Origin of the sequence: Flavobacterium glaciei (assembly GCF_003350545.1) — a bacterium.
GTDB classification, from domain to species: Bacteria; Bacteroidota; Bacteroidia; order Flavobacteriales; family Flavobacteriaceae; genus Flavobacterium; species Flavobacterium glaciei.
Genome location: NZ_QQBA01000012.1, coordinates 57,672 through 108,794, shown reverse-complemented (window position 1 = coordinate 108,794; position 51,123 = coordinate 57,672). Strand labels below are relative to the sequence as shown.

43 protein-coding genes and 1 tRNA gene (1 of these 44 cut by a window edge) are annotated in these 51,123 nt (G+C 33.5%); 30 read left to right on the top strand and 14 right to left on the bottom strand.

The annotated features are described in order from the left end of the window. The first annotated feature begins 682 nt into the window (after positions 1-682). The 7 genes from DFR66_RS11060 (at position 683) to DFR66_RS11030 (ending at position 7,181) form a co-directional block, all read left to right on the top strand. Positions 683-940, top strand: a complete 258-nt coding sequence (locus DFR66_RS11060; protein ID WP_114754903.1) for a hypothetical protein — start codon at positions 683-685, stop codon at positions 938-940. Between the two features lie 76 nt (positions 941-1,016). Next, a complete protein-coding gene (locus tag DFR66_RS11055; RefSeq protein WP_114754902.1) occupies positions 1,017-1,724 on the top strand; it encodes a GLPGLI family protein in 708 nt (235 codons plus the stop codon). Positions 1,725-1,798: 74 nt separating this feature from the next. Then, positions 1,799-2,053 (top strand): hypothetical protein, encoded by a 255-nt coding sequence (locus DFR66_RS11050; protein ID WP_114754901.1) that lies wholly within the window; start codon positions 1,799-1,801, stop codon positions 2,051-2,053. Between the two features lie 170 nt (positions 2,054-2,223). Further along, positions 2,224-2,943: a GLPGLI family protein gene (locus DFR66_RS11045; RefSeq protein WP_114754900.1), complete on the top strand. Its 720-nt coding sequence runs from the start codon at positions 2,224-2,226 to the stop codon at positions 2,941-2,943. Between the two features lie 425 nt (positions 2,944-3,368). Beyond that, on the top strand, positions 3,369-3,629 hold the full coding sequence (locus DFR66_RS11040) for a hypothetical protein (protein ID WP_146841170.1): 261 nt from the start codon (positions 3,369-3,371) through the stop codon (positions 3,627-3,629). 93 nt (positions 3,630-3,722) lie between these two features. Further along, positions 3,723-4,457, top strand: a complete 735-nt coding sequence (locus DFR66_RS11035; RefSeq protein WP_114754898.1) for a GLPGLI family protein — start codon at positions 3,723-3,725, stop codon at positions 4,455-4,457. Between the two features lie 54 nt (positions 4,458-4,511). Continuing rightward, entirely contained in the window at positions 4,512-7,181 is a 2,670-nt protein-coding gene (locus tag DFR66_RS11030; RefSeq protein ID WP_114754897.1) for a carboxypeptidase regulatory-like domain-containing protein, read from the top strand. Here the strand turns inward: DFR66_RS11030 and DFR66_RS11025 are convergent, their stop codons facing one another. After that, positions 7,182-7,595, bottom strand: a complete 414-nt coding sequence (locus tag DFR66_RS11025) for a Rieske (2Fe-2S) protein (RefSeq protein WP_114754896.1) — start codon at positions 7,593-7,595, stop codon at positions 7,182-7,184. Positions 7,596-7,757: 162 nt separating this feature from the next. Here DFR66_RS11025 and greA point away from each other — a divergent pair, with 162 nt between their 5' ends. The 3 genes from greA (at position 7,758) to DFR66_RS11010 (ending at position 9,923) form a co-directional block, all read left to right on the top strand. After that, positions 7,758-8,234 (top strand): transcription elongation factor GreA, encoded by a 477-nt coding sequence (gene greA, locus DFR66_RS11020; RefSeq protein WP_113664987.1) that lies wholly within the window; start codon positions 7,758-7,760, stop codon positions 8,232-8,234. Positions 8,235-8,268: 34 nt separating this feature from the next. Further along, positions 8,269-8,661: an HIT family protein gene (locus DFR66_RS11015; protein WP_114754895.1), complete on the top strand. Its 393-nt coding sequence runs from the start codon at positions 8,269-8,271 to the stop codon at positions 8,659-8,661. A 95-nt stretch (positions 8,662-8,756) separates the two neighbouring features. Then, entirely contained in the window at positions 8,757-9,923 is a 1,167-nt protein-coding gene (locus DFR66_RS11010) for a transglutaminase domain-containing protein (protein ID WP_114754894.1), read from the top strand. A gap of 1 nt (position 9,924) precedes the next feature. Here DFR66_RS11010 and DFR66_RS11005 read toward each other — a convergent pair whose 3' ends face one another. After that, the gene (locus DFR66_RS11005; RefSeq protein WP_114754893.1) at positions 9,925-11,073 is read right to left on the bottom strand and encodes a sensor histidine kinase; all 1,149 of its coding nucleotides are present in this window, start codon (positions 11,071-11,073) and stop codon (positions 9,925-9,927) included. A gap of 174 nt (positions 11,074-11,247) precedes the next feature. Here DFR66_RS11005 and DFR66_RS11000 point away from each other — a divergent pair, with 174 nt between their 5' ends. The 3 genes from DFR66_RS11000 to aat all read left to right on the top strand — a co-directional run bounded on the left by DFR66_RS11000 (position 11,248) and on the right by aat (position 13,270). Next, on the top strand, positions 11,248-12,129 hold the full coding sequence (locus DFR66_RS11000; protein ID WP_114754892.1) for a flavin reductase family protein: 882 nt from the start codon (positions 11,248-11,250) through the stop codon (positions 12,127-12,129). Between the two features lie 24 nt (positions 12,130-12,153). Next, on the top strand, positions 12,154-12,534 hold the full coding sequence (locus tag DFR66_RS10995; RefSeq protein ID WP_114754891.1) for a DUF3127 domain-containing protein: 381 nt from the start codon (positions 12,154-12,156) through the stop codon (positions 12,532-12,534). A 97-nt stretch (positions 12,535-12,631) separates the two neighbouring features. Beyond that, entirely contained in the window at positions 12,632-13,270 is a 639-nt protein-coding gene (gene aat, locus DFR66_RS10990; protein ID WP_114754890.1) for a leucyl/phenylalanyl-tRNA--protein transferase, read from the top strand. Positions 13,271-13,331: 61 nt separating this feature from the next. On the opposite strand, the gene DFR66_RS10985 is transcribed toward aat, so the two are convergent. The 7 genes from DFR66_RS10985 to rplM all read right to left on the bottom strand — a co-directional run bounded on the left by DFR66_RS10985 (position 13,332) and on the right by rplM (position 19,669). Next, a complete protein-coding gene (locus DFR66_RS10985; RefSeq protein ID WP_114754889.1) occupies positions 13,332-13,898 on the bottom strand; it encodes a DNA-3-methyladenine glycosylase I in 567 nt (188 codons plus the stop codon). Then, positions 13,895-14,548, bottom strand: coding sequence for a queuosine precursor transporter (locus DFR66_RS10980; RefSeq protein ID WP_114754888.1), 654 nt, complete (start codon positions 14,546-14,548; stop codon positions 13,895-13,897). The genes DFR66_RS10985 and DFR66_RS10980 overlap by 4 nt, the downstream gene beginning before the upstream one ends. 365 nt (positions 14,549-14,913) lie before the next feature. After that, positions 14,914-16,287 (bottom strand): S8 family peptidase, encoded by a 1,374-nt coding sequence (locus DFR66_RS10975; RefSeq protein ID WP_199755514.1) that lies wholly within the window; start codon positions 16,285-16,287, stop codon positions 14,914-14,916. Between the two features lie 454 nt (positions 16,288-16,741). Then, the gene (gene tsf, locus DFR66_RS10970) at positions 16,742-17,704 is read right to left on the bottom strand and encodes a translation elongation factor Ts (RefSeq protein WP_114754887.1); all 963 of its coding nucleotides are present in this window, start codon (positions 17,702-17,704) and stop codon (positions 16,742-16,744) included. 107 nt (positions 17,705-17,811) lie between these two features. After that, positions 17,812-18,609, bottom strand: a complete 798-nt coding sequence (rpsB, locus tag DFR66_RS10965; RefSeq protein ID WP_114754886.1) for a 30S ribosomal protein S2 — start codon at positions 18,607-18,609, stop codon at positions 17,812-17,814. Between the two features lie 218 nt (positions 18,610-18,827). Further along, positions 18,828-19,214 (bottom strand): 30S ribosomal protein S9, encoded by a 387-nt coding sequence (gene rpsI, locus DFR66_RS10960; RefSeq protein ID WP_114754885.1) that lies wholly within the window; start codon positions 19,212-19,214, stop codon positions 18,828-18,830. Further along, a complete protein-coding gene (gene rplM, locus DFR66_RS10955; protein WP_114754884.1) occupies positions 19,214-19,669 on the bottom strand; it encodes a 50S ribosomal protein L13 in 456 nt (151 codons plus the stop codon). The genes rpsI and rplM overlap by 1 nt, the downstream gene beginning before the upstream one ends. A 341-nt stretch (positions 19,670-20,010) precedes the next feature. Between rplM and DFR66_RS10950 the strand changes: the two genes are divergently transcribed. After that, complete coding sequence (locus DFR66_RS10950; RefSeq protein WP_114754883.1) at positions 20,011-21,033, top strand: LacI family DNA-binding transcriptional regulator; 1,023 nt, start codon at positions 20,011-20,013, stop codon at positions 21,031-21,033. Positions 21,034-21,115: 82 nt separating this feature from the next. Here the strand turns inward: DFR66_RS10950 and polA are convergent, their stop codons facing one another. Beyond that, a complete protein-coding gene (gene polA / locus DFR66_RS10945; RefSeq protein ID WP_114754882.1) occupies positions 21,116-23,959 on the bottom strand; it encodes a DNA polymerase I in 2,844 nt (947 codons plus the stop codon). Positions 23,960-24,315: 356 nt separating this feature from the next. Here polA and DFR66_RS10940 point away from each other — a divergent pair, with 356 nt between their 5' ends. From DFR66_RS10940 to DFR66_RS10930, 3 genes are all read left to right on the top strand, one after another. After that, the gene (locus DFR66_RS10940; protein ID WP_114754881.1) at positions 24,316-25,815 is read left to right on the top strand and encodes a hypothetical protein; all 1,500 of its coding nucleotides are present in this window, start codon (positions 24,316-24,318) and stop codon (positions 25,813-25,815) included. A 138-nt stretch (positions 25,816-25,953) separates the two neighbouring features. Next, the gene (locus tag DFR66_RS10935; protein ID WP_114754880.1) at positions 25,954-27,189 is read left to right on the top strand and encodes a metallophosphoesterase; all 1,236 of its coding nucleotides are present in this window, start codon (positions 25,954-25,956) and stop codon (positions 27,187-27,189) included. Positions 27,190-27,262: 73 nt separating this feature from the next. Next, entirely contained in the window at positions 27,263-27,559 is a 297-nt protein-coding gene (locus tag DFR66_RS10930; RefSeq protein WP_114754879.1) for a thioredoxin family protein, read from the top strand. A gap of 15 nt (positions 27,560-27,574) precedes the next feature. Here DFR66_RS10930 and DFR66_RS10925 read toward each other — a convergent pair whose 3' ends face one another. Further along, positions 27,575-28,216 carry a polysaccharide deacetylase family protein gene (locus tag DFR66_RS10925; protein WP_114754878.1) on the bottom strand — a complete coding sequence of 214 codons (642 nt, stop codon included), beginning with the start codon at positions 28,214-28,216 and terminating at the stop codon, positions 27,575-27,577. A 70-nt stretch (positions 28,217-28,286) separates the two neighbouring features. Then, the gene (locus DFR66_RS10920; protein ID WP_114754877.1) at positions 28,287-31,568 is read right to left on the bottom strand and encodes a glycosyltransferase family 117 protein; all 3,282 of its coding nucleotides are present in this window, start codon (positions 31,566-31,568) and stop codon (positions 28,287-28,289) included. A 238-nt stretch (positions 31,569-31,806) separates the two neighbouring features. Between DFR66_RS10920 and DFR66_RS10915 the strand changes: the two genes are divergently transcribed. Next, positions 31,807-31,877 (top strand) — tRNA-Gln (locus tag DFR66_RS10915). Between the two features lie 111 nt (positions 31,878-31,988). Here the strand turns inward: DFR66_RS10915 and DFR66_RS10910 are convergent. After that, a complete protein-coding gene (locus DFR66_RS10910) occupies positions 31,989-32,813 on the bottom strand; it encodes a universal stress protein (protein ID WP_114754876.1) in 825 nt (274 codons plus the stop codon). 175 nt (positions 32,814-32,988) lie between these two features. Here DFR66_RS10910 and rimP point away from each other — a divergent pair, with 175 nt between their 5' ends. The 3 genes from rimP to infB all read left to right on the top strand — a co-directional run bounded on the left by rimP (position 32,989) and on the right by infB (position 37,729). Next, on the top strand, positions 32,989-33,453 hold the full coding sequence (rimP, locus tag DFR66_RS10905; RefSeq protein ID WP_114754909.1) for a ribosome assembly cofactor RimP: 465 nt from the start codon (positions 32,989-32,991) through the stop codon (positions 33,451-33,453). Between the two features lie 13 nt (positions 33,454-33,466). Further along, entirely contained in the window at positions 33,467-34,720 is a 1,254-nt protein-coding gene (gene nusA / locus DFR66_RS10900) for a transcription termination factor NusA (protein ID WP_039108733.1), read from the top strand. A 111-nt stretch (positions 34,721-34,831) separates the two neighbouring features. Continuing rightward, a complete protein-coding gene (gene infB / locus DFR66_RS10895) occupies positions 34,832-37,729 on the top strand; it encodes a translation initiation factor IF-2 (protein ID WP_114754875.1) in 2,898 nt (965 codons plus the stop codon). Between the two features lie 625 nt (positions 37,730-38,354). On the opposite strand, the gene DFR66_RS10890 is transcribed toward infB, so the two are convergent. Then, positions 38,355-38,744 carry an SPOR domain-containing protein gene (locus tag DFR66_RS10890; protein ID WP_114754874.1) on the bottom strand — a complete coding sequence of 130 codons (390 nt, stop codon included), beginning with the start codon at positions 38,742-38,744 and terminating at the stop codon, positions 38,355-38,357. Positions 38,745-38,957: 213 nt separating this feature from the next. On the opposite strand from DFR66_RS10890, the gene DFR66_RS10885 reads away from it, so the two are divergent. The 9 genes from DFR66_RS10885 to ruvB all read left to right on the top strand — a co-directional run. Then, a complete protein-coding gene (locus DFR66_RS10885) occupies positions 38,958-40,283 on the top strand; it encodes a c-type cytochrome (protein ID WP_114754873.1) in 1,326 nt (441 codons plus the stop codon). 29 nt (positions 40,284-40,312) lie between these two features. After that, positions 40,313-43,369: a TAT-variant-translocated molybdopterin oxidoreductase gene (locus DFR66_RS10880; protein ID WP_114754872.1), complete on the top strand. Its 3,057-nt coding sequence runs from the start codon at positions 40,313-40,315 to the stop codon at positions 43,367-43,369. Positions 43,370-43,407: 38 nt separating this feature from the next. Beyond that, the gene (gene nrfD / locus DFR66_RS10875; RefSeq protein ID WP_099714288.1) at positions 43,408-44,811 is read left to right on the top strand and encodes an NrfD/PsrC family molybdoenzyme membrane anchor subunit; all 1,404 of its coding nucleotides are present in this window, start codon (positions 43,408-43,410) and stop codon (positions 44,809-44,811) included. Beyond that, complete coding sequence (locus DFR66_RS10870; protein ID WP_114754871.1) at positions 44,804-45,328, top strand: DUF3341 domain-containing protein; 525 nt, start codon at positions 44,804-44,806, stop codon at positions 45,326-45,328. The genes nrfD and DFR66_RS10870 overlap by 8 nt, the downstream gene beginning before the upstream one ends. 8 nt (positions 45,329-45,336) lie before the next feature. After that, positions 45,337-45,882: a c-type cytochrome gene (locus tag DFR66_RS10865; protein ID WP_114754870.1), complete on the top strand. Its 546-nt coding sequence runs from the start codon at positions 45,337-45,339 to the stop codon at positions 45,880-45,882. Between the two features lie 27 nt (positions 45,883-45,909). Beyond that, positions 45,910-47,388 carry a cation-translocating P-type ATPase gene (locus DFR66_RS10860; protein ID WP_114754869.1) on the top strand — a complete coding sequence of 493 codons (1,479 nt, stop codon included), beginning with the start codon at positions 45,910-45,912 and terminating at the stop codon, positions 47,386-47,388. A gap of 19 nt (positions 47,389-47,407) precedes the next feature. Beyond that, positions 47,408-48,562: a cytochrome c oxidase subunit II gene (locus DFR66_RS10855; protein WP_114754868.1), complete on the top strand. Its 1,155-nt coding sequence runs from the start codon at positions 47,408-47,410 to the stop codon at positions 48,560-48,562. Positions 48,563-48,590: 28 nt separating this feature from the next. Next, positions 48,591-50,387, top strand: coding sequence for a cytochrome c oxidase subunit I (locus tag DFR66_RS10850; protein WP_114754867.1), 1,797 nt, complete (start codon positions 48,591-48,593; stop codon positions 50,385-50,387). 154 nt (positions 50,388-50,541) lie between these two features. After that, positions 50,542-51,123: the 5' portion of a Holliday junction branch migration DNA helicase RuvB gene (gene ruvB / locus DFR66_RS10845; RefSeq protein ID WP_113665015.1), read on the top strand. Its footprint extends 441 nt past the window's final position; only the first 582 of its 1,023 coding nucleotides appear in the window; its start codon is at positions 50,542-50,544; its stop codon lies beyond the right edge, outside the window.

Here is a 51,123-nt window from a genome sequence, read left to right as displayed (position 1 = left end):
ATTAAATCATATAACGAAGAATACGGACTGAACTGAATTTTTTGTTGCTGAACTAACATCTAAAAAGCCTTATGGTTACAGTTAAAAATACGAAATAAGGAGCAAAAAACTATAGTTTTCTACTCCTTTTTTATTATATAATTAATTCTTAAAAAGACTTTTTCAGTGCCCTCGGTTCGCTGTCAGGATTTTTTATTTATTAATAGGAGGGAATATCACCAAAAGTGGGTATTGTAGGAGCTTTAAAAAAGAGGTATCCTTGTGTTTGGTAGTTTTAAACTAGCATTTGGTATAATCGTCAAAACGAAATTGGAGGATTCTAGGTTTAATATAGTATTTGGAGGTACTAATAATTATTTGTGCGATCATTTTTAAGCAACTTTTTTGTAAAAAAGAATTTAAAATTGAGTATTCAATAGGTAAAACAATTACTGATGAACAATAAACCAAAAACGTACTTTCAAATTAGTATTTTTACTATCGTTGCCTTTTTCATTTTGTAAAGTTTGGTCTCTACATTCTGTTTATTGTAAAACATTTATTTGTTAATAGTTATTAAAAGTATTAACTTGTTAAAATTTAGTTAATATTTAAAGAAAATTCTTTTAAATAGTTTTTTTTTTTTTTGATATTTGACTTGGTTAACCAAAAAAACTATTAATAAATTTAAAAACTGTAAAAAATGAAGAAATTAGTATTTACCGCTCTGGCAGTGGTAGCATTTAGTGGAGCTGCAATGGCGAAGAATTTTGAAGTAAAAGAAAGCATTAAAAAAACGTCAAAGAAAAAAACATTTGCGACCACGGATTGTAATACAGCAAAGTTTGTAGCTTACGTTGATGCGAAAGCTGCTGGATTTAGTCACGAAGCTGCCGTTGGTATGTCCTATTCTGTTTATTTTATGTGTTTGGGATTAAACGATGCCACAATATTGCAATAAACAAGAAACTAAATTTAATTAAAATGTAATGACGCACCAATTTCGATGATTTTGGTGTGTTATTGATATATATAAGATGAATAAAATCATTGTTATTTTAATTTTATATGCAGCTGTAGGTTACAGCCAAGGTAAAAATGTTACGGTGGCTTACGGATTAATAATAGAAAAGGAAGCAGGATTATTTGATAATAACGCCGTGTTAAAAAACATGCTTGAAAAATCCATACTTGAGTCTAAAAAACTAACGTTTCAATTAATCATAACAGAAAATGGTTCTAAATTTTATAGCGAAGCAAATTTAGAGAATGACAGTGCTCCCGGTTTAAAAGGATTTATCTATGGCATGGCACATTATGCAGGCACCGTTTACACCTTAAAAGAAAAACTATTATTTCAAAAGGATTTGTTAGGAAAAAACATTTACACACAAGAGGATTTGAAAGATAATTGGCTTTTGACTAATGAGACCAAATTAATAGATAATTATTTATGTTACAAAGCCACTAATATCTATACAGTAATTAACGGATCTAAAATTTTTAGCCATCCTGTAATTGCATGGTATTGTCCAAAATTACCGTTTCCGCACGGTCCCGTCGGTTATGGAAATTTGCCTGGGTTGATTTTAGAACTTCGGGTACGAAATACTGTGTACGGAGCAAAAAATATAAAACTAGATAGTGATTCAAATTTTGATATCAAAGCTTTTGAAAAAATAAAAATCTTAAATCAGAAACAATTAGAAGAAGCCTATGATAAACTGAATGGTTTTATTGAATAACCATATTTACAAGAAAACTAATCTCCGGAATTTTTTTGTTTAATCGTAATTTAAAAATCAAAAAAAAATTAAGAATGAAGAAAATGATTTTTACCGCTCTATCAGTGGTAGCATTTAGTGGAGCTGCAATAGCAAAGACTGAGGAGGTTAAAGAAGTCAAGAAAGATACATTGTTTACAAATTGCTCTACGGTAGCTCAAGATAAACTTGAAAAATATGAGAAAGACAATGGTTGTTTATCAGGCACTGGAGCAACATTGATGTATAAGCTTTTTTACGATAGATGCGTTTCAGATAATAAGGAGGCTCACATTTCTGAGAACTGGTAAAATCAGAAACTGAAAAGTTTGTTTGATTTAAGTATTTTTTAAAAGTATAGAGAGGTAATGAATTTTGTTTTAAAAGCCATTACCTTTCTAATTTTAATTAAAAAGTTTTATTGATCATTTTTTAAGTAAAATAAATTTAAAAATAATTCTAAATGTATAAATAATTCACAATGATATTAAATTACAAAATGGTGAATTTGCTCTTTCTGCTTTGCAATTTTACTTTAAACAATTCATCAAATTTGAATGTAAATACGGTCAACGCTGTCTATTATAAAATTGACAGATATGATTCTGGTAAAAAAGAGGAAAAGTCTGTTGATCCTTCTTACGAAGCATTAAAAGAAGTGGAATTAGCATTGTATTTTACAAAAGAGGTTGCTGTTTTTAAGCAAATCAATAAAATAAGTTTGGCGGATGATTTGTTTAGTAAAATGGCAAATATAATTGCCGGTGGAGAAAGGTACTACAACCTTGTTACCAAACAAAAATTGGAGCATATGGATACTATGGGAGAAGAGTTTAATCTTGTTCACCCCTTCGAAGAATATACTTGGGAGATAACTTCAGAAACAAAAAAGATAAATGGTTATACGTGTTACAAAGCTGTTTCGCATACAAGTGAATATTCAAAGTTTAGAAAAAAAAATATATCTATTGATCCAATTGTTTGGTTTACACCTGAAATGCCATTTTCATTTGGGCCGGCAGGTTTAGATGGCCTGCCGGGTTTGGTGTTAGAGGGAAGCATAAATGGGAGATTGTATTTTTACGCGACTAAAATAGAATTTAATATCAAAGCTGAAAACATAGATTTTTCAAAACCTAAAAAAGGTAAATTTATTACACCTGCTGAGTTTGAAGATATCTTACTGCGAGACATGAATTAGATAACTTAAACTGTAAATTCTTTAAAGATTACGCAGTAAATTCGTTCATTAGAATGTTTGACGAATGAAAATTTAAAATTAGTAGTTATCATTTTAGCTGTGGTAGCATTTAGTGGCGCTGCAATGGCGAAAACCTCTGAAGGTAAAAAGACAAAACTATCAGCCAAGATAAATACACAATAAAAACACGTACAAATTAGTTATTTTTGCTATCGTTGCCTTTTTCATTTTGTAAAGTATGCTCTCTAAATTCTATTTTTTTGTAAAGTGTTCAATTTGTATTAGTTGTTAAATTTATAAAGAGTATAAACTTGTTAAATTATAGTTAAAATTTAAAGTAAATTCTTTTAAATAGTTTTTTTTTTTTTTTGATATTTGACTTGGTTAACCAAAAAAAACTATTAATAAATTTAAAAATTTTAAGAATGAAGAAATTAGTATTTACCGCTCTAGCAGTGGTAGCATTTAGTGGAGCTGCAATGGCGAATACAGGAGAAGTTAAAGAAGATGTTGTATTTAGCAACGAAAACAAAGTAGAAGCTGCAGTTGTGCAAGGTCCTGGTGATAACGAGGGAACAGCTACTCCATGTCAGGAATCTGCTATTTTACTTTACGAATCTATTATTAATGGTGGAGAGGATAAACCTCTTTTATTAAGTGCCTTAATGGGACTTTGCATGTTGTAAACTTCTTAATATAGTTAAAGTTTACATCGGAAACACTTGAACTTTCTCAGTTTTAATTGAGAAAGTTCTTTTTACAATCTTAATTTAAAATTGATGAAAAAATTTTTGCTACTATTTTTGTTTTTGGTAAATGTTATTCAAGCTCAGTCAGGAAAGGTTATTTATGCTATACAAGTTAGTCCATCTGCAAATACCGTCAAAGCGGAACAAAAAGTTTTAATGGAGACTTTATTGCAAAATGCGAATCTGCAAGAATTTCAATTATTGTTTAATTCTACAAGTTCTAGTTTCAAAAGCATTGAAAGTATGAATACCTTATCAGCCTATGAGGCGCAAATAAATACCATCGCAAAATTAGCATTTAGTTCTGCAGATGAGATTTACTTTGACAAGAAGGCACAAACGGAGTACATCAAAAAAGACGATGGACTTATAGTTAAGGATGATAATTTATCTTTAAATTGGACCATAACAACAAATTCAAAATTAATTGGTTCTTATCTGTGTTATGAAGGTATTTTAAAAAGAACTTTTATTAACAGAAAGGGAGAAACCAAAACAAAAGAGATAATTGCTTGGTTTGCACCTCAACTTCCATATTCTTACGGTCCTAAAGATTTTCATGGATTACCTGGATTAATTTTAGAATTATACGAGGACAAAACTGTCTATAGTGCGAAAAATATTGAACTTATAAAAGATGACCAAAATATATACTTCCCAAAGGGCAGAACAATATCTAAAGAGGAATATGAAAAAAAACTTGAATCTTCAGAAGCAGGGGTGATTATAGGTAAAAAACGAGAAAAAGAGAAAAACTCGCAATAATAAAGGAAAGGTCAATCTTTTAATTACCATAATTCCAAATAATAATTAATTTCAATGCATAAAATACTCTTCTGTTTTCTTTTATTTACAACCCTAAGTTTCTCTCAATCCCGCTCCATTACTGGTGTGGTGGCTGAGGAGAACAACAAACCATTAGAGTCTGCAAACGTAATTGCAAAACCCTTGCAAGAAAAAGCAAGCTTAAAATTTGCTATTGCTGATAATAAAGGACGCTACCGCTTAGAGCTGGAAAAAGCAGTGAAGTATGAAATTACGGTTTCGTACATTGGGTTTGTAGAGGAAGTATTTATTCTGGAAGCTGATGCTGTGGTGACTACACACGATTTTAAATTAAAACCTACCGGAGAACAACTCAAAGAAATTGTAATCAAACACGAGTTCAAGCCCATCGAAATTAAAAAGGATACCATGACGTTTAACGTTAAAAGTTTTGCCAACGGCAACGAACGTAAAATGAAAGAAGTCCTTGAAAAACTTCCTGGTGTTGAAGTCGATAAAAACGGAGGCGTTACCGTACAAGGTAAAAAAGTTACTAAAATGCTTGTTGAAGGCAAATCTTTTTTTGGTGGAGGCTCTAAACTAGCGGTTGAAAACATTCCTGCTGATGCATTGGATAAAATTGAAGTTATTGACCACTTTAACGAAGTGGGTTTTATGAAGCAGGTTTCGGATAGTGATGAACTGGCCATGAATGTAAAACTCAAAGCCGATAAAAAGAAATTTGTTTTTGGTGATGTTGAGGCTGGTGCCGAAGTAGGTAATGCCGATAATGGTTTTTATCTTGGCCACGCCGCTTTGTTTTATTACGCTCCTAAAACAAACCTAAGTTTTATAGGTGATTTAAACAACATTGGTAAACGCACCTTTACATTTGATGATTTAATGCGTTTTGGTGGTGGCATGAGTACCTTTTTATCAGGTCGAAAATCACTTACGAATTTGTATTCCTTTGCCAATGATAATCAGGATGTGGTTCAGAATACGTCTCAATTTGGGGCGTTTAACTTCAGCCACGATACTTCATCAAAACTTTCTATTTCTGGCTTTTCTATTTTTTCGAAAGTGTTGACGGCATCGCAAACCGAAAGTAAAAATGAGTATTTGCAAAACAGTGCCATTGCTTTTGAAAACCGACTGCAAGAAGGTACCAATCGGTCTGTTTTAGGAATTGGCAATATCAAACTCGATTATTCGCCTAGCGCCAAAGAAAAATGGTACTACAACGGACAATACCAGTCGAGTAATAATTCAATTTCAAACACCATCAACTCGATTACCAATGTCAATGCGAGTATTTTTGAAACACTCAACAAAGCTGATAATACTGCCATAAAACAATATATTGAGTGGCACAAAAGTTACAATCTAAAACACACCACCACTTTAGTAATCAATCAAGCATACGATTATAACACGCCACGAACCAACTGGTTTACTGATCAGCCTTTTTTGGCAGGACTTATTCCGCTGCAAGAGGATAGCGCGTACCGCATTGAACAAGTTAAAAAAGTAAAAACCAATAGTGTTGATGCGCTTTTTAAACATTACTGGATTATCAATAATTTCAATCACTTGTACACCAATGTGGGGAATAATTACGGTAATTCCCGTTTAGAAACCACAGAGCAGCAATTACTAACCAACGGGAATGTCAATGATTTTGCTATGTCTGGTTTTGGGAACTCGATAAAATACCAATTGAATGATGCCTATGTGGGTTTAGAATATAAGTTCAGAATAGGGAAATGGACGAATAAACCTGGCTTGTACGCGCATTGGTATCATTTAACTACAGATCAAAAGTCAGGAGAGCGAGCACTTACTAAAACACTTTTGCAACCACAATGGAACAGCGATTATGAGTTTAATAAGTCAGAATCTTTAAATTTTGTTTACAAACTAGAAAATAGTTTTCCACAATCCACCCAACTAGCGGAGCAGTTTACCTTGCAAAATTATAACTTGGTTTACAAAGGAAATGCCTTATTACAAAACGAGCGCTTCCACAATGCCAACCTGCGTTACACGAAAACTAATTTGTATCGCGGGATCACTTGGAACGCAATGGCGAGTTGGAATCAAAAAGTAAGAACGATCCGTAACGAAATTCAACTAGACGGTATCAACCAGTTCAATACCCCAATTTTAAGTGATAATCCCGAAACGAATTACAATGTAAACGGTTCTTTTAGCAAAAAAATATACCGTTTTAATTTGAGGTTTAATACTAATTTTAGTTGGTTTACGTATTTTCAAACACTAAATAATACCGAAACTTTAAACAATAGAAACAATCAAAGGTTGGGCGTAGTACTTCGTACGGCACACAAAAAATGGCCGGGCTTTAGTATAGGATACAACAAAGGATTTAGTCAGTTTTCGGGCTTGACCCAGTCTCAGTTTCAAACCGATGCAATTACATCTGATTTTGACATTAGCATCGCAAAATTTTGGACGTTCAAATGCAGTTACGAAAATCTGAAAAATACGAATAGCAACAAGCAGAGTAATTTCTACGACATCGCCAATACATCGTTGCGTTATCAAAAAAAGAACAGTCCTTTTGGATTTGAGCTAATGGTGAATAACCTTTTTGATAACAAGGTAAAAAATGATTTTTCCTTCTCAGATTATCTCATCAGTCAGCGCACCACTTTTGTATTGCCAAGGGTTTTCATGCTTTCCGTGAGTTATAAACTGTAATTAATTATAAACCCGAAGCACATTTCCATTTACCTGAACACGATATTGTTTCATAGGATATTGCAATTGTCCTTGTCCGGTAAACAAACTATATTCATTACTGTCACATCCACAAACGGCATTTATTCCATCTATGGTCATTGTAGAGCAGGAGCTTATGGCTTGATTAGGACAAGCTGCATCAAAGGCATTATAGCCACTACCGGTATTAAAAACAATAATGCCACGTGCGCCTAATCCAGCGTAATAAATAGCATTGCTAGCATATTTAAGATTTGAATACGCAGGCAAATTCATATTAATATCTATCGTAAAAGTATAATTAGGGACAAATGGATTTGTATTATCAAAACCAGAATCACTACACGAAAAAAAGAAAGGAATTATAACGGAAAGGAGCAGGTATTTTTTCATTTTAAAATAGTGTCAAAGTATTAGTGAAACAAATTTAATTTATTTAACTTTGAATTATATATGATTAACATATAATTTAAGACGAAAAAAAAATAATAATATCTTTGTGGAAAGAAATCCCGTCCTGATGGGATTTTTTCTATTTATATAAATAAAGAATTTATGAGTACAGTATCGTATTACACCGCAGAAGGGTTGAAGAAATTAAGAGAAGAATTAGATTATTTAAAAAGCGTAATGCGTCCAAAAGCATCGGCGGATATAGCTGAAGCAAGAGATAAAGGCGATCTTTCAGAGAATGCCGAATATGATGCGGCTAAGGAAGCGCAAGGAATGCTTGAAATGCGAATTGCTAAACTAGAAGAAGTGCATTCTAACGCTCGATTAATTGATGAATCTCATTTAGATCTTTCTAAAGTCTTAGTTTTATCAAATGTAAAAATCAAGAACCAAACCAATGGTATGGAGATGACCTATACATTAGTTGCAGAAAGTGAAGCCGATTTAAAAACAGGAAAAATCTCTGTGACTTCACCTATTGGGAAAGGTTTGCTAGGAAAATCAGTGGGTGAATTTGCTGAAATCACAGTGCCGAATGGTATTTTGAAATTCGAAATTTTGGAAATTTCGCGTGACTAAATAGTTAAAGATTTAAACGATTAATCGATTCAAGATGTCAAGTATTTTTACCAAAATCATAAACGGAGAAATTCCATGTTACAAAATCGCTGAAGATGAAAACTTCTTGGCGTTTTTGGATGTAAATCCCAATGCAAAAGGACACACACTTTGTATTCCTAAACAAGAAATCAATAAGATTTTTGAGATGGATGATGATTTGTATTTGGGTTTAATGCAGTTCTCAAAAAAAATTGCAGTTGCGCTCGAGAAAACAGTTTCTTGCAAACGTATTGGAATGGCAGTGGTAGGACTTGAAGTTCCTCATGCGCACGTGCATTTGATTCCGTTGAATGAAATGGACGAAATGCGTTTTCAAAACAAAGTAAAGTTATCCAAAGACGAATTTGAAACTTTGGCGGCAAGCATAAAAACCAATTTACAGTAATTTTTTAAATAAAATATTTTGGTATGGTTTTCGTTTAAAAGGGAATAGGTGCAAACCTCTTCCCTTTTCTAATTTATGACGCCTCCTTATATACTATGAAAAATATTTTTCTGTTGCTTTCTTTCTTTTGCTGTTCGCTGAGTTTTGGACAAGCAAATCCTCGTTATGCTGTTGTTGATGCTAAAATGGAGGCTATTCCCACTGCTGCAACTACTTCTACGCAAACAATTGCAAACTATATCAACGCTAATTTCAAAACAGAATCAGATAAAATCCGAGCGGCTTATTATTGGACCGCATCCAATATCAGTTACGATATTCCTGGAATGTATGCCGTAAACTTCAAAGAAACGGTGCAGCAAAAAATCGCAAGGACTTTAAAAACCAGAAAAGGGGTTTGTATTCATTATGCTTCTGTTTTTAATGATCTGGCCCAGAAAATTGGAATTCAATCCTATATTATAGAAGGATACAACAAGCAAAATGGAAAAGTAAGTAACCTAGCGCATGCTTGGATTGCAGCCAAAATTGATAAAAAGTGGTTTATTTTTGACGCAACTTGGGGTTCTGGCTATGTCAATAATGGAAAATTTTATAAAAAATTAAATAAAGCTTATTTCAAAGCTGAGCCTTCTAAAATTATAGCTTCCCATATTCCATTTGATTATTTGTGGCAATTTTTGAATTATCCTATTACCAATAATGAGTTTTATGAAGGAAAAATCCAAATCAATAAAGACAAGAAATATTTTGATTTTGAGAACGAAATTATCAAGTATAATGTATTACCTGAAGCAGAACAATTATTTGCTTCGGTAGAAAGAATAGAAAAAAATGGTTTAAAAAACGACATGATTTTGGAGCGTTATGAAGGAAAAAAGCAACAGTTGGTTTATTTGCGACAAAAGACAAATATTGAAAAATTGAATGCTATTGTTATTGAAATGAATAAAGCCGTAGTGTTATTGAATGAATTTATCCGTTACAGAAATAATAAATTCAATCCTGCTTTGTCAGACTCTGAAATTAGCAGCATGATTGAAACACCAAAAGAAATACTAATCAATTGCCAGAACAATATTTATAGCGTGGGTTCTGTAGGAAGTCAAAATAAAGCGAATGCGGAATCGATAAAAAAATCAATTGGAGTAGCTTTATCACAAGCAGAGGAACATTCTTTGTTTGTTAAAAATTATTTGAGCAAGTCAAAAATAGTCAGAAAAACAATGTTCTCTAAAGCGGTACAGTTTAGAGTTCGATAAATCAAATTGTTTTTTTGAAACTGACTTGCATCGTTGTGCCTTTTCCAATTTCTGAATTCAAGACTTTTATAGTTCCTTTGTGATATTCTTCTACAATTCGCTTGGTTAAGGAAAGGCCTAATCCCCAACCTCTTTTTTTAGTAGTAAAACCAGGTTCAAAAATACTTTTGAATTGTTTTTTTTGAATTCCTCCCCCAGTATCTGAAACGTTTATTTTTACATAATCGCCGTCTTGTTCAATTTTTAAAGCTAATTTTCCTTTTCCTTTCATCGCATCGATTGCGTTTTTTACCAAATTCTCAATGGTCCAACTGTGTAATGTAGGATTCAGCGACACCATAATTCTTGAATTAGGCGCTTTGAACGAAAACTCAATTTGTTTGGAGAATCGGGATTGTAAATAGTCATAGGATTGTTGTGTTTCGGCAACAATATCTTTATTTTCTAATTTGGGTTCCGATCCTATTTTTGAGAATCGATCAGTGATGGTTTGTAAACGCTCAATGTCTTTTTCTATTTCAAAAGTAGTACTTTCGTCCACATTTTCAGACTTCAAGAGTTCGACCCAGCCTATTAGTGATGAGAGTGGTGTTCCTATCTGATGTGCCGTTTCTTTTGCCATTCCTGCCCAAAGTTTGTTTTGCGTGACCATTTTTGTACTCCTATAAAAATTATAAACAAGCGCTCCAAAAAGCACAATGATAAGCACTAAAGCCACTGGGTAATATTTTAGCTTATTTAGTAATGCGGAATTTCCATAATATAAATTTTGAAATTTCCCGGGTACATATTCAATGACTATTGGTTCATTTTCGCTTTTTAATTTGGATAAAAAATCCTTGGCTTTGCGCTCATCTTTTATAATGGCATCATCAATATTTACAGTGTTTATAATGCGGTCATTTTCAGTAAGAATAATAGGGATTGAAGTGTTGTTACTGAAAATCTGAAGCGGAAGTTCTACATCGGTATTCTCACCAGCATTGTTGAGCGTTTTTTGAGCTTTTGCCCAAAGATTCATTTTTACTCGCTCCTCATATTTGAAGATTTGAAAAAAAGTATAAGTATTCCAGAGAATTAATGAAATGATTAAAAAGGATGCAAAAATAATAACCCAACGAGTCGTATTTCTTCTTTCAGAAAACTGCATAAATATAATTTAGAGGTATAAATATAACGAAATAAAAGCTGTAGTATTTTATTTTTAGGGAAAGATTTTTTTTGAGATTAGCTATCCTTTATTTTATTCTAAATTGAATTTACTGCTTCTTAAACTTAATTCATTTGTCTACTTTTGTATCTTTCAGCAATAAATTAAAAACGTATGATTACAATAGATCCTAAAAGTATTGAAACTGCAAAATTACAAGGATATTTGCAAAGTTCCGTTGGACCAAGGCCTATTGCTTTTGCCAGTACTATGGATGCCGAAGGGAATGCAAATTTATCGCCTTTTAGTTTCTTTAATGTATTTAGTGCTAATCCTCCTATTTTGATATTTTCGCCTGCAAGACGCGTTCGTGATAATTCGATAAAACATACGTTAATCAATGCCGAAGCCACTCGAGAAGTAGTTATTAATGTGGTTAATTATGATATAGTTCAGCAAACCTCTCTGGCAAGTACAGAATACGCTGATGGAGTAGATGAGTTTGTAAAGTCGGGCTTGACGCCCATTGCCTCAGAGGTTGTTAAACCTTTTAGAGTTAAGGAATCACCCGTTCAATTTGAATGCAAAGTCACTCAGATTATTCCATTAGGGACAGAGGGCGGAGCTGGTAATTTAGTGCTTTGTGAAGTCTTGCGAATTCATATCGAAGAGTCTTTTTTAGATGAAAACGGAGCGATTGATCAACATAAAATAGACTTGGTCTCCAGATTAGGCGGCAATTGGTATTCCAGATCAAATCAAGGACTTTTTGAAGTTCCAAAACCACTATCTACATTAGGGATTGGAGTAGATTCGATTCCAGATTTTATAAAAGAAAGCGTTGTTTTTGATGGAAACGATTTAGGGATTTTAGGTAATATTGAAGCCTTGCCCACAAAGGAAGAAGTTAGTATATTTGTAAAACAAAATTTTGCGGTAAAAGGAGTTTTAAGTTCCGACGATGAGCTAAAAGTGCATCTTGAAGCTAAAAAATATTTAAATGCAAATGACGTGTTTTCTGCATGGAAAGTACTTTTAGCAGAAAGAAAAAAATAGAGCAAAACAATTAAAACATAGAAGATGGAAGTTACAGGAAAAATTAAAATGATCGATCAAACTAAAGAAGTTGGATCTGGAGGTTTCAAAAAAAGAGATGTTGTTGTTACAACTGATGAGCAGTATCCACAACATATTTTAGTTCAGTTTGTTCAGGACAAATGTGACTTATTAAACGGTTTTCAAGTAGGGGAGCCTGTAAAAATTGATATAAATCTAAGAGGTAGAGAATGGATAAATCCTCAAGGGGAAACGGTATATTTTAATACTATACAAGGATGGAGAATAGGGAAATTGCAAGCTGAAGCTCCTTCTGCAGCGCAAATGCCTCCAATGCCAGCTGCTGAAGCATTTGCACCAGCAACTAACTTAAACGAAGAAGAAGCAGATGATTTGCCATTCTAAGACATAAAAAAGTTAAAAGTTAAAAGTCAGAAGTTCGAGTTGTACTTGAATTTCTGACTTTTTTTTTGAAATTGCTATTGATTTTTGAAATTGAAAAATGTATTATTTAACTACAGCATTGTTCTTCCCTCCAGTTTCTCAGACTAATTCTACTGGTATTCTTGCTCTTGGTGGGGATTTGTCTACTGATCGTTTACAGCTTGCTTATAGGAATGGAATTTTCCCATGGTTTGAAGATGGCGAACCCATTACTTGGTGGTCACCTAATCCTAGAATGGTCTTGTTTCTGGATGAATTGATTGTGTCAAAAAGTATGCGAAATATTCTGAATCGGAATATTTTTAAGGTTACTTTTAATCAAAATTTTAGAGATGTAATTTCAAACTGTCAGAATATAAAACGTGACGGTCAAAACGGAACTTGGATTACTAATGATATGATCGAAGCCTATTGTAGCCTCCATGAATTAGGGGTAGCAAAATCAGTTGAAGTTTGGCAAGATGATGAGTTGGTTGGCGGTTTGTATGGAATTGATTTAGGTCATGTTTTTTGTGGAGAAAGTATGTTTTCTAAAGTTTCTAATGCTTCCAAAGTAGGGTTTATTGCTTTGGTTAGCCACTTAAAAAAAGAAAATTACAAACTATTGGATTGCCAAGTTTATAATCCACATCTCGAAAGTTTGGGTTGTCGTGAAATAGAAAGAGAGGATTTTATGAAAATTCTGAAAAACAAATAATATGTTACTCCCGAATTTTATATTATTTTCCAACTGTAAACTGAGGCTACAAAATGAAATACTATTTTTTCTTCCAGCAATTTGCTACATGATCATCAACCATTCCAGTGGCTTGCATGTGTGCATAGACTACGGTTGAACCCACAAATTTGAACCCGCGCTTTTTTAAATCTTTACTAATAGCATCTGAAAGCGGTGTTGTAGCTGGAACTTCTCGCAAGGATTCTCGGTTGTTTTGAATGGGTTTACCACCCGTGAAATTCCATATATATTTAGAAAAACTACCAAATTCTTCTTGGATTTTAATAAATGCTTGGGCATTAGTAACTGCTGAATATACTTTAAGTTTGTTGCGAATGATACCCGCATCTTGTAATAAATCAAGTATTTTTTCATCGGTGTACTGCGAAATTTTTTTGTAATCAAATTGGTCAAAAGCAGTTCTGAAATTTTCTCTCTTGTTCAAAATAGTAATCCAGCTCAGTCCAGCCTGAAATGTTTCAAGTAGCAAAAACTCAAATAAAGTGGCGTCGTCATATACGGGAACGCCCCATTCTTCGTCATGGTATTTTTTGTACAAATCACTCGAAGTACACCATCCACAGCGGGGTTTATCGTCTGTAATCATTCGTTATCAGTGGCTAAATAGGTTTTTATTAAGTAATGACCTAGGTAAATTAAGGGAGTCAAAAGAATGGCAATACCAAGTTTAAAAGTATAACCCGTTAATGCTGAGGTTAAAAATGTATCAAAATTTATTTTTCCGGGTAACCAAAAAGCAATTCCTAAAACAATAAAAGAGTCGAATAACTGAGAAATAACAGTAGAACCAGTTGCTCTCAGCCATATTTTGTTGTTTCCTGTACGGTTTTTAAAAAACCAAAAAACAGTCACATCAATCAATTGAGAAACCAAGAAGGCGATGATGCTACCTACAATAATCCACATGCTTTGTCCGAAAACTGCAAAAAATTGTTCATCGTTGACCGGACTGATTCCTTTTGCGGCGGGAATATTGATCGCAAAAAGTAAAACAAGGAAAGAGTAGGCGATTAACCCTGCTGTGATTAGGGATAGTTTCTTTACCCCTTTTTCTCCAAAATACTCATTGATTAAATCAGTAGTCAGGAAAACAATAGGCCAAGGCAAAATCCCAATGCTCATTACAAACGGTCCTATTTGTATCAGTTTCCCCCCAATTAGCTCTGCAGTAACAGCATTAGTGATAAATATCCCCGCTAGGATGATAAAGACAAGTTCTTTTTTGGTTTTGAACATGATTAATTATTTGTAATCAAAATTAATATTTTATTTGAAATGTATTAGTTTGTGTTGTTGTTTTCGAGGTAAATTTTTCTAAAAATGATTCTATTTTTATTGAATAAAATCGGTTGATTTATTTTTAATTATATCAGTAGAAATGAAGGAAGATTTAATTGAAGTTAGTTACAGTTTTTATTTGTTAGTCCTGAATTTAACATAAAATAAGACAAATTGTTTTTAGCAATTGTATTTTGCTTTGCTTTTTAATTTATTTCTACTTTAAATATTTTACAATTATAATTTTTAATAATAAAAAAATCTTGGCCATAAAAAAAGAGTACAACTAGTGTACTCTTTTTGTTTTATTATATTGTGATATATTAGAAACCACTTACATTTAATCGGCCACCTGTTGCACATTTTCCTGAAAGAGATGCAGTAGGTGTAGCACTATTCAAAAGTGCCCCTTTAATTTGTGCTGCAGTTGCTCCAGGATTTAATGAAGCGTATAAAGCAGCAGCTCCAGAAACATGTGGAGTTGCCATTGAAGTTCCATTATAGCTAGCATAGCTTGAAATATTCTTGCCTTTAGAACGTTTAGGAACTGTAGACCAAATTCCAGAACCAGGTGCTCCTATATCAACTGATGTAGCACCGTATTGAGAAAAACTAGACAAAGCTCCGGTACTTGTAATAGATGCAACGGCAATTACATTTGCATTAGGGTAACTTGCAGGATAGCTTGGTGTGGCATCATTGTTAGTTCCGCTATTTCCTGCAGCAGCAATAAACAATATTCCCGCAGTATTGGCTCTCTCAATAGCGTCTTGTAAACCTTGAGAGAATCCACCACCACCCCAAGAGTTATTAGTAGCTACTATGTTCATTCCATGTCTTGTTTTTAAGTCAGTAAAATAGTCAATTGCTTTAATAGCATTAGCCAATGTACCTCCAGTTCCGCCTAAAAATTTAGCGTTTAACATTTTTACGTTCCATACAACACCTGCAACACCTTTACCGTTGCCACCTACAGCACCAATAGTTCCTGCAACATGAGTTCCGTGGTCGTCTTCAACTCCATCAAAAACAGTATTATTGTTTCCCGCAAAATCCCAGCCGTACACATCATCAACTAGTCCGTTTCTATCATCATCTATACCATTACCAGCTATTTCTCCTGGATTTTTACCTGCGTTTGCGGCAAGATCTTCGTGGTTATACATATAACCTTCGTCAATGATTCCAATATAAACTGTTGCTGATCCTAATTTATTGTTTGCCCATGCAACTGCTGCATTTGAACCAAATTGGTTCGATGGAGAAGTTGTAGATCCTAACATTCCCCAAAGAGAACTATTAGTAAAGTAGGTATCATTTGATACTGCGTAATGATTGTAAATCCAGTTAGGCTCTGCATATTCTACCTCTTTTAGGTTTTTTATCAGATCAATAGCTTCCATTGTACCCAAATCTGAATTTACTAATAAAAGTTTACCTTCTTGTCCTTTTGTTTTCGTACTAAAAGATTGCATGGATTTGGTATTTATTACCTCAATTGTCGACCCACCAATTAGAGACAGAACGTTACTGGATGTTCTGGCACCTATTTCTGTAGGTTTGAATTTAATAAGGATTTGGTTTGCTACATAAGCAGGTTGTACCTTATTTTGTACTTCAGCTGTAGTATTTAAGTTTTCATCACTACAAGAGGAAATGGCAATCATGGCTAAAGCGCCCAAAAATAATTTTTTCATAATTTTATGGTTTGGTTAACATTTGTAAAACTATAAAAAAAAATCATAATAATACATTAATGATATTAAAAATTTATGGTATTCTTATATAATTGTAATAAAAACTAAGCTATAATAATTATTTGTAGGTGTGCAGAAATTTTAACAGTGATAGTAAAATGTTATTTTCCATAGTAATTTTCACAACAAGATGGAGACACTTCTGTGTAAACTGATTGTAATTGCAGTTTAATAAGTGCCTCATTTAAGGTTATTTGATTATTGTTTTAATGAAAGTATTTGATTTTAATGAGAATCATTTTTTGGATTTATGGCGCTCTGATTTAAGTTTAATAGTGTTCTACAGGTTTGATTTTGACGAGACATAAAAAAACCCCACTTCAAAATTTTTTGAAATGGGGCTTTGTATAATAATTTGATTTCAAATAGAAATTATTTGAAATCAAAAGCGTTTTTATCCTAAAGCAGCTCTTTTGAAACCTGTAATTTCAACATTGAAATCTTTAACATAATCACCAACTTTTTTACTATCATCTTTGATGAAGTTTTGATCTAGTAACGCTTTTTCTTGGTCTAAAGTAGTGTTGTCAGAGATAAAACGTTGAATTTTACCTGGAATAATTTTATCCCAAATTTGTTCTGGTTTACCTTCCGCTTTTAATTCCGCTTTAGCATCTTCTTCAGCTTGTTTTATAACTTCTTCAGTTAATTGAGAGAAAGAAATGTATTTAGGAACATTTTTTAAAGTTTTTCCTAAACGTTTTGCTTCTTCATTTTCTTTTTCGATTATAGCAATACGAGCAGCTAATTCAGAAGCAACAAAAGCAGGATCAAAATCTTTGTAAGATAATGTATCAGCTCCCATTGATGCCACTTGCATAGACACATCTTTAGTCAAAACTTCTGCATTAGGTACAGCAGCAGAAATAGCAGTTAATGCAGCAATTTTGTTAACGTGAACATAAGATCCAACAAATGCACCTTCTAAAATTTCAAAACCACCGATTTCGATTTTTTCACCAATAACACCAGTTTGCTCAATCAATTTTTCAGCAACAGTAATTCCGTTAAAATCCGAAGCTAAGAACTCTTCTTTAGAAGAAAAGTTGATTGCTTTTTCAACTAAATCTTTAGCTAAAGCAACGAAAGATTCATTTTTACCAACGAAATCTGTTTCGCAGTTTAAAGTGATGATAGCTCCTTTAGTTTTGTCAGCATTAATAAAAGAAACAGCAGCACCTTCAGAAGACTCACGGTCAGAACGGTTAGCAGCAACTTTTTGCCCTTTTTCTCTAAGGTTTTGTATAGCTTTATCGAAATCTCCTTCAGCTTCAACTAAAGCTTTTTTACAGTCCATCATTCCGGCACCTGTAGTTTGTCTTAATTTATTTACGTCCGCAGCAGTAATTGTTGCCATAATTTTTTTGTTTAAAGATTAAAAGATTGAAAAATTTAAGGATCTTATTATTAATTCTACAATCAATAATTTAAATCTTTAAATCCTTCAATCTTTAATTTATTTTATTACTCTTCAGTTGCAGTTGGCGCAGCAGCTTCTACAGCAGGAGCAACTTCTACCGCTTCAGCAGCAGGAGCAACAACTTCGGCAGTAGCTTCAGCTTCTTTGTCAGAACCTCTATCAGAAAGTCCTTCAACAATTGCAGCAGTAACTAAAGTTAAAATTTTATCAATTGATTTAGAAGCATCATCATTTGCAGGAATTACATATTCTACTTCACGAGGATCAGAATTTGTATCAACCATTGCAAAAACTGGAATGTTTAATTTTTGAGCTTCTTTTATTGCGATATGTTCCGCTTTGATATCAACTACGAACAATGCAGCTGGTAGTCTTGACATGTCAGCGATTGAACCTAAATTTTTCTCTAATTTAGCACGAAGACGATCTACTTGTAAACGCTCTTTTTTAGAAAGGGTCATGAAAGTACCATCTTTCTTCATTTTATCAATAGTAGCCATTTTTTTAACAGCTTTACGGATAGTTACGAAGTTAGTTAGCATTCCACCAGGCCATCTTTCTGTGATGTAAGGCATGTTTGCAGCTTTTGCTTTTTCAGCAACGATATCTTTTGCTTGTTTTTTGGTAGCAACGAATAATATTTTTCTACCTGATGCAGCGATTTTTTTCAAAGCGTCATTTGCTTCTTCAATTTTTGCTGCAGTTTTATATAGATTGATAATGTGTATACCATTACGCTCCATATAAATGTAAGGAGCCATGTTTGGATCCCATTTTCTAGTCATGTGTCCGAAGTGAACACCTGCTTCTAGTAAGTCTTTTACTTCTACTTTGTTTGCCATTTTGTTCTAGTTTACGTTCTGTTGATTAGCAATGTATAAATGGCGATTTCTCGGCTTTAAACATTTAGATGCTAAACTATTTCCTACCTCAATAGGAGAGCAACAACAACTGTTTTTTTTAAATTTTTATGCTGAATTTATTTCAGCATTTTTTCGTTTATGCTGATAATAAAACCAGACCGTCAACGTGAAAATCTGAATTAAATTCAGATTGAATATTAACGTTTAGAGAATTGGAATCTCTTACGAGCTTTCTTCTGACCGAATTTCTTACGTTCAACCATTCTTGGATCTCTTGTCAATAAACCTTCTGGTTTCAATATTCCTCTGTTTTCAGCATTTACTTCACACATAACGCGTGCTAATGCCATTCTTACAGCTTCTGCTTGACCAGTTGAACCACCTCCGTAAACATTCACTTTTACGTCAAAGTTGCTTACATTTTCTGTCATAGACATAGGTTGTAATACTTTGTACTGTAAAGTTGCAGTTGGGAAATAAGTTTCGAATGGTTTTTTGTTCACAACGATTACTCCTGTTCCTTCTGAAACATAAACACGTGCAACAGCCGTTTTTCTTCTACCAATTTTGTGAATTACTCCCATTACTTAAGATCGTTAAGGTTAACTGTTTTAGGTTTTTGAGCGCCTTGTTTGTGCTCAGATCCTACTACAACATTTAAATTTCTAAAAAGCTCAGCTCCTAATTTATTTTTAGGTAACATCCCTTTTACAGCTTTTTCTACTAGTAATGCAGGGTTTTTTGATTGCAATACTTTAGCAGTTAAAGTTCTTTGACCTCCAGGGTAACCAGTGTGACGGATGTATGTTTTTTCATCCATTTTGTTACCTGTAAGGTTAATTTTTTCTGAGTTGATAACGATTACGTTATCACCGCAGTCCACGTGTGGTGTGTAACTTGGCTTGTACTTACCTCTCAAAATCATAGCGACTTTTGAAGCAAGACGACCTAAGTTGTGACCATCAGCATCTACAACAATCCACTCTTTTGTAACGGTGGCTTTGCTTGCTGATTGTGTCTTGTAGCTTAATGCGTCCATAATATATTTTTAATTAAACATTCCATCCCCAATAAAGGGGTTGCAAAAGTACAATTAATTATTTTAAATACAAATACCTTAAATGAATATTTTTTTCTCGTTTTTGCTCTGATTATCAAATGTATATTTAAAATATTATTCTAAGATTAAATTTGTGTTTCTCACTTCTGCCTGAGTTGAATTTAATCTGCTGTGCTTTTGATTTAATTTTATTATACATTTATAATTTTCAGAAACAAATTTTACATTTTATTGGCTATTTTTGTCATTTAAACAGTTAATATTCTAATTATTCATATCTTGTTGCTGTTTTACTTATAAATAATATCAAACTCTTTTTTATGAAAGCCAAAGCAACTTTAAAACAAATCGCTAAAGAACTGAATGTTTCTGTTTCTACAGTTTCTAAAGCACTGAACGATAGTCCCGAGATTAGCGAGCAGACCAAGATTAAAATTAAAGAATATGCTAAGCTCAAAAATTACAAACCAAATGTTATTGGGTTGAATCTTAAAAACAGAAAAACAAAAACGATTGGCGTGATTATTCCAAATATTCTGAATTCTTTTTTTGCTAAAGTATTTAGTGGTATCGAAAAAGTAGCGGACGAAAAAGGATATAATGTCATTATGTGTATTTCCAATGAATCTGCAGAGAAAGAAGCGCATACCCTAGAAATGTTAAGTAATGGAACTATTGATGGCTTTATCGTTTCCGTTTCTGAGGAAGCTCAAAAAAACCAGGATTACGATCACTTTTCTGCAATTATCAATGATGGAACTCCAATTGTTATGTTTGACAGAATAGCTGATGGTGTTGATTGTGATAAAGTAATTGTAGATGATTTTGATTCTGCTTTAAATTCTACCCAACATCTAATTGATTTAGGCTGCAAAAATATCGCTTTGTTGTCTTCTATAGATAATTTAAGTGTTGGTAAGCTTAGAGCCGAAGGCTACTTGAAGGCCTTGGAAAACAACAATATTGTTGTCAACCATGATATTATTCTAACAACGGATTCAGAAGATGATTTAAAAGAGAGAATTGAAAAAGTTTTTCAAAATAATATTGATGGAATTTTTGCTTTGGAGGAAAATGATTCTGTCGCAGCGTTGCGTATCACACTCAAAAAAGGATTTAAAGTGCCAGAAGATATTTCAATTATAGGTTTTGCAGACGGAATTCTTGCTTCCCGTAGATTGTCTCCAAGTTTAACAACCGTAAGTCAGCACGGAATAGAAATAGGAGAAGTGGCTGCTAAATTACTAATTGACAGATTAGAATCTAAAGAAGAACACATTCCTTATGAAACAGTTGTTATAAAAACCAAATTGAAAGAAAGAGAGTCAACAAGAAAATTGTAGCAACTCATTTAATATGATATAAAAAATCTCTAATCGTTTTTGAATGATTAGAGATTTTTTTTTGAGTAAATGAAATATGATTTTAATGCGCTTCCAACCAATCTTTTCCAGCTCCTAAATCAACATCCAAAGGAACTTCTAATTTGAAAGCATTTTCCATTTCATGTTTAATCATTGGTTTGATCTTTTCGAGTTCATCATTATGCACATCAAACACAAGCTCATCATGAACTTGTAACAACATTTTACTTTTCCAGTTTTCAGATGTTAGTTTTTCATGAATGTTAATCATCGCAATTTTGATGATATCGGCAGCACTTCCTTGTATCGGTGCGTTTACCGCATTTCGTTCTGCACCGCCACGAACAATGGCATTTTGCGAATTAATATCTTTCAAATAACGACGACGTCCAAGTATTGTTTGTACATAGCCGTTCTCTCTGGCAAAATCTATTTGTTCCTGAATGTAGGACTTCAATCTTGGATAAGTTTGATAATAAGCCTCAATTAAATCAGCGCTTTCTTTGCGAGATAAATTAGTTTGATTGCTCAACCCAAAAGCCGAAACACCATATATAATTCCAAAATTTACCGTTTTGGCATGACTACGTTGCTCGCGAGTCACTTCTTCAAGTGGTACATTAAAGACTTTTGAAGCAGTAGATTTGTGAATGTCTTCATGATTTTGGAATGCCTTAATCATATTTTCTTCCCCACTTAATGCCGCAATTACACGTAATTCTATTTGAGAATAATCCGCAGAAACCAAAGTGTAATTTTCATCTCGGGCAACGAATGCTTTTCTAATCTGTCTTCCACGTTCGGTACGAATCGGGATGTTTTGTAAGTTGGGATTATTCGAACTCAAACGGCCTGTTGCTGCCACCGTTTGCATGTAATCAGTGTGAATTCGGTTTGTGATTTTGTCTACTTGGTTTGGCAAAGCCTCGACATAAGTGTTTTGCAGTTTTACTAATTGTCTCCAATCCAGAATGTCTTTTACAATTGGGTTTTCGGCGGCTAAATAACTTAATATTTCCTCTCCAGTTGCATATTGACCGGTTTTGGTTTTCTTTTGTTTTACGCCACCAATCTTTAATTTATCAAATAAAATATCGCCCAGTTGTTTTGGGGAAGCCAAGTTAAATTTTTCTCCTGCAGTTTCAAATATGTTAGCTTCTAATATTTTAATATCATCGTCTAATGTTTTAGACAGTGATTTTAAGAAACCCACATCTACACGAATTCCTTCTTTTTCCATATCAGCCAGAACTTTTACTAATGGAATTTCGATTTCTTCAAAAAGTTTTTTGGTGTCGGTTTTATCCAGTTCTAATGTGAATATTTCCTTGAGTTGCAAGGTCACATCAGCATCTTCAACGGCATATTCCTTGATTTCCTCTAGTTCAACGTCACGCATTGATTTTTGGTTTTTCCCTTTTTTACCAATTAAGGCTTCAATGGATTGAGGCGAATATTTCAAATACGTTTCCGATAAAATATCCATATTATGACGCATATCTGGATTAATCAGATAATGTGCAATCATGGTGTCGAATAATTTTCCTTTTACGGTAACATTATAATTAGAAAGAATTTTTAAATCATATTTTAAATTCTGACCAATTTTCTCTATGTTTTCATTTTCGAAAAAAGGAATGAATTTTTCTATCAAAGTCTGTGCTTCCTCTTGATTTTCAGGAAACGGAACATAAAATCCTTTTCCTTTTTCGTAAGAGAAAGATACGCCCACTAATTCAGCATGTAAAGCATCAAGTCCTGTAGTTTCAGTATCAAAACAAACAGAAGACTGTTTTTGTAAATTTTGTAACAGTAATTTTAAGCCTAAATCTCCTTGAATGATTTGGTACGAATGTTCTGTGTTTTCTAATGAATTATAATATTGATGACGTGTTTCATCTGAGGAATCATCTTGAATGGCACTTGCAAATAGGTCGAATTGATCTTCACTTTTTGGTTGTGGTTTTTTGTATAATTTGGTTTCGTCAACCGTATTGCTGTTGATTGTTGCGGTTCCGCCTTTTTTAAATATGGCATCAAATTGTTCTGCCATTCTACGGAATTCTAATTCATTGAATAGCGCATCTGTTTTTTCGACATCCGGTGTAGAAAGTTCATAATCAGTTTCGTTAAAATCTACTGGGCAATCTAAAATTATTGTTGCTAAGGTTTTGGACAATAGTCCTTTTTCCTTATTAGCTTCAATATTCTCTTTCATTTTACCTTTCAGTTTGTCTGTATTTGCTAAGAGGTTTTCCATGGTTCCAAATTCCTTCAGCAGTTTTTTAGCCGTCACTTCACCTACTCCCGGAAGTCCAGGAATATTATCGGCTGCGTCGCCCATCATCCCAAGAAAATCAATTACTTGATCCGGTCGTTCGATTTCAAATTTTGCTAAAACCTCAGGAATACCCCAAATCTCAATGCCGTTACCCATACGAGCGGGTTTGTACATGAATATATTCTCAGAAACCAGTTGAGCAAAGTCCTTATCTGGAGTTACCATAAAGACTTGGTAGTTTTGCTTTTCGGCTTGTATTGCTATAGTACCTATTAAATCATCTGCTTCATAACCGGCTACTTCTATTATAGGAATATGCATGGCTTTTAGCAATTCCTGAATATAAGGAACAGCTATTTTTATGGCTTCTGGTGTAGCATCTCGATGTGCTTTATATTCTGGAAAAATAGTATTACGCAGTTCACTACCTCCTTTATCAAAAGCAACGGCTAAATGGTCTGGCTTTTCTCTTTTGATGACATCCATCAAAGAATTCATAAATCCCATAATGGCTGAAGTATCTAATCCTTTAGAGTTGATTCTTGGATTTTTGATAAAAGCATAATAACCTCTAAAAATTAAAGCATAAGCATCAAGTAGAAAAAGTCTTTTTTGTTGTGACATAATTGTGATTTTGTAAAGTTTTCAAAAGTACAAAACTTGTGAGATAAAGGAGTAAAGGATTGATTTTTTTCTTCTGATAGGTACAATAGATCTTTTTAGATTTCTACAAATGGCTAATAGATGTTTTTTTACCTGTAAAGGATAATGATTTTGTACGCTATAATTTAATAAGGTGAAAGAAATTGATTATAAAAATTTATTAGTTTTTATAAAATTGTAAGAATTAAGATATATAATAATAAAAATAATGTATTTAAACGATTATTTATGCATTTAATCGTTATTTTGTTTATTTTTACACAAGAAATTATGTGTCAGTTGAGACTCTTAATGTTTAATCTTTAATTCGTTATTTTATGAAAAAAAATTATTTTTCTAGAAAGGTTTTACAAGCCTGTGTGTTATTTTTCATGATAATAACAGCAAATGTGTTTGCCCAAGTAGGCATAGGAACAATTACTCCCCATGCAAGTTCAGTTCTAGATGTATCATCTACAACTCAAGGCATGTTGACGCCGAGAATGACAACAGCTCAACGTACGGCTATTGCCTCTCCAGCCGATGGATTGATGGTATATGATACAGATTTGAAAGCGTTTTATCATTTCAATTCCTCTCTTACATCTTGGAGTGTAATTAATAGTGGTGGTACTACCGACAGACTTAAATTTAAGAGAATTAAATCTACAGATGTTCTGGCAACTGTTCTGGCAGCTGAGAAAGTTGCTGGTGGAGGAACTAAATATCTTTTAGATTCAGGAACTTTATATGAAATAAACGGTTTTGTTACTTTTGATTTGCCAATTGATTTAAATAGTTCTTACATATCAGGGGTAGATACTAACGAAGATAGACTAATAAGAACATCTGGCAATTTATTTGACGGAGCAACTGGAGGCAGTATTCGTAGTCTATCAATTCAGGTTTCTGGAGGTGGTAAAGTATTTAATATTAGCGGTAACGCTACTCAAAATTTAATTTTTAGAGACTCTATTGTTTTAGGTTCCTCTAATGTTGGTTCTATTAGTGGTTTGGGTTTAGTATTTATAAGTATCGTGCAATATGCTGCAAATACTACAGGTATTGTTTACGAAAACATTAGTAAATTACTAATAAGTAACGCAGGATGGTTTGGTAACAATAGTGGTACTTATGAAAGACTGCAAGGAACTTTTGATTTGGTACAAAAACAAGGCGGTTTTACTGAGGTAGTAGGAGCTAACATAGGTTTTGATGTGTCTTCGAATCCTGTAATAAACGGCGATGCAGTTCTTGAAACTGTTGTGTTTACGGGTGCTTTAACTTCTGCAGGGAGATATGTAAACGGATATACATCAGGAACTTTTCCTGGTTATAATTTTAACAATAGCTGGATTGTACTGTGCGCTGGAATCCCTACCGAAACAGATTCTGACGCAGTGGGTGAATTTTCTGTTGATTATCCGGTAGGCTCAGGCGCGTCAACAACTTTTAACACAACAAACCCAAGTAATACTGTAAAAGTACAAGCGGTTTCAACTTCAACAAATTTGTTTCGTTTTTCAACAGGTGGCGTCAATAACAGATTAATTTATCAAGGAAGAAGAAAAAGATTTTTTCAAGTAAGTGGCTCAATTTCTTTTCAGGTTTCAAATCCGAGTACGTACATAATTTATGTGGCAAGAAACGGCACTGTAGTTTCGCAGTATAAGATTTATGGTAGAGGATTAGTTGTAAATGACATTGTAGTGCTACCTTTAAATGCACTTGTGGAGTTAAGTCCTAATGATTTTGTTGAAGTATTTGTGCAAAGGTTTAGTTCAAATTTATTATCTGATAGTATTGTTACACCAAACATGACACTAGTTGTAAAATAAATTTGATAGTTGTTGTTAAAAAAACCCAATTTTTTTGGGGTTTTTTATGTAACTAAAGCATCATCAACCGTTAAATTTTGATTAATACCCGTTATGGTTGCGTTTTTCTTTTGTTATTTTGTCTAAAATTTGATTAAAATGATCTTTCGTATCGTATTCTTGTGCTTAATCCTTCTTATTATTGAGCTTTATACTTTTCAGGTATTAAAAACTTTGATAAAATCAAAGACAATATTGTTCTCAATCCTAGGTATAAGCATATTGGTTTTAATATATATTGTTTATTCTTTAATGCAATTTGACCGAAGCGTAGGCCAAACCAGACAAATGATGGTTATCATGGGTTTGTTGCTTATAGTGTATGTTCCAAAATTAATTTTGACATTGATATTAATGGGAGAGGACATATTTAGATTAGGCGCTGGTACCGTTAATTATTTTGTTAATTATGATAATAATACTGATTTTCTAAATTCAAGAAGAAAATTTGTTAGTCAAATAGGATTAGGAATAGCAGCTGTTCCTTTTCTATCTTTAATTTATGGAGTGACCGTAGGGAGGTACAATTATAAAGTAATCAAACAACGTATATTTTTTCCGGATTTACCAGATGCTTTTGATGGTTTTACGATTACTCAAATTTCGGATGTTCACAGCGGGAGTTTTGATAACCCAGAAAAAATTAATTACGCCATTGATTTGGTTAACGAGCAAAATTCTGATTTAATTTTGTTTACAGGTGATATCGTAAATACGGATGCTAAAGAAATGCATCCTTGGATAGAAACATTCAATAGGATAAAAACACACGAATTCGGGAAATATTCTGTGTTGGGGAACCACGATTATGGCGAGTATGTAACATGGCCCACAGAAGGCGCAAAAGAAGATAATTTTAAAGCTATCAAAAGTCTTTACGGAGAAATAGGTTTTAATTTATTGCTTAATGAGCATACTTATATTCAAAAAGGAGATGCAAAAATAGCATTAGTTGGTGTCGAAAACTGGGGTCATAACTTCAAGCAAGCCGGAGATTTAAATAAAGCTGCAGGAACTTTAAAGAAAGAAGAATTTAAGATTTTGATGAGTCACGATCCTTCGCATTGGGAGCATGAAGTACAACATCATGATAAAAATTTCCAATTGACACTTTCGGGTCATACTCATGGAATGCAGTTTGGAATAGAAATACCGGGTTATTTTAAGTGGAGTTTGGCACAATATGTATACAAACAATGGGCAGGATTATATGAAAACGTAGGCCGATACGTTTATGTAAATAGAGGTTTTGGGTTTCATGCCTATCCAGGCAGAGTAGGTATTATGCCGGAAATTACAGTCATTGAACTAAAAAAAGGTGTTAATGTGGCATAATTCGTTTAAAATGCTACATTTGTAAAATAAATATCTCTTTTTAGTGAATTTAAAAAAATAAATTTTTGGTTTTATGTCAAAATTTGGAGAACTTATAAATACTCAAGTGCCTGTTTTAATTGATTTTTACACAGAATGGAACGAATCTTCAGTTTCAATGCATCCTGTTATCAGAGATGTGGCTGCTGCTCTTGGCGATAAAGCAAAAGTGATAAAAATTGATGTAGATAAAAATCAAGAATTAGCAGACGCTTTGCGTATCAAAGGTTTGCCTACCTTGATGATTTACAAACAAGGTCAAATGATCTGGAGACAATCCGGCGAATTAGATGCCAATACACTTATTGGAATCGTGCAGGAACAGTTCTAAAATCGTTTTTGGATTTTACAAAACATCACAATTAAATTTATTTTCTTTAAGAAAAGCGATTGTTTTCGGTAACACATATTCAAGATTTTTGAAAGCTTTAAGACTATCGTGGAAAACGATTATACTTCCGGGTTTTATATTTGGTAACACATTATCCAAACATTGTTCTTTAGATAGAGTTGTGTCAAAATCAGCGCTAAGTACATCCCACATAATTATTTTGTAGCCCAACTTTCGTATTGCTTTTGATTGAGCGGTTTTTAACTTGCCGTAAGGCGGTCGAAAGATTTTAGAATTTGAATTGTAATCTGTAGTATTCTCTTTAATATCTTCGTAGGCTTTAATGTTTTCAAGGTAAGCATTAGTAGACGTTTCCCATCCGTTTAAATGATTAAAAGTATGGTTTCCAACAGAGTGACCTTCTCTAATTATCCTTTTGAATATTTCAGGGTTTTTTTCGATATTGGTTCCAATGCAAAAAAAAGTAGCTTTTACATTGTGGTTTCTTAATTCATCTAAAACCCATTCTGTGATTTCTGGTATAGGACCATCGTCAAAAGTAAGATAGACCGTTTTTCCTGTATTGGAAACATCCCAAATGTAATTTGAGAATATTTTTTTGATAATCCAATTCGTCTTTATCCAGTAAAATTTCATTTTTTAGTTTTAAAATAAAAAAGACAGCGATATTTTTAAACATCGCTATCTTTTCTAATTGTATGTAAAATTACTCTTTATCGCGTCCAAAACGTTCAAACATTTTGATGTACGTATTGAATGTTATTTTATGTTTGTTATAAAAGTCTATATCTCCATTTTCTTTCATTACTGTCAAAAGACTTCTGTAACGCTCAATATCTGTGATGATAGGGATGGCAATACTAGTTTGCTCAGAAGATTTTAGATTGCCATAATAGTTGAGGTTTTCTCTGTATTTCTGTACTAATTTGTTTAGCAATTGTTGTGCTTTTACTTTTTCATCGATTTTGTAATATCCACCTGCAAAAGGTTCTACTAAAGAATAATAGTCAAAATATTCCAACGGCATTTTAGTCATTGCCAGATCGATAATGTTTTTTGCTTTGTCTTTTTTGCCTTCAACAATTAATTGATTCATTAATCTGGAAAGATTAGTTCTGTACGTAATGCTATTTCTACGAGTTTCTGGGTCGTGATAAATCTTTGGACTTTCACCATTGCCCCAATCCCATTTCATCACTTTAGCATACATATTATCTGTGTCTATTTGTCCCATGTCAAGAGGACTTGCATCTTTTGATAAAGCGGTTTTTATTGGCACAAGTTTGTAAACCATTCCTTCTAGTTGTAAGTATTCTTTCATCCAGATATAATCTTCACTGTCAAATGCGCCACCACTAAAATAGATTGGTCTTTTCCAGTTGTTATTAGCAACAATGTCCAGCATCATCAATCTGTTTTTGTACAATGCATTTCCTTTGATGTTTAAATCAATGTAAGGCACAATAGAATCATTATATTTAGGATTAACTACTTTGTTTTGTATAATTGCATTTTTGTCAACAGGAATTCTGATTTTGTTTGTAGGGTAAAAATGGATTGTTTGTCCATTTTGCATGTCAACCGTTGATTTTGGATTTTTGATAAAATTTATAAAGTCTTTTATATCCCAACGACTTTCAACTTTTGGGATATGAGCAACGTAATCCAGTTTGTCTCCCACATATTGATCATGCGTAAATGAAATAGGCATTGGCTCTGACTCGTAAGCCTTGGCTTTCATTTGGTCAATATACCAATCGGTCATAAATAGACTTGTATTAACTATTCGTACATCTGTTCTCACTTTTTCGATTTCTTGCGCGTACCAAAGCGGGAACGTGTCATTGTCTCCAATTGTGAATAAAATAGCGTTTGGATCACATGATTCTAGGTATGCTTTTGCCATTGAAACAGCAGTGTATTTTCCGGAACGATCGTGATCATCCCAGTTTTGAGCTGCCATAAGAACTGGTGCTGCCAGCAAACTTGCTGCAATAATTATTGGACCAGCAATTTTTGGGGCTACATATTTTTGGATACTTTCATACAATGCATAAACTCCAAAACCAATCCAAATGGCAAATACATAAAACGATCCTACCAAGGCATAATCTCTTTCACGCGGTTCGAAAGGTCTTTCGTTTAAGTAAATTTTTAAGGCTATTCCGGTAAAAAGGAATAAGGCGAGTAATACATAGAAACTTTTTAAGTCTTTATTGGCGTGATACATTAAACCGATTAAACCGAGAATAAATGGCAGAAAGAAATACACATTTCGACCTTTATTATTCAACACATCCGACGGTAGATTCTCTTGACTTCCCAGATGTAATTCGTCTATAAATGTTATTCCGCTAAGCCAGTTCCCGTCGAGATAGTCATATCGTCCTTGATTGTCACTTTGACGACCAACGAAATTCCACATTAAATACCTCCAATACATATAGCCAAATTGGTATTCAATCATAAACCCAAGGTTGTCAGCGGTTGTTGGTTTTTCAACAATTAAATAATCACCATAACTTTTTAAGAACGTAACATAACCTTCGTTGTCAATTTGTTTTTGAGCATAAGCTTGTCGGAATTCAGTAACTATTTTTTCGGTTTCATTTTTTAGTTGAGCAATCGCTTTGTTATAATCTTCTTCACTCAACTGGCTCGGGTCTATTCCGTATTTAGCTAAATCATCCTCGTATGGATAATCCGGATTTAGTCTGAATTGAGGAGGATTAGTGAAATTCATGTAGTTCTCGATGTGATCACCGCTCCACATTCTTGGCAAAATCGTTTTGTGCCTGTCATCTGAATTTTGTTCCCCATTTTTGAAATTATTTGTAATAATGTATTTCCCTGTTTTATAATCCCTTTCGTAATTAGGAGCTTTGTCTAGATAAGGATTTTCTGGGTCTAAACCTGCGAAGGCCTCTGTATATTGAGGACCATAAAACAATGGATTTACGCCATATTGTTCTCTATTATAGTACGCGAGAACTTCTGCAGCATCCGAAGGCTTATTTTCGTTGATTACAGTATTTGCATTAGCTCGTATTGGTAACATGGTCCAAGTAGAAAAACCAATTAAGATAAAAAGCACACATAGAATTAGTGTGTTGTAAGATGCTAAACCTTGTTTACTAGTATATTTTAAACTCACATAAAACAATACAGCGAGAAGCACAGTTACAAATATAGTCCCTGAGTCAAATGGTAATCCTAAACTATTTACCATGAAAACTTCGGTTTTACCAAAGAATCCCATAGTCATAGGGAGTAGTAATTTGAAAATAAATAATAAAATAGCAATAACAACAATATTTGCTATAATGAAGCTTTTGAGGGTAACAACTTTATAGTTTTTGAAAAAGTAAAGAAAACCAATAGCTGGAATTGTTAATAATGCCATAAAATGGACTCCAAAAGAAAGTCCCACAACAAGAGATATAATTAAGAGCCATCTGTTTCCTCTTGGTTTGTTCATATCTTGTTCCCAGCGTAAACCTAGCCAAAACAATAGAGCAATAAATAAGGAAGCCATAGCATAAACTTCAGCTTCAACTGCATTGTACCAAAAACTATCAGAGAAAGTATACGCCAAAGCACCTACAAGTGAACTTCCTAATATTACAATTTCATTATTTCTGTTTAATTCGGAAAATCGAGATACTAGTTTTTTCAGTAGCATTGATGAAGACCAGAATAAAAATAAAATGGTAAACGCACTTGAAAACACAGACATCATATTGACCATTAAGGCAATTTTAGTATTATCCGCAGCAAACATAGCGAAGAAAGCACCAATCATTTGGTATAAAGGCGCTCCTGGAGGATGGCCTACTTCAAGTTTTGCAGCAGTGGCAATGTATTCACCACAATCCCAAAAACTCATGGTGGGCTCAACAGTTAAAGTGTATGTTAATAATGCTATTCCAAACGTTAGCCAACCAATAATGGTATTCCATTTATTGAAATTGAAAGCTGCTTTATCCATGTACTAAAATTTAATTTAAATTTGAGTTACAAAGAAAATGTTTTTTTGTTTAACCTTGATAGCATTAACAATATTTTCTGGAAAAGTATTGCATTTTAATAACACATTGATTGTAAGGGTTTTTTATAATTTTTTGAAGTTGTTTTAATTTTTTTGCATTTTTTTTTTCATAAAAAGGCAAAATAAATTTGTACAAACTAAAATTTATTTTAAATTTGCACTCGCTTAGCAGCAATGCTGGTCTATGGTGTAATGGTAACACAACTGTTTTTGGTGCAGTCTTTCAAGGTTCGAGTCCTTGTAGACCAACGTAAAACCTCTCATTTATTGAGAGGTTTTTTTATGCAATCAATTCAACAATTATTTTTTTGTAGTTCCTTTTGTGGGTTGGCTTGTGTTAATTTAATTTTTTTAGATTAACTAAATCTTGAAAGTTATAACTGGTTTTGAAGTGTGGTTTACTAAGTCTTCACTAATGCTTCTGCTGAAAAAATGTGCAAATCCTGTTCTTCCATGAGTACAAAGACCTATTAAATCTGCATCAATACTATTGGTAAAATTGATAATTCCATTTTCTATATTAATGTCATTGTAAATATGTGTCGAGTAGTTTTCGATATCAAAAGAGGTGATGAATTTTTTTATTTTTTTCTCAGTTAATTTAGTTGTCTTAAAGCTATTGGGTGTACATATTGTTACAAGGTGTAAATTTGAACTAAATATTTTTGCAAATTCTATCATTTTTTCGAATGGCTTTTTAGCTTCTTTTGAAAAGTCAGAAGCAAATACAAAATTTTCGAATTTGAAGTCATCAACATTTTTTTTTATTACTAATACGGGGATTTCTGATAACCGAACAACTTTTTCGGTATTGGACCCAATGAGCAATTCTTCGATTCCTGAGGTTCCGTGAGAACCCATTACAATTAAGTCTATTTCATTTTTTCTGTTAAATGATAAAATACCGTTAAAAGCTCTTTCGAATTGTACGGATGCAGCTACTGAAATTCCGTTTAAATAAGGTTGCTCTTTGATTTTTTGTAGTTTTTCATTTGCTTTTTTTATAAACAACATTACTTCGGGAATACTGCTTCCGCCAGTTACTGCGTCATTCATTTGGCTAGGTAATTCTAATAAATGTAGTAAAAAAATTTCGCAATTATTTTTTTGGGCGATTAATGCAGCTGCTTTTAAAGCATTTTCTGCATATTCAGAAAAATCAGTAGGAACTAAAATTCGTTTCATAACTATTAAGTATTAAATTATGATAAAATCTGTTATTTTAATGCTATAATAAAGATAAGAAATTATTTTACAGCAATCGATTATTTTAGTTTATAAAAAAAACACTATATTTGCACCGTTATTTATTAAAATCTAGATAATGAGGGGACTAAATGTCCCCTCTTTTTATAAAAATATGACATTTAAAGAAAAAGTAAATTCGTTAATGGCACAATGCCTTTTAGAAAAGCCATCAATTTTTTTGATAGACCTTATTATCACTGATGCTTTCAAGGTTATTGTGACTCTAGACGGAGATAATGGAGTGGCACTTCAAGACTGTATCGACGTAAGTCGTTTTATAGATAATGAGCTAGATCGCGAGGAGCAAGATTACTCTTTAGAAGTGGCTTCAGTAGGGGTAGGGTCGCCATTGAAATTAATAAGACAATACAAGAAAAATATAGGACGCACGTTAATCGTGAAGACTGGGGCAGAAATAATTGAAGCGGAATTAGTGGAAGCTAATGATGATTTTGTAATTTTGTCATGGAAAGCAAGAGAGCCTAAAAAAATAGGTAAAGGAAAGGAAACAGTTCAAAAAGAACTACAACTTCCTTACGGAGACATTAAAGAAGCAATTGTTACAGTAACATTTTAATTAAAGAATTCGCATGGAAAATTTAGCATTAATCGATTCATTCTCAGAGTTTAAAGATGACAAACTCATTGATCGTGTAACGCTTATGGCAATTTTGGAAGATGTATTTAGAAATGCATTGAAGAAAAAATACGGTTCAGATGATAATTTTGATATCATCATAAATCCTGATAAAGGAGATATGGAGATATGGCAGAGAAGAGTAATCGTTGCTGATGAAGACTTGGATTTTGACCATCTTGAGATTACTTTAACAGAAGCTAGAAAAATTGAGCCTGATTTCGAAATTGGTGAAGAAGTTTCCGAAGAAGTGAAATTAATTGATTTGGGACGTAGAGCAATTTTAGCTTTGCGTCAGAATTTGATTTCTAAAATTCATGAACATGACAATACGAATCTTTACAAGCAATTTAAAGATTTAATAGGTGATATCTATACCGCTGAAGTACACCATGTGCGCCCAAGAGTTGTGATTTTAGTAGATGATGAAGGAAATGAAATCATTTTGCCTAAAGAAAAACAAATACCTTCTGACTTTTTCCGCAAAGGAGATAATGTCAGAGGAATTATAGAAAGCGTTGAATTAAAAGGAAATAAACCTCAAATTATAATGTCTAGAACTTCTGAGAAGTTTTTAGAAAAATTATTTGAACAAGAAATTCCAGAAGTTTTTGACGGTTTAATTATGGTTAAAAAAGTGGTAAGAATACCAGGCGAAAAAGCAAAAGTAGCCGTAGACTCTTATGACGACAGAATTGATCCTGTAGGAGCTTGTGTGGGTATGAAAGGGTCTCGTATTCACGGAATTGTTCGTGAGTTAGGAAACGAAAATATCGATGTTATCAATTATACAAGTAACATACAATTGTTTATTACAAGAGCATTAAGTCCTGCCAAAGTTTCTTCTATCAAGATTAATGAAGAGACTAAAAGAGCAGAAGTTTTCTTGAAACTTGAAGAAGTTTCTAAAGCTATTGGTCGTGGTGGGCACAACATTAAATTAGCGGGTTTATTAACTGGTTATGAGCTAGATGTAATTCGTGAAGGGGATGTTGCAGGTGCTACAGCTGATGAGGATGATGTTGAATTGACGGAGTTTTCAGATGAAATTGAAGACTGGGTTATTGAAGAATTTGCAAAAATTGGTTTGGATACAGCAAAAAGTATCTTGAAACAAGATGTTGAAGATTTAGTAAGAAGAACAGACCTAGAAGAGGAAACGATTCTAGATGTAATGAGAATATTAAAAGAAGAATTTGACAGTTAGTCAAAATTCTTCAACTATAAACATGCCACTTTACAGTAAATTCTTGCTCGGTAGGTATCGAGTTGGGAGTAAAGTGAGGAATAACAAAAAAGGTAATAATAAAAAGGTTTTATGTCTGAAGAGAGAATTATTAGAATAAACAAAGTTTTAAGGGAGTTGAATATTTCTTTAGAAAGAGCTGTGGATTATCTAAAAGATAAGGGGATTGCTATTGAAGCAAATCCAAACGCAAAAATTTCTGATGATGTATACAGTGTCTTGTGCGGTCAGTTTGCAGGTGACAAAGGGAATAAAGAAGCTTCAAAAGAAGTTGGCGAAGAGAAAAGAAAAGAAAAAGAAGCTTTACGTTTAGAAAGAGAGAAAGAAATCGAAGACAAACGTAAGTTGGAAGAAGAACGCCAAAAGCAACAAGAAGTTATAAAAGCGAGAACGGTTATAACAGGACCTGTTCAAGTAGGTAAGATTGATCTGAATACTAAAAAACCTTCAATAATTGCGTCAGTTAAAGCTGTTGAAAAAGTGGAAACTCCAGTTGGAAAAGTACCTGAATCTAAAACTGTTCAAAAAGAAGTTTCTGCAGAAAAACCATCACTAAAAAAACCTTTGGAAGAAAAAGTTGTTTCAGACAAAAAAGATGTGAAACCTGTTATTGGAATTAAAGAGGTAAAAACAGAAGCTGTAAAAGAAGTTTCTGCGGAATCAAATGTAGCTTCTAAAACCGAAGCGGTTAAAGTTGATGAAGTGCCTGTTGATGAAACCATCACTACGCAATATCAGAAACTATCGGGAACTACTTTAACTGGTCAAATAATTGATTTATCTCAATTCAATAAACCGAAAAAGAAAAAAGAAGAACCAAAAATCACTCCGAATAAACCGGGTGCTCCAGGTTCAGCTGCAGCAAATGCAAATAAAAATAAGCGTAAAAGGATTGCCCCTAAGCCGGGTACTCCTAGACCGCCAGCAACCCCAGGAGTTCCTGGCGCGCCAAATCCTAATAAAATCACACCTAATACAGGTGGTGGCGGATTTAATGCTAACAGAAGTTCAAGACCTGGTTTCGTAAAAGGAAACAGACCTGCAATTGTTGCAAAAGTGGAGCCTACTGAAGAAGAAGTAAAAAATCAAATTAGAGAAACTTTAGAAAAACTACAAGGTAAAGGTGGAAAATCTAAAGCAGCTAAGTACAGAAGAGATAAAAGAGATACACACCGTCAGAAATCTGATGATGAGCAAAGAGCTATTGATGAAGGAAGTAAAACTATTAAAGTTACTGAGTTTGTTACTGTAGGTGAAATTGCTATTATGATGGATGTGCCAATTACTAAAGTTATTGGTACGTGTATGTCACTTGGAATCATGGTTACCATGAACCAACGTCTTGATGCAGAAACGTTGACTATCGTTGCGGATGAATTTGGTTATGAAGTTGAATTTATCACTGTTGATATCGAAGAAGCAATTCAGATTGTAGAGGACAGAGAAGAGGATTTAGTTTTCAGAGCGCCAATTGTAACCGTAATGGGTCACGTCGATCACGGTAAAACATCGTTACTAGATTACATTCGTAAAGAAAACGTAATTGCAGGTGAGTCTGGAGGAATTACACAGCATATTGGTGCCTACGGAGTAACTTTGGATAACGGACAAAAAATTGCATTCTTAGATACACCAGGTCACGAAGCTTTTACTGCGATGCGTGCGCGTGGTGCTCAAGTTACAGATATTGCTATCATCGTGATTGCTGCTGATGATGACATCATGCCACAAACTAAAGAAGCAATTAGCCATGCTCAAGCGGCTGGAGTTCCTATCATATTTGCTATTAATAAAATTGATAAGCCAAATGCTAATCCTGAAAAAGTAAAAGAAAGATTAGCAGGTATGAATTTACTTGTTGAAGACTGGGGAGGGAAAATTCAATCACATGATATTTCTGCGAAAGTAGGAACTGGTGTGAAAGAATTACTTGAAAAAGTATTGCTTGAAGCAGAACTTTTAGATTTAAAATCAAATCCAAATAAAGCGGCTTCTGGAACTGTTGTTGAAGCTTTCCTTGACAAAGGAAAAGGATATGTTTCTACGATATTAGTTCAAAACGGAACGCTGAAAATTGGAGATTATATGTTGGCTGGTAAGCATCATGGTAAAATTAAAGCCATGCATGATGAAAGAGGGAACATTGTAACTGTTGCGGGTCCTTCGACTCCGGTATCAGTTCTTGGTCTTGATGGAGCAGCGACAGCAGGTGATAAATTCAATATTTTCGAAGACGAAAAAGAAGCGAAACAAATTGCTTCAAAACGTTCTCAATTGATGCGTGAGCAATCTGTACGTACACAACGTCATATTACATTAGATGAAATTGGACGAAGAATAGCATTAGGTCAATTTAAAGAGTTAAACATTATCCTAAAAGGAGATGTGGATGGTTCTGTTGAAGCATTGTCTGATTCGTTCTCTAAATTATCAACTGAAGAAATACAAATTAATATCATTCATAAAGGTGTTGGAGCAATTACTGAAACTGACGTAATGTTGGCTTCTGCTTCAGACGCAATTATCATCGGATTTAATGTTCGTCCTGCTGGAAATGCAAGACAACTAGCTGACAAAGAGGAAATCGATATCCGTTACTACTCTATTATCTATGCAGCTATCGATGACTTGAAAGATGCAATGGAAGGAATGTTAGCTCCGGAAATGAAAGAAGAAATTCTGGGTACAGCTGAAATTAGAGAGATATTCAAAATCTCTAAAGTAGGTTCAATTGCTGGATGTATGGTAATGGACGGTAAAATTGCCAGAAGTGCTAAAATGAGAATTATCAGAGAAGGTGTAGTTGTCTTTACAGGAGAGTTGTTAGCGTTGAAACGTTTCAAAGATGATGTAAAAGAAGTTGCCAAAGGTTATGATTGTGGTATTCAAGTAAAAGGATTTAACGACATCGAAGAAAGAGATGTTATTGAATCGTACCATGAAGTAGCAATCAAAAAGAAATTGAAATAGAGTTTCTATATCATAAAACTAAATCCCGATTCGTCGGGATTTTTTTGTTTATCATAATTTTATTTATTTGTAACAAGTCAGTTTTTTTATGTTCCAACAGTTAGATAAATGGAATAGTAAGAATGCTGTTTATTGTGCTTTTCGTAAATGCTGTCGAGTTATTAGTGCTATAAGATTGCTTTTTTTATTCTTAAATATAGTAGAGTTATGGCCCTTTGAAGTTCATAATATATAAGATTTCATATGTCATTTTATAGTTATTATTCCATTTTGAATTTTAGAGTTTAAATATTCAAGGTTTATTACTAATTGATTTTTTAAAATTTATTTATTTCTTTTTTTGAATAACTTCAAATGTGAACTGAAGTAACATTGTAAGTTGATTTATAAGATAATCTATTTAGTAAAGGAGGTTCGGTAGTTTATGTTTGTTTGAAAGTGGTTTTTTTTTAATAATGTTTCTTTAAAACCATTTCTACACATTCGAGTTTAAATGTGTAATCATACTTAACTTTTCTTTCCATAAAAAATGCCCCAAAAAGTGTCTAACTTTTTGAGGCATATTTATTATGAATGGCTTTCTTGTTAAGAACATATTATATTGCTTTATAAAAAACAGTTATTTTTATTTATTTGGTTTTATTAAATGCACATTGCCATAACTTTTTCTGATTTCGATTAGATTACGTTCTGCTTCAATTCTTGTTTTGAAATTACCCACCCAAACTTTGTAGTTGGGAGTAAAAAATACAATCGTACCATCTAAGTAATTGAATTCTTGTCTGAATTGATATAAAGTGTTTTTTGCCTTTTCGCTTTCACCACTAAAAATTTGAATTTTATAACGGTCATTTACAGTGTTTGATTGATTGGTTTTACGTTTTTCTGTAAGCAATTGCTCAAATTTCGAATCTTGTTTTAGCGTAATATTTTGTTGTTGCGCACTTGTTTTTGAATGAAAAAAGGCTATTAAAATAAGAGTGGAAAGTGTCGTCTTCAGGCTTAAAATTCTCATAATTAGGGTGTTTTTATGCAAAATTAATATTTAGTGTGTAATACCAAATCAAAAATGTTATTTAGAATAAATATAAATTGAAATTAAGGTTATTTTAGGGTTTTGAGAATAGTTCTTATGTCGTATTTTTGTCAAATATTTTAAACAAAGGAACAGTTATCCTAACTTGTTAGAAAAGACTGTGCCAATTTTAGTAGATAATCATTATACTATATGAAAAAGGTGGGTAACCATAATTCGATCACAAGAAAATTATTTTTAGGCTTAGCCCTATCGTTAATTTTCTCTTTAACTTCATTTGGTCAAGAAGCTGCTCCTGCAGTAACTGATGCGGCTGCGGCTCCTGCTGCAACAACTGGTGGAGATGCTGTAAAAGGTAAAGAATTGTTTAATGCAAATTGTGCGGCATGTCACAAATTAGATGCTAAAGCTACAGGGCCTGCGCTAAGAGGTGTAGCTGGTAAGTATGATATGCCATGGCTGTACAAATGGATTAAAAATAGTTCTGATTTGATTAAGTCTGGAGATGCACAGGCTGTGAAGATTTTTGAAGAAAATAACAAGGCGGTAATGTCTGCTTTTCCTCAACTGTCAAATGCGGATATAGATAATATCATTGCGTATACATCTGAACCTAAAGCTGAGGCTCCAGTAGTGGCTGGTGTTCCTGTACCTGGAGCTGCTGCGTCAGATAGTGGTGTATCGAATAATATTATATTAGGTGCTTTAGCATTTGTTATGGTAATATTGGTTGTGATGTTGTTTTTGGTAAACCAAGTTTTATCAAAAGTAGCTAAAGCAAATGGTATCGTAGTTACGCCAAAAACGCCAACAACTTCTATTTGGAAGGCTTTTGCTAGAAACCAGTTTTTAATATTGGTAAGCGCTATATTTCTGCTCTTAGCAAGTGCTTATTTTGTATATGGATTTTTTATGCAGATAGGCGTTGATCAGGATTATGCACCTATTCAACCAATACATTATTCACACAGAATTCACGCTGGTGATAATGAAATCAACTGTAAATATTGTCACTCTGCTGCTAGAGTAAGTAAAAATGGTGGAATTCCTTCGTTGAATGTTTGTATGAATTGTCATAAAAACATCGCTGAAGTTGCTGAAACTACCGCTACTCCAGAATACAGTAAAGCATTTTATGATGAGCAAATCCAAAAATTATACACCGCTGTAGGTTGGGATAAAACAACTCAAAGTTACACTGGAAAAACACAGCCTGTTAAATGGGTTCGTATTCATAATTTGCCTGACTTCGTTTATTTCAATCACTCTCAGCACGTAACTGTTGCAGGGATTGAATGTCAAACATGTCACGGTCCGGTTCAAGAGTACGAAATTCAAAAACAATTTGCTCCTTTAACTATGGGTTGGTGTATTGATTGTCATAGAAAAACGGATGTTAAAATGGAAGGCAATGAGTATTATACCAAAATTCACGAAGAACTTTCTAAGAAATATGGTGTAGACAAATTGACTGCTGCACAAATGGGAGGTTTAGAGTGTGGTAAATGCCACTATTAATCAAATTATTAAGATTTTAATATTTATATATGTCATCAAACAAAAAATACTGGAAAAGTGTTGAAGAACTAGACAAAAATAGTTCTATTGTTGAGGCGCTTAGAAATAACGAATTTGTTGAAGAAATTCCTACTGATGAATTTTTAGGAAATAGTGACGCTTTGTCATCATCTTCAACATCACGTCGTGATTTTTTAAAGTACGTTGGTTTTAGCACTGCGGCAGCTACGCTCGCAGCTTGCGAAGGTCCTGTAAACAAGTCTATACCTTATGTGCTTCAGCCGGAGCAAATCATTCCTGGAGTGGCGGATTATTATGCGACTACTGTTTTTGACGGATTTGATTTTGCTAATCTATTAGTTAAAACTCGTGAAGGTCGTCCTATCAAAATAGACAGTAATAACATTGCTGGTGCAAATTTTAGCGCTAATGCAAGAGTTCATGCGTCTATACTTTCGTTGTATGATAGTATGCGTTTAAAAGAGCCTAAAGTTGAAGGTAAAAATTCAACTTGGTCAGCTGTTGATTCTAAAATCAAATCAAGTATAGCTGATGCTGCTGCAAAAGGCGGTCAAGTGGTCCTTTTAACAAATACATTGGCGAGCCCATCTACAGAAAAATTAATTGCTGAATTTATCGGTAAAAATCCAAATGCTAAGCATGTTGTTTATGATGCTGTATCTGAATCTGAAGCGTTAGATGCTTTTGAAACGGTTTATGGAGAAAGAGCTTTGGTTGATTATGATTTTTCTAAAGCTTCGCTTATAGTATCTGTTGGTGCTGATTTTCTTGGTGATTGGCAGGGTGGAAGTTATGATTCAGGATATGCTAAAGGAAGAATTCCTAAGGCTGGAAAAATGTCTCGTCATTTTCAGTTAGAAGCTAATATGACTTTGTCTGGTGCTGCAGCTGATAAGCGTATACCTATGTCTACGGCTAATCAAAAACAAGCATTAGTTCATATATATAATGTAGTAACTGGTTCTTCTGTTGCGGTAAGCTTAGAAGATAAATTTAAATCAGAAGTTACAAAAGCGGCTCAACAATTAAAAGCTGCTGGTTCAAAAGGAGTGTTGGTATCTGGGATTCAAGATAAAAATGCTCAATTGTTAGTATTAGCTATCAACCAAGTGTTGGCAAGTGAAGCTTTCAGTACTTCTGGAGTAAGACAAATTAGAAAAGGTTCTGATGCAAAAGTTACTCAGTTAATTAAAGATATGAAAGCTGGAAGTGTTCATACATTAGTAATGAGTGGTGTTAATCCGGTTTATACTTTAGCTGATAGTGTTTCATTTGTTGAAGGACTTAAAAAGGTTAAAACTTCTGTGTCGTTTTCTTTGAAGGAAGACGAAACTGCTTTAGTTAGTACTATTGCGGCTGCTGTTCCACATTATTTGGAATCATGGAATGATGTAAGTATTACAAAAGGTACTTATGGAATTACTCAGCCTACAATTCGTCCACTTTTTAATACAAAACAATTTCAAGATGTATTGTTGTCTTTAAATGGATTAACAGGAACATTCTATGATTATATTAAGGCTAATGCATCATCAATAATAACTGGTTCTACTTGGAACAAAGTGTTACATGACGGTGTTTATGTGGGAACTATTCCATCCGCTGCTGGTGGTTCTGCTGATTTTAGTGCTGCTGCAAATGCTTTGGCACAATCGAAAGTTGTTCAAGGACTTGAACTAGTTTTATATACTAAAACAGGTATGGGAGATGGACAACAAGCAAATAATCCATGGTTACAAGAGTTTCCAGATCCAATTACAAGAGTTTCTTGGGATAATTATGTTACTGTTTCTAATGCTGATGCTAAGAAATATGAACTTTCTAATGAAATTGTAGCAAATGGTGGTTTAAATGGAAGTTATGCTACTATTACTACTTCTGAAGGACTTAAATTAGAAAATGTTCCAGTAATTGTTCAGCCTGGTCAAGCAGTTGGTACTATTGGTTTAGCTTTGGGTTACGGTCGTAAAGCTGCTCTTAAAGAAGAAATGATGGTAGGTTTAAACGCTTACTCTTTATATAAAGAATTTAATAATGTACAGTCTGTAACATTAGAAAAATCTGGTGGAGAACATGAGTTTGCTTGTGTTCAAGGTCAGAAGACATTAATGGGTAGAGGTGATATTATTAAAGAAACGTCTTTAGAAATTTTCAATACAAAAGATGCTCACATTTGGAATAAACAACCAATGGTTTCATTGGATCACAAAGAGGTTGAAGCAACTAAAGTAGATTTATGGGAATCATTTGATCGATCAACTGGTCACCATTTTAATCTTTCTATAGACTTGAACGCTTGTACCGGTTGTGGTGCTTGTGTGATAGCTTGTCATGCTGAAAACAATGTTCCTGTTGTTGGAAAATCAGAGGTTAGAAGAAGTCGTGATATGCACTGGTTGCGTATCGATAGATATTATTCTTCTGAAAGTACTTTTGAAGGTGATAATGAAAGAAAAGAGAATATCGCAGGTTTGTCTAGTTCATTGTCTACATTTAACGAAATGGAAAAAGCGGGTGATAATCCACAAGTTTCTTTTCAGCCCGTAATGTGTCAGCACTGTAACCATGCGCCTTGTGAGACTGTTTGTCCAGTAGCAGCTACTTCCCACTCTCGTCAAGGTCAAAATCATATGGCTTATAACAGATGTGTTGGAACTCGTTACTGTGCTAATAACTGTCCTTATAAAGTGCGTCGTTTTAACTGGTTCTTGTACAACAAAAACAGTGAATTCGATTATCATATGAATGACGATTTAGGGCGTATGGTATTAAATCCAGACGTAAATGTTCGTTCTCGTGGAGTTATGGAGAAATGTTCTATGTGTATTCAAATGACACAAGCTACAATTTTGAAAGCTAAAAGAGAAGGAAGAGCAATCGTTGATGGTGAATTCCAAACTGCATGTTCAAATGCTTGTTCTAATGGAGCAATGAAATTTGGTGATGTAAATGATTCCGAAGCAGAAATAACTAAATTAGCTGCTGACGAAAGAATGTATCATTTATTGGAGCATGTTGGAACAAAACCAAATGTGATTTATCACGTTAAAGTTAGAAATACCTAGTACAAAAAATAATTAATTAAGAATCAATATAAAGGATTATGTCGTCTCACTACGAAGCAACCATTAGAAAACCCTTAGTTATAGGTGATAAATCTTATCACGATGTAACTGTAGATGTAGCTGCACCTGTTGAAGGTAAAGCAAATAAGCATTGGTGGATTGTGTTTTCAATCGCATTAATAGCCTTCCTTTGGGGACTAGGCTGTATCATTTACACCGTATCTACAGGTATTGGAACATGGGGATTAAATAAAACTGTTGGATGGGCTTGGGATATCACCAACTTTGTTTGGTGGGTTGGTATTGGTCACGCAGGAACTCTTATTTCGGCAGTATTATTACTTTTTCGTCAGCGTTGGAGAATGGCGATTAACCGTTCTGCAGAAGCAATGACTATTTTCTCCGTAATTCAAGCAGGTTTATTTCCAATCATACACATGGGACGTCCATGGTTAGCGTATTGGGTTTTACCAATTCCGAATCAATTTGGTTCTCTTTGGGTAAACTTTAACTCTCCATTACTTTGGGATGTATTTGCAATTTCAACTTATCTTTCGGTATCATTAGTTTTCTGGTGGACTGGTTTGTTACCTGATTTTGCGATGTTACGTGATAGAGCTATTACTCCTTTTAACAAAAGAGTATATTCTATATTAAGTTTTGGATGGAGCGGTAGAGCAAAAGACTGGCAACGTTTTGAAGAAGTATCTTTGGTACTTGCAGGTTTGGCTACTCCACTTGTACTTTCTGTGCATACTATTGTATCTATGGACTTTGCTACATCTGTTATTCCAGGATGGCATACAACAATTTTCCCTCCTTATTTCGTTGCTGGTGCTGTTTTCTCAGGATTTGCAATGGTAAATACTTTGCTTATAATTATGAGAAAAGTATCTAATTTAGAAGCTTACATTACTATTCAACATATCGAATTGATGAATATAGTGATCATGATTACAGGTTCTATTGTGGGTGTTGCTTACATTACTGAATTGTTTGTAGCATGGTATTCTGGTGTAGAATATGAACAATATGCTTTCTTGAATAGAGCTACTGGACCATACTGGTGGGCATATTGGTCTATGATGACTTGTAATGTTTTTTCACCGCAATTCATGTGGTTCAAAAAATTAAGAACTAGCATCATGTTCTCCTTTATAATTTCGATTGTTGTAAACATAGGAATGTGGTTTGAGAGATTTGTAATTATCGTAACTTCTTTACATAGAGATTATTTACCATCATCTTGGACAATGTTTTCACCTACATTCGTTGATATTGGAATTTTTATTGGAACAATAGGTTTCTTCTTTGTATTGTTCTTATTATATTCAAGAACATTCCCTGTAATAGCACAAGCAGAAGTAAAAACAATTTTGAAAGGAACTGGAGATAATTACAAAAGAGAAAGAGAAGCAAATAAAGATTCACATCATGAGTAATAAAGTAATATACGCCATTTATAATGACGATGATATATTGATGGATGCGGTAAAAAAAACCAGAGCAGCTCATCATCATATTGAAGAAGTTTTTACTCCATTCCCTGTACACGGGTTGGATAAAGCCATGGGAATTGCACCAACAAGATTAGCAATTTGTGCTTTTCTTTATGGTTGTGTCGGTATTTCGGTAGCTACTGCTATGATGAATTATATTATGATTCAAGACTGGCCACAAGATATTGGTGGAAAACCAAGTTTTAGTTACATCGAAAACATGCCGGCTTTCGTGCCAATTATGTTTGAACTTACGGTGTTTTTTGCAGCACACTTAATGGTTATTACTTTTTATATGAGAAGTAAATTATGGCCATTTAAAGAAGCAGAAAATCCGGATGTAAGAACTACAGACGACCATTTTTTAATGGAAGTAGCTGTACATGATAATGAAGAAGAGTTGATTTCTTTTTTCCAAAGTACGGGAGCTGTAGAAGTTAAAGTAATAGATAAGCATTAATTAGAGATATGAAAAGCGTATATAAAATAACACTTTTATTTGGTATAACTATTTTAGTTTCATCATGCCATAATAATGCGGCACCAAACTATCAGTATTTTCCAAATATGTACGAATCAGTAGGGTACGAAACTTATGCTGAGTCGAATGCATTTAAAAATGGTAAAGAAGGTCAACTTCCTGCTGAAGGAAGCTTAGATAGAGGTACTGTACCGTATGAATACGAAAATTCTACTGCAGGGTATGAATTGGCTAAAGCCAATTTGAAATCCCCATTAGAAACGATGGACAAGGATCTTGAAAAAGGAAAAGAACTTTTTGAAATTTATTGTGCTACTTGTCATGGTAATAGTGGTAATGGTAAAGGTAAGCTTGTAGAAAGAGAAAAGTTTTTGGGTGTTCCCAGTTACAAAGACAGAGTCATTACTGAAGGAAGTATTTTTCACATTGTAACGTATGGTATAAACTCAATGGGATCACATGCTAATCAATTGAGTGCTCAAGAACGTTGGATTGTCGCCGATTACGTTCTGAAATTAAAAAGTGAATTATAATTGTTGAACAAACTGATCGTAATAGATATGTATACATTTTCAAGTAAATTAAAAACTCTTTCTTTCATCTTAATGGCCGTAGGTATATTAGGTATTGGATATGGTTTTTTAACTGCACCAAAAGATATTCAAGAAGTTGAGAAACTGCTTGCTGCTGAGAGTCATGGTGGGCATGGCGAAGTTAAACATGAAGCAACTTCAACTTCTACATCTTCACATGATGGAGAGTCTGACCATTCAGAAGCTACAGAAGAGAAAAAAATTGTTGAATCAGCTACAGTTGTTGGTTCGTCTTCAGATTCATCCAAAGTTGATAGCACAGACGTTGTTGAAGAAACACAAGTTGTACCAGTAGTAAAAAAAGAAGGAGGTCATGAACTTACTGCCGAAGAGGAGCACAATGAACATTTAAATCATGTTTTACACCAGCTTCAAAATAAACCATGGTCTGCTTTGTATGTTGCTTGTATCTTCTTTATGCTAATTTCATTAGGAGTTTTAGTTTTCTATGCAATTCAACAGGTAGCCCAGGCTGGGTGGTCTCCAGTTTTATTTAGAGTTATGCAGGGTATAACTTCTTATTTACCAGTTGGTTCAATTATCTTTTTTGTGATTTTGATATTATGTGGATTACATTTTAATCACATTTTCATATGGTTAGACCCTGAAGTTGTTGCTAGTGATAAACTAATAGCGAACAAGGCTGGATATTTAAATTTCCCTTTTTGGATTATTAGAGCTGCAATATTTTTGACTGGATGGAGTTTATATCAATATTTTTCTAGAAAAAATTGTTTAGCACAAGATGAAGAGAATGATAATACTTTTTACAAGAAAAACTTCAACATATCAGCTATGTTTTTAGTTTTCTTTATAGTGTCAGAATCTATAATGTCTTGGGATTGGATAATGTCTATTGATCCGCACTGGTTCAGTACCTTGTTTGGTTGGTATGTATTTGCAAGTTTCTTTGTTAGTGGAATAACTGTTATTGCATTAGTTACTTTGTATTTAAAATCTAGAGGATACTTAGAGTATGTTAATACAAGCCATATTCATGATTTAGCTAAATTTATGTTTGGATTAAGTGTTTTCTGGACTTATTTGTGGTTTTCACAATTTATGTTGATTTGGTATGCTAATATTCCTGAAGAAGTAACTTATTTTATAACTAGAATTGAGTTGTATAATCTTCCTTTCTTTGGTGCAGTAGTAATGAATTTCTTATTTCCTTTATTAATATTAATTAATACTGATTTTAAGAGAATTACATGGGTACTAGTTATGGCAGGAATTGTAATATTAGCTGGTCATTATATTGATTTCTTTAATATGATTATGCCAGGAACTGTAGGAGACAGATGGTTTATTGGTATTCCTGAAATAGCATCAGTTCTTTTCTTCTTAGGATTATTTATTTATATTGTATTTACAGCATTAACTAAAGCCCCTTTGTTAGCTAAAAGAAATCCTTTCATAGAAGAAAGTAAACATTTTCATTATTAATATTTAAAGAAGATAACAGATGACAAGTTTGTTGGTAATTATAGTTTTAGTTTTATTAGCTGTTGCTTTATGGCAATTGACTAAAATATTCGACCTAACGCAAGTTGGTTCTAATTCAGATAGTTCAGAAATAGCAACTGATAATGATAATAACGTTCAAGGTTATTTGATGTTTGGTTTTCTGGCTTTTATTTATATTTTTTCAATTTACGGATTGTTTAAATGGGGTCCTTTAGTATTACATACACCTGCCTCAGCGCATGGTGGACAAATTGATAATTTAATGAATATTACATGGGTACTTATTTTTATAGTTCAGGCTGTTACTCAAGTATTGTTACATTATTTTTCTTTCAAATACAGAGGGAAAAAAGATCAAAAAGCTCTTTATTTTGCTGATAATAATAAACTAGAAGCTATTTGGAGTGTTATTCCGGCGGTTGTTTTAGCTGGTTTAATTCTTTATGGTCTTTTTGCTTGGACTAATATTATGTTCGTTGATGAAGATGAAGATACAATAGTTATTGAGTTGTATGCACAACAATTTAACTGGAAAGCTAGATATTCTGGAGATGATAATGTATTAGGTAAAGCTAATGTTAGATTCATTGAAGGGGCAAATGCCGTTGGTGTTGATTTAGCGGATCCTTATGCTCAAGATGATATTGTAGTAACTGAATTGCATATTCCTAAAGGAAAAAAGATTCTCTTCAAAATGCGTTCTCAAGATGTTTTGCACTCCGCATACATGCCACACTTTAGAGCACAAATGAACTGTGTTCCTGGTATGGTTACACAATTTGCTTTTGAACCTATATATACAACAGCTGAGTATAGAGAATTGCCATTTATGGTAGAGAAAGTTGCTAATATTAATGCTTTAAGGTCAAAGAAAAGTATTGAATTAGTTGCAAAAGGTGAAACTGCTTTAGATCCTTACACGTTTGATTACTTATTGCTATGTAATAAAATCTGTGGAGCATCACATTATAACATGCAAATGAAAATTATTGTAGATACTCCGGAAGACTATAAAGCATGGTTAAAAGATAAAGCTACAATCGTAAGTGAAGTTAAAGCTGCATTGGCTGAACCTGATGCTACAAATGCATCATCTGGTAAAGATTCTACAAAAGCAAAAGATACAGCAGTAGTTGCTGTAACCATGAAATAATTAATAAGAATATTTAAAGTAAACATATATGTCAGCAGAAGGTCACGATCACGCAATAGATCACGAACACGAACATCATCATAAAGACACTTTTATTACTAAATACATTTTTAGTATTGATCATAAAATGATTGCTAAACAATACCTAATTACTGGTATTATTATGGGGATTATTGGTGTAGGAATGTCTATGCTATTTAGAATGCAATTAGCATGGCCTGAAGAATCTTTTAAAATTTTTAATATTTTATTAGGTGATAAATTTGCTCCAAACGGCGTAATGACTAATGATATTTATTTGGCATTGGTTACGATACATGGAACCATTATGGTTTTCTTTGTATTGACTGCTGCTTTAAGTGGTACATTTAGTAATTTATTAATACCACTTCAAATTGGTGCCCGAGATATGGCATCAGGTTTCATGAATATGATTTCGTACTGGTTATTCTTTTTGTCAAGTGTAATTATGGTTTGTTCTCTTTTTGTTGAAGCAGGACCTGCTTCATCAGGATGGACAATTTATCCACCTTTGAGTGCTTTGCCTCAAGCTATTCCTGGCTCTGGTTTAGGTATGACTTTATGGTTAGTTTCAATGGCTATTTTTATTGCTTCTTCTTTGATGGGTTCACTGAATTACGTTGTAACTGTAATAAATTTAAGAACTAAAGGTATGACTATGACTAGATTGCCTCTTACTATTTGGGCTTTCTTTGTTACTGCAATTATTGGTATAGTTTCTTTTCCGGTTCTTTTATCTGCAGCTTTATTGTTAATATTTGACAGAAGCTTTGGAACATCATTCTTCCTATCAGATATTTATATAGCTGGTGAAGTTTTACATTATCAAGGTGGTTCACCAGTTTTGTTTGAACACTTATTTTGGTTCTTAGGGCATCCTGAGGTTTATATAGTTTTACTACCCGCACTAGGTATTACTTCGGAAGTCATTGCAACAAATTCACGTAAACCAATTTTTGGTTATAGAGCGATGATCATGTCAATTTTGGCAATTGCTTTCCTATCAACCATTGTATGGGGACACCATATGTTTATATCAGGTATGAATCCATTTTTAGGTTCTGTCTTTACCTTTACAACTTTGTTGATTGCTATACCTTCAGCTGTAAAAGCCTTTAATTATATCACTACACTTTGGAAAGGTAACTTACAGTTGAATCCTGCTATGTTGTTTTCAATTGGTTTAGTTTCTACATTTATAACAGGTGGTTTAACAGGAATTATTCTTGGAGACAGTACGCTTGATATTAATGTGCATGATACATATTTTGTTGTAGCTCACTTTCACTTAGTAATGGGTATTTCTGCTCTCTATGGAATGTTTGCTGGGATTTATCACTGGTTTCCAAGAATGTTCGGAAGAATGTTAAACAAGAATTTAGGATATGTTCACTTTTGGGTAACTGCAATTTGTGCTTATGGTGTTTTCTTCCCAATGCATTTCATAGGATTAGCAGGTTTGCCAAGACGATATTATACAAATACAAACTTTCCGTTATTTGATGATTTACAAAACGTAAACGTTTTAATAACAACGTTCGCATTAATTGGTGGAGTTTTTCAATTAGTTTTCTTATACAACTTTTTCGTTAGTATTTTCTATGGTAAAAAATCTGTGATGAATCCTTGGAAGTCGAATACACTAGAATGGACAGCACCCGTTGAACACATGCACGGTAACTGGCCAGGTGAAATTCCTCACGTTTACCGTTGGCCTTATGACTACAGTAATCCAGCACATGATGTGGATTTTGTACCTCAAAACGTTCCAATGAAAGAAGGTGAAGAAGTTTTACACCATTAAAAATATTTTTAAAGCCTCTACGAAAGTAGAGGCTTTTTTTGTTATTATATTTTTTGTTACCTAATGTGCATCGTTCTAATAACTATTTTTTCTAAATTTATAGCAATTATAATTTATAATATTTAATTCGAAATTGCTTCCCTATCTTTGCTATATGAATGAAAATTTAGACCCAACATCAAACGGTTACAATTCGGAAGAACTAGATCTTGAGAAAAAATTAAGACCTCTTTCGTTCGATGATTTTGCTGGACAAGATCAGATTTTGGAAAACCTGAAAGTTTTTGTACAAGCTGCTAATCAACGCAATGAGGCACTCGATCATACCCTTTTTCATGGACCCCCAGGTTTAGGTAAGACTACTCTAGCAAATATTTTGGCTAATGAACTTCAAGTTGGAATTAAGATTACATCGGGTCCTGTATTAGATAAACCGGGAGATTTAGCTGGTTTATTGACTAACTTAGAGGAAAGAGATGTTTTGTTTATTGATGAAATTCATCGCTTGAGTCCTATTGTTGAAGAATATCTGTATTCTGCTATGGAGGATTTCAAAATTGACATCATGATTGAATCAGGACCAAATGCTAGAACCGTTCAAATTAATTTGAATCCATTTACCTTAATTGGTGCCACCACGCGTTCTGGATTATTGACAGCTCCTATGCGAGCTCGTTTTGGGATATCGTCTCGTTTACAATATTATACCACTGAGCTGCTGACTACAATTGTAGAA

Bases quoted from the DNA above. Each gene is read 5' to 3' on its own strand.
- DFR66_RS11005 (WP_114754893.1), bottom strand. From the start codon at position 11,073: ATGCAGTTTTCTGAAAGAAGAAATACGACTCGTTGGGTTATTATTTTT.
- DFR66_RS11015 (WP_114754895.1), top strand. From the start codon at position 8,269: ATGTCAAGTATTTTTACCAAAATCATAAACGGAGAAATTCCATGTTAC.
- polA (WP_114754882.1), bottom strand. From the start codon at position 23,959: ATGTCACAACAAAAAAGACTTTTTCTACTTGATGCTTATGCTTTAATT.
- DFR66_RS10930 (WP_114754879.1), top strand. From the start codon at position 27,263: ATGTCAAAATTTGGAGAACTTATAAATACTCAAGTGCCTGTTTTAATT.
- DFR66_RS11060 (WP_114754903.1), top strand. From the start codon at position 683: ATGAAGAAATTAGTATTTACCGCTCTGGCAGTGGTAGCATTTAGTGGA.
- DFR66_RS10940 (WP_114754881.1), top strand. From the start codon at position 24,316: ATGAAAAAAAATTATTTTTCTAGAAAGGTTTTACAAGCCTGTGTGTTA.
- aat (WP_114754890.1), top strand. From the start codon at position 12,632: ATGTATTATTTAACTACAGCATTGTTCTTCCCTCCAGTTTCTCAGACT.
- DFR66_RS11010 (WP_114754894.1), top strand. From the start codon at position 8,757: ATGAAAAATATTTTTCTGTTGCTTTCTTTCTTTTGCTGTTCGCTGAGT.
- DFR66_RS11030 (WP_114754897.1), top strand. From the start codon at position 4,512: ATGCATAAAATACTCTTCTGTTTTCTTTTATTTACAACCCTAAGTTTC.
- infB (WP_114754875.1), top strand. From the start codon at position 34,832: ATGTCTGAAGAGAGAATTATTAGAATAAACAAAGTTTTAAGGGAGTTG.
- DFR66_RS10920 (WP_114754877.1), bottom strand. From the start codon at position 31,568: ATGGATAAAGCAGCTTTCAATTTCAATAAATGGAATACCATTATTGGT.
- DFR66_RS10865 (WP_114754870.1), top strand. From the start codon at position 45,337: ATGAAAAGCGTATATAAAATAACACTTTTATTTGGTATAACTATTTTA.
- DFR66_RS10935 (WP_114754880.1), top strand. From the start codon at position 25,954: ATGATCTTTCGTATCGTATTCTTGTGCTTAATCCTTCTTATTATTGAG.
- DFR66_RS10980 (WP_114754888.1), bottom strand. From the start codon at position 14,548: ATGTTCAAAACCAAAAAAGAACTTGTCTTTATCATCCTAGCGGGGATA.
- DFR66_RS10995 (WP_114754891.1), top strand. From the start codon at position 12,154: ATGGAAGTTACAGGAAAAATTAAAATGATCGATCAAACTAAAGAAGTT.
- DFR66_RS11025 (WP_114754896.1), bottom strand. From the start codon at position 7,595: ATGAAAAAATACCTGCTCCTTTCCGTTATAATTCCTTTCTTTTTTTCG.
- greA (WP_113664987.1), top strand. From the start codon at position 7,758: ATGAGTACAGTATCGTATTACACCGCAGAAGGGTTGAAGAAATTAAGA.
- DFR66_RS10890 (WP_114754874.1), bottom strand. From the start codon at position 38,744: ATGAGAATTTTAAGCCTGAAGACGACACTTTCCACTCTTATTTTAATA.
- DFR66_RS10925 (WP_114754878.1), bottom strand. From the start codon at position 28,216: ATGAAATTTTACTGGATAAAGACGAATTGGATTATCAAAAAAATATTC.
- DFR66_RS11050 (WP_114754901.1), top strand. From the start codon at position 1,799: ATGAAGAAAATGATTTTTACCGCTCTATCAGTGGTAGCATTTAGTGGA.
- DFR66_RS10880 (WP_114754872.1), top strand. From the start codon at position 40,313: ATGTCATCAAACAAAAAATACTGGAAAAGTGTTGAAGAACTAGACAAA.
- DFR66_RS11000 (WP_114754892.1), top strand. From the start codon at position 11,248: ATGATTACAATAGATCCTAAAAGTATTGAAACTGCAAAATTACAAGGA.
- DFR66_RS10870 (WP_114754871.1), top strand. From the start codon at position 44,804: ATGAGTAATAAAGTAATATACGCCATTTATAATGACGATGATATATTG.
- nrfD (WP_099714288.1), top strand. From the start codon at position 43,408: ATGTCGTCTCACTACGAAGCAACCATTAGAAAACCCTTAGTTATAGGT.
- DFR66_RS11045 (WP_114754900.1), top strand. From the start codon at position 2,224: ATGATATTAAATTACAAAATGGTGAATTTGCTCTTTCTGCTTTGCAAT.
- DFR66_RS11055 (WP_114754902.1), top strand. From the start codon at position 1,017: ATGAATAAAATCATTGTTATTTTAATTTTATATGCAGCTGTAGGTTAC.
- rimP (WP_114754909.1), top strand. From the start codon at position 32,989: ATGACATTTAAAGAAAAAGTAAATTCGTTAATGGCACAATGCCTTTTA.
- DFR66_RS10950 (WP_114754883.1), top strand. From the start codon at position 20,011: ATGAAAGCCAAAGCAACTTTAAAACAAATCGCTAAAGAACTGAATGTT.
- DFR66_RS10910 (WP_114754876.1), bottom strand. From the start codon at position 32,813: ATGAAACGAATTTTAGTTCCTACTGATTTTTCTGAATATGCAGAAAAT.
- nusA (WP_039108733.1), top strand. From the start codon at position 33,467: ATGGAAAATTTAGCATTAATCGATTCATTCTCAGAGTTTAAAGATGAC.
- rpsB (WP_114754886.1), bottom strand. From the start codon at position 18,609: ATGGCAAACAAAGTAGAAGTAAAAGACTTACTAGAAGCAGGTGTTCAC.
- DFR66_RS10885 (WP_114754873.1), top strand. From the start codon at position 38,958: ATGAAAAAGGTGGGTAACCATAATTCGATCACAAGAAAATTATTTTTA.
- DFR66_RS10985 (WP_114754889.1), bottom strand. From the start codon at position 13,898: ATGATTACAGACGATAAACCCCGCTGTGGATGGTGTACTTCGAGTGAT.
- rplM (WP_114754884.1), bottom strand. From the start codon at position 19,669: ATGGACGCATTAAGCTACAAGACACAATCAGCAAGCAAAGCCACCGTT.
- DFR66_RS10975 (WP_199755514.1), bottom strand. From the start codon at position 16,287: ATGAAAAAATTATTTTTGGGCGCTTTAGCCATGATTGCCATTTCCTCT.
- rpsI (WP_114754885.1), bottom strand. From the start codon at position 19,214: ATGGGAGTAATTCACAAAATTGGTAGAAGAAAAACGGCTGTTGCACGT.
- DFR66_RS10860 (WP_114754869.1), top strand. From the start codon at position 45,910: ATGTATACATTTTCAAGTAAATTAAAAACTCTTTCTTTCATCTTAATG.
- DFR66_RS10855 (WP_114754868.1), top strand. From the start codon at position 47,408: ATGACAAGTTTGTTGGTAATTATAGTTTTAGTTTTATTAGCTGTTGCT.
- DFR66_RS10850 (WP_114754867.1), top strand. From the start codon at position 48,591: ATGTCAGCAGAAGGTCACGATCACGCAATAGATCACGAACACGAACAT.
- tsf (WP_114754887.1), bottom strand. From the start codon at position 17,704: ATGGCAACAATTACTGCTGCGGACGTAAATAAATTAAGACAAACTACA.
- DFR66_RS11040 (WP_146841170.1), top strand. From the start codon at position 3,369: ATGAAGAAATTAGTATTTACCGCTCTAGCAGTGGTAGCATTTAGTGGA.
- DFR66_RS11035 (WP_114754898.1), top strand. From the start codon at position 3,723: ATGAAAAAATTTTTGCTACTATTTTTGTTTTTGGTAAATGTTATTCAA.